Origin of the sequence: Polynucleobacter sp. 86C-FISCH (genome assembly GCF_018882415.1) — a bacterium.
Taxonomy (GTDB): domain Bacteria; phylum Pseudomonadota; class Gammaproteobacteria; order Burkholderiales; family Burkholderiaceae; genus Polynucleobacter.
In genome coordinates this window covers 1,252,203-1,308,713 of record NZ_JACVOL010000001.1, presented here as the reverse complement: position 1 = coordinate 1,308,713, position 56,511 = coordinate 1,252,203, and the positions used below count along the sequence as shown (strand labels likewise).

61 protein-coding genes (1 of these 61 cut by a window edge) are annotated in these 56,511 nt (G+C 44.5%); 21 read left to right on the top strand and 40 right to left on the bottom strand.

Annotated features, from left to right (window positions below; genetic code table 11):
* Positions 1-41: 41 nt before the first annotated feature.
* Positions 42-2,276 (bottom strand): NADP-dependent isocitrate dehydrogenase, encoded by a 2,235-nt coding sequence (locus ICN10_RS06615; RefSeq protein WP_216213947.1) that lies wholly within the window; start codon positions 2,274-2,276, stop codon positions 42-44.
* Positions 2,277-2,512: 236 nt separating this feature from the next.
* On the opposite strand from ICN10_RS06615, the gene ICN10_RS06610 reads away from it, so the two are divergent.
* A complete protein-coding gene (locus tag ICN10_RS06610; RefSeq protein WP_216213946.1) occupies positions 2,513-3,709 on the top strand; it encodes an MFS transporter in 1,197 nt (398 codons plus the stop codon).
* Here ICN10_RS06610 and ICN10_RS06605 read toward each other — a convergent pair.
* Positions 3,706-4,722: a DUF6352 family protein gene (locus ICN10_RS06605; protein WP_216213944.1), complete on the bottom strand. Its 1,017-nt coding sequence runs from the start codon at positions 4,720-4,722 to the stop codon at positions 3,706-3,708. The genes ICN10_RS06610 and ICN10_RS06605 overlap by 4 nt on opposite strands.
* Before the next feature lie 87 nt (positions 4,723-4,809).
* Between ICN10_RS06605 and ICN10_RS06600 the strand changes: the two genes are divergently transcribed.
* The gene (locus ICN10_RS06600) at positions 4,810-5,157 is read left to right on the top strand and encodes an FKBP-type peptidyl-prolyl cis-trans isomerase (RefSeq protein WP_072583173.1); all 348 of its coding nucleotides are present in this window, start codon (positions 4,810-4,812) and stop codon (positions 5,155-5,157) included.
* Positions 5,158-5,235: 78 nt separating this feature from the next.
* Here ICN10_RS06600 and ICN10_RS06595 read toward each other — a convergent pair whose 3' ends face one another.
* Positions 5,236-6,195, bottom strand: a complete 960-nt coding sequence (locus tag ICN10_RS06595; RefSeq protein WP_255536824.1) for a transglycosylase SLT domain-containing protein — start codon at positions 6,193-6,195, stop codon at positions 5,236-5,238.
* A gap of 541 nt (positions 6,196-6,736) precedes the next feature.
* Here ICN10_RS06595 and ICN10_RS06590 point away from each other — a divergent pair.
* Entirely contained in the window at positions 6,737-7,762 is a 1,026-nt protein-coding gene (locus ICN10_RS06590) for a DNA/RNA non-specific endonuclease (RefSeq protein ID WP_216213940.1), read from the top strand.
* On the opposite strand, the gene ICN10_RS06585 is transcribed toward ICN10_RS06590, so the two are convergent.
* On the bottom strand, positions 7,754-7,996 hold the full coding sequence (locus ICN10_RS06585; protein WP_216213938.1) for a DUF3820 family protein: 243 nt from the start codon (positions 7,994-7,996) through the stop codon (positions 7,754-7,756). The two genes, ICN10_RS06590 and ICN10_RS06585, sit on opposite strands and share 9 nt — an antisense overlap.
* A 151-nt stretch (positions 7,997-8,147) precedes the next feature.
* Between ICN10_RS06585 and ICN10_RS06580 the strand changes: the two genes are divergently transcribed.
* Genes ICN10_RS06580 through ICN10_RS06560 form a run of 5 tightly spaced genes read left to right on the top strand, consistent with a single transcriptional unit; the run spans position 8,148 to position 11,078 of the window.
* Entirely contained in the window at positions 8,148-9,062 is a 915-nt protein-coding gene (locus tag ICN10_RS06580) for a DUF6662 family protein (RefSeq protein ID WP_216213936.1), read from the top strand.
* Between the two features lie 12 nt (positions 9,063-9,074).
* Positions 9,075-9,254, top strand: a complete 180-nt coding sequence (locus ICN10_RS06575) for a hypothetical protein (RefSeq protein WP_216213934.1) — start codon at positions 9,075-9,077, stop codon at positions 9,252-9,254.
* An 8-nt stretch (positions 9,255-9,262) separates the two neighbouring features.
* Positions 9,263-9,835, top strand: a complete 573-nt coding sequence (locus tag ICN10_RS06570; RefSeq protein WP_216213933.1) for an FMN-binding protein — start codon at positions 9,263-9,265, stop codon at positions 9,833-9,835.
* Complete coding sequence (locus ICN10_RS06565; RefSeq protein ID WP_216213931.1) at positions 9,832-10,656, top strand: FAD:protein FMN transferase; 825 nt, start codon at positions 9,832-9,834, stop codon at positions 10,654-10,656. The genes ICN10_RS06570 and ICN10_RS06565 overlap by 4 nt, the downstream gene beginning before the upstream one ends.
* Positions 10,653-11,078: a hypothetical protein gene (locus ICN10_RS06560; RefSeq protein ID WP_216213929.1), complete on the top strand. Its 426-nt coding sequence runs from the start codon at positions 10,653-10,655 to the stop codon at positions 11,076-11,078. Before ICN10_RS06565 ends, ICN10_RS06560 begins: the two co-directional genes overlap by 4 nt.
* Positions 11,079-11,082: 4 nt before the next feature.
* Here the strand turns inward: ICN10_RS06560 and ICN10_RS06555 are convergent, their stop codons facing one another.
* Together ICN10_RS06555 and ICN10_RS06550 are read right to left on the bottom strand one after the other, a co-directional pair.
* Complete coding sequence (locus tag ICN10_RS06555) at positions 11,083-11,394, bottom strand: metalloregulator ArsR/SmtB family transcription factor (RefSeq protein WP_068321975.1); 312 nt, start codon at positions 11,392-11,394, stop codon at positions 11,083-11,085.
* A gap of 1 nt (position 11,395) precedes the next feature.
* Positions 11,396-12,268, bottom strand: a complete 873-nt coding sequence (locus ICN10_RS06550; RefSeq protein WP_216213927.1) for an MBL fold metallo-hydrolase — start codon at positions 12,266-12,268, stop codon at positions 11,396-11,398.
* Between the two features lie 92 nt (positions 12,269-12,360).
* On the opposite strand from ICN10_RS06550, the gene ICN10_RS06545 reads away from it, so the two are divergent.
* Together ICN10_RS06545 and ICN10_RS06540 are read left to right on the top strand one after the other, a co-directional pair.
* Positions 12,361-13,179: a sulfite exporter TauE/SafE family protein gene (locus ICN10_RS06545; protein ID WP_216213925.1), complete on the top strand. Its 819-nt coding sequence runs from the start codon at positions 12,361-12,363 to the stop codon at positions 13,177-13,179.
* Between the two features lie 59 nt (positions 13,180-13,238).
* Positions 13,239-13,739: a hypothetical protein gene (locus tag ICN10_RS06540; protein WP_216213923.1), complete on the top strand. Its 501-nt coding sequence runs from the start codon at positions 13,239-13,241 to the stop codon at positions 13,737-13,739.
* Between the two features lie 57 nt (positions 13,740-13,796).
* Here ICN10_RS06540 and ICN10_RS06535 read toward each other — a convergent pair whose 3' ends face one another.
* The 6 genes from ICN10_RS06535 to ICN10_RS06510 form a co-directional block, all read right to left on the bottom strand.
* Entirely contained in the window at positions 13,797-14,525 is a 729-nt protein-coding gene (locus tag ICN10_RS06535) for an ABC transporter ATP-binding protein (protein WP_215348454.1), read from the bottom strand.
* Between the two features lie 30 nt (positions 14,526-14,555).
* Positions 14,556-16,484, bottom strand: coding sequence for an ATP-binding cassette domain-containing protein (locus ICN10_RS06530; protein ID WP_216213921.1), 1,929 nt, complete (start codon positions 16,482-16,484; stop codon positions 14,556-14,558).
* On the bottom strand, positions 16,484-17,362 hold the full coding sequence (locus tag ICN10_RS06525; RefSeq protein ID WP_216213919.1) for a branched-chain amino acid ABC transporter permease: 879 nt from the start codon (positions 17,360-17,362) through the stop codon (positions 16,484-16,486). The genes ICN10_RS06530 and ICN10_RS06525 overlap by 1 nt, the downstream gene beginning before the upstream one ends.
* Before the next feature lie 142 nt (positions 17,363-17,504).
* A complete protein-coding gene (locus ICN10_RS06520) occupies positions 17,505-18,689 on the bottom strand; it encodes an ABC transporter substrate-binding protein (RefSeq protein WP_216213917.1) in 1,185 nt (394 codons plus the stop codon).
* A gap of 144 nt (positions 18,690-18,833) precedes the next feature.
* Positions 18,834-19,721 carry an EamA family transporter gene (locus tag ICN10_RS06515; protein WP_216215230.1) on the bottom strand — a complete coding sequence of 296 codons (888 nt, stop codon included), beginning with the start codon at positions 19,719-19,721 and terminating at the stop codon, positions 18,834-18,836.
* A 22-nt stretch (positions 19,722-19,743) separates the two neighbouring features.
* Complete coding sequence (locus ICN10_RS06510; protein ID WP_216213915.1) at positions 19,744-21,378, bottom strand: GMC family oxidoreductase; 1,635 nt, start codon at positions 21,376-21,378, stop codon at positions 19,744-19,746.
* Positions 21,379-21,489: 111 nt separating this feature from the next.
* Here ICN10_RS06510 and yjgA point away from each other — a divergent pair, with 111 nt between their 5' ends.
* The gene (gene yjgA, locus ICN10_RS06505; protein WP_216213913.1) at positions 21,490-22,017 is read left to right on the top strand and encodes a ribosome biogenesis factor YjgA; all 528 of its coding nucleotides are present in this window, start codon (positions 21,490-21,492) and stop codon (positions 22,015-22,017) included.
* 24 nt (positions 22,018-22,041) lie between these two features.
* Here yjgA and ICN10_RS06500 read toward each other — a convergent pair whose 3' ends face one another.
* From ICN10_RS06500 to ICN10_RS06490, 3 genes are read right to left on the bottom strand one after another with little or no spacing between them, the layout of a single operon-like run.
* Positions 22,042-23,103 (bottom strand): acyltransferase, encoded by a 1,062-nt coding sequence (locus ICN10_RS06500; RefSeq protein ID WP_216213911.1) that lies wholly within the window; start codon positions 23,101-23,103, stop codon positions 22,042-22,044.
* Between the two features lie 16 nt (positions 23,104-23,119).
* On the bottom strand, positions 23,120-23,296 hold the full coding sequence (locus ICN10_RS06495; RefSeq protein WP_215348447.1) for a hypothetical protein: 177 nt from the start codon (positions 23,294-23,296) through the stop codon (positions 23,120-23,122).
* A 42-nt stretch (positions 23,297-23,338) separates the two neighbouring features.
* Positions 23,339-23,917 (bottom strand): HdeD family acid-resistance protein, encoded by a 579-nt coding sequence (locus tag ICN10_RS06490; protein WP_216213910.1) that lies wholly within the window; start codon positions 23,915-23,917, stop codon positions 23,339-23,341.
* A gap of 183 nt (positions 23,918-24,100) precedes the next feature.
* Between ICN10_RS06490 and ICN10_RS06485 the strand changes: the two genes are divergently transcribed.
* Together ICN10_RS06485 and ICN10_RS06480 are read left to right on the top strand one after the other, a co-directional pair.
* Positions 24,101-24,325 (top strand): hypothetical protein, encoded by a 225-nt coding sequence (locus ICN10_RS06485; protein WP_216213908.1) that lies wholly within the window; start codon positions 24,101-24,103, stop codon positions 24,323-24,325.
* Positions 24,326-24,329: 4 nt separating this feature from the next.
* Positions 24,330-24,701, top strand: coding sequence for a hypothetical protein (locus ICN10_RS06480; protein WP_216213906.1), 372 nt, complete (start codon positions 24,330-24,332; stop codon positions 24,699-24,701).
* Positions 24,702-24,783: 82 nt separating this feature from the next.
* Here ICN10_RS06480 and ICN10_RS06475 read toward each other — a convergent pair whose 3' ends face one another.
* Positions 24,784-25,086: a HigA family addiction module antitoxin gene (locus ICN10_RS06475; protein WP_216213905.1), complete on the bottom strand. Its 303-nt coding sequence runs from the start codon at positions 25,084-25,086 to the stop codon at positions 24,784-24,786.
* 192 nt (positions 25,087-25,278) lie between these two features.
* Here ICN10_RS06475 and ICN10_RS06470 point away from each other — a divergent pair, with 192 nt between their 5' ends.
* From ICN10_RS06470 to cobA, 3 genes are read left to right on the top strand one after another with little or no spacing between them, the layout of a single operon-like run.
* A complete protein-coding gene (locus ICN10_RS06470; RefSeq protein WP_216213903.1) occupies positions 25,279-26,991 on the top strand; it encodes a nitrite/sulfite reductase in 1,713 nt (570 codons plus the stop codon).
* Positions 26,988-27,554 carry a DUF934 domain-containing protein gene (locus ICN10_RS06465; RefSeq protein WP_216213901.1) on the top strand — a complete coding sequence of 189 codons (567 nt, stop codon included), beginning with the start codon at positions 26,988-26,990 and terminating at the stop codon, positions 27,552-27,554. Before ICN10_RS06470 ends, ICN10_RS06465 begins: the two co-directional genes overlap by 4 nt.
* A gap of 32 nt (positions 27,555-27,586) precedes the next feature.
* The gene (gene cobA, locus ICN10_RS06460; protein ID WP_216213899.1) at positions 27,587-28,456 is read left to right on the top strand and encodes a uroporphyrinogen-III C-methyltransferase; all 870 of its coding nucleotides are present in this window, start codon (positions 27,587-27,589) and stop codon (positions 28,454-28,456) included.
* Here cobA and ICN10_RS06455 read toward each other — a convergent pair.
* Positions 28,379-28,741 carry a sirohydrochlorin chelatase gene (locus ICN10_RS06455; protein ID WP_216213898.1) on the bottom strand — a complete coding sequence of 121 codons (363 nt, stop codon included), beginning with the start codon at positions 28,739-28,741 and terminating at the stop codon, positions 28,379-28,381. The genes cobA and ICN10_RS06455 overlap by 78 nt on opposite strands.
* An 82-nt stretch (positions 28,742-28,823) precedes the next feature.
* Between ICN10_RS06455 and ICN10_RS06450 the strand changes: the two genes are divergently transcribed.
* A complete protein-coding gene (locus ICN10_RS06450; protein ID WP_216861065.1) occupies positions 28,824-29,843 on the top strand; it encodes a calcium:proton antiporter in 1,020 nt (339 codons plus the stop codon).
* Here the strand turns inward: ICN10_RS06450 and ICN10_RS06445 are convergent.
* From ICN10_RS06445 to gspG, 13 genes are read right to left on the bottom strand one after another with little or no spacing between them, the layout of a single operon-like run.
* A complete protein-coding gene (locus ICN10_RS06445) occupies positions 29,840-30,655 on the bottom strand; it encodes a hypothetical protein (protein WP_216213896.1) in 816 nt (271 codons plus the stop codon). The two genes, ICN10_RS06450 and ICN10_RS06445, sit on opposite strands and share 4 nt — an antisense overlap.
* A gap of 1 nt (position 30,656) precedes the next feature.
* Entirely contained in the window at positions 30,657-31,568 is a 912-nt protein-coding gene (locus tag ICN10_RS06440) for a peptidoglycan DD-metalloendopeptidase family protein (RefSeq protein WP_216213894.1), read from the bottom strand.
* Positions 31,569-31,573: 5 nt separating this feature from the next.
* Positions 31,574-32,794, bottom strand: coding sequence for a type II secretion system inner membrane protein GspF (gspF, locus tag ICN10_RS06435; protein ID WP_216213892.1), 1,221 nt, complete (start codon positions 32,792-32,794; stop codon positions 31,574-31,576).
* Positions 32,795-32,823: 29 nt separating this feature from the next.
* The gene (gene gspE / locus ICN10_RS06430; protein ID WP_216213891.1) at positions 32,824-34,266 is read right to left on the bottom strand and encodes a type II secretion system ATPase GspE; all 1,443 of its coding nucleotides are present in this window, start codon (positions 34,264-34,266) and stop codon (positions 32,824-32,826) included.
* Positions 34,267-34,312: 46 nt separating this feature from the next.
* A complete protein-coding gene (gene gspD, locus ICN10_RS06425; protein ID WP_216213889.1) occupies positions 34,313-36,601 on the bottom strand; it encodes a type II secretion system secretin GspD in 2,289 nt (762 codons plus the stop codon).
* A gap of 37 nt (positions 36,602-36,638) precedes the next feature.
* Complete coding sequence (gspN, locus tag ICN10_RS06420; protein WP_216213887.1) at positions 36,639-37,469, bottom strand: type II secretion system protein N; 831 nt, start codon at positions 37,467-37,469, stop codon at positions 36,639-36,641.
* 8 nt (positions 37,470-37,477) lie between these two features.
* Positions 37,478-38,245 carry a type II secretion system protein GspM gene (gene gspM / locus ICN10_RS06415; RefSeq protein WP_216213885.1) on the bottom strand — a complete coding sequence of 256 codons (768 nt, stop codon included), beginning with the start codon at positions 38,243-38,245 and terminating at the stop codon, positions 37,478-37,480.
* Entirely contained in the window at positions 38,242-39,666 is a 1,425-nt protein-coding gene (gene gspL / locus ICN10_RS06410; protein ID WP_216213883.1) for a type II secretion system protein GspL, read from the bottom strand. The genes gspM and gspL overlap by 4 nt, the downstream gene beginning before the upstream one ends.
* Before the next feature lie 54 nt (positions 39,667-39,720).
* Positions 39,721-40,695 (bottom strand): type II secretion system minor pseudopilin GspK, encoded by a 975-nt coding sequence (gspK, locus tag ICN10_RS06405; RefSeq protein ID WP_216213881.1) that lies wholly within the window; start codon positions 40,693-40,695, stop codon positions 39,721-39,723.
* Complete coding sequence (locus tag ICN10_RS06400; RefSeq protein WP_216213879.1) at positions 40,695-41,519, bottom strand: type II secretion system protein J; 825 nt, start codon at positions 41,517-41,519, stop codon at positions 40,695-40,697. The genes gspK and ICN10_RS06400 overlap by 1 nt, the downstream gene beginning before the upstream one ends.
* Complete coding sequence (gspI, locus tag ICN10_RS06395) at positions 41,519-41,929, bottom strand: type II secretion system minor pseudopilin GspI (RefSeq protein WP_216213877.1); 411 nt, start codon at positions 41,927-41,929, stop codon at positions 41,519-41,521. The genes ICN10_RS06400 and gspI overlap by 1 nt, the downstream gene beginning before the upstream one ends.
* Entirely contained in the window at positions 41,926-42,552 is a 627-nt protein-coding gene (locus ICN10_RS06390) for a Tfp pilus assembly protein FimT/FimU (RefSeq protein ID WP_216213875.1), read from the bottom strand. The genes gspI and ICN10_RS06390 overlap by 4 nt, the downstream gene beginning before the upstream one ends.
* Entirely contained in the window at positions 42,543-43,040 is a 498-nt protein-coding gene (gene gspG, locus ICN10_RS06385) for a type II secretion system major pseudopilin GspG (protein ID WP_370626197.1), read from the bottom strand. Before gspG ends, ICN10_RS06390 begins: the two co-directional genes overlap by 10 nt.
* 57 nt (positions 43,041-43,097) lie before the next feature.
* On the opposite strand from gspG, the gene ICN10_RS06380 reads away from it, so the two are divergent.
* Together ICN10_RS06380 and ICN10_RS06375 are read left to right on the top strand one after the other, a co-directional pair.
* Entirely contained in the window at positions 43,098-43,697 is a 600-nt protein-coding gene (locus ICN10_RS06380) for a hypothetical protein (protein WP_216213873.1), read from the top strand.
* A gap of 50 nt (positions 43,698-43,747) precedes the next feature.
* Complete coding sequence (locus tag ICN10_RS06375) at positions 43,748-44,287, top strand: hypothetical protein (protein WP_216213870.1); 540 nt, start codon at positions 43,748-43,750, stop codon at positions 44,285-44,287.
* Positions 44,288-44,347: 60 nt separating this feature from the next.
* Here the strand turns inward: ICN10_RS06375 and ICN10_RS06370 are convergent, their stop codons facing one another.
* Both ICN10_RS06370 and ICN10_RS06365 read right to left on the bottom strand, forming a co-directional pair.
* Complete coding sequence (locus ICN10_RS06370) at positions 44,348-45,421, bottom strand: hypothetical protein (RefSeq protein WP_216213868.1); 1,074 nt, start codon at positions 45,419-45,421, stop codon at positions 44,348-44,350.
* 5 nt (positions 45,422-45,426) lie between these two features.
* Positions 45,427-45,684, bottom strand: coding sequence for a hypothetical protein (locus ICN10_RS06365; protein WP_216213867.1), 258 nt, complete (start codon positions 45,682-45,684; stop codon positions 45,427-45,429).
* 240 nt (positions 45,685-45,924) lie between these two features.
* Between ICN10_RS06365 and ICN10_RS06360 the strand changes: the two genes are divergently transcribed.
* Both ICN10_RS06360 and ICN10_RS06355 read left to right on the top strand, forming a co-directional pair.
* Positions 45,925-47,871 (top strand): hypothetical protein, encoded by a 1,947-nt coding sequence (locus ICN10_RS06360; protein ID WP_216213865.1) that lies wholly within the window; start codon positions 45,925-45,927, stop codon positions 47,869-47,871.
* Positions 47,872-48,024: 153 nt separating this feature from the next.
* Positions 48,025-49,107: a glycosyltransferase gene (locus ICN10_RS06355; protein WP_216213864.1), complete on the top strand. Its 1,083-nt coding sequence runs from the start codon at positions 48,025-48,027 to the stop codon at positions 49,105-49,107.
* Positions 49,108-49,132: 25 nt separating this feature from the next.
* Here the strand turns inward: ICN10_RS06355 and ICN10_RS06350 are convergent, their stop codons facing one another.
* The 8 genes from ICN10_RS06350 to ICN10_RS06315 all read right to left on the bottom strand — a co-directional run.
* Entirely contained in the window at positions 49,133-49,855 is a 723-nt protein-coding gene (locus ICN10_RS06350) for a sugar transferase (RefSeq protein WP_216213860.1), read from the bottom strand.
* Positions 49,856-49,896: 41 nt separating this feature from the next.
* Positions 49,897-51,024, bottom strand: a complete 1,128-nt coding sequence (gene wecB, locus ICN10_RS06345; protein WP_216213858.1) for a non-hydrolyzing UDP-N-acetylglucosamine 2-epimerase — start codon at positions 51,022-51,024, stop codon at positions 49,897-49,899.
* Positions 51,017-52,027, bottom strand: coding sequence for a polysaccharide biosynthesis protein (locus tag ICN10_RS06340; RefSeq protein WP_216213856.1), 1,011 nt, complete (start codon positions 52,025-52,027; stop codon positions 51,017-51,019). The genes wecB and ICN10_RS06340 overlap by 8 nt, the downstream gene beginning before the upstream one ends.
* Positions 52,020-52,898 carry an SDR family oxidoreductase gene (locus ICN10_RS06335; RefSeq protein ID WP_216213853.1) on the bottom strand — a complete coding sequence of 293 codons (879 nt, stop codon included), beginning with the start codon at positions 52,896-52,898 and terminating at the stop codon, positions 52,020-52,022. The genes ICN10_RS06340 and ICN10_RS06335 overlap by 8 nt, the downstream gene beginning before the upstream one ends.
* Positions 52,895-54,145, bottom strand: a complete 1,251-nt coding sequence (locus ICN10_RS06330; protein WP_216213851.1) for a glycosyltransferase family 4 protein — start codon at positions 54,143-54,145, stop codon at positions 52,895-52,897. Before ICN10_RS06330 ends, ICN10_RS06335 begins: the two co-directional genes overlap by 4 nt.
* Positions 54,142-55,290, bottom strand: a complete 1,149-nt coding sequence (locus ICN10_RS06325; protein ID WP_216213849.1) for a glycosyltransferase — start codon at positions 55,288-55,290, stop codon at positions 54,142-54,144. Before ICN10_RS06325 ends, ICN10_RS06330 begins: the two co-directional genes overlap by 4 nt.
* Positions 55,274-56,230, bottom strand: coding sequence for a hypothetical protein (locus ICN10_RS06320; protein WP_216213846.1), 957 nt, complete (start codon positions 56,228-56,230; stop codon positions 55,274-55,276). Before ICN10_RS06320 ends, ICN10_RS06325 begins: the two co-directional genes overlap by 17 nt.
* Before the next feature lie 83 nt (positions 56,231-56,313).
* Positions 56,314-56,511 carry the end of a glycosyltransferase gene (locus ICN10_RS06315; protein ID WP_216213844.1) on the bottom strand. Its footprint extends 702 nt past the window's final position, so the window shows 198 of its 900 coding nt (coding positions 703-900); its start codon lies off the right edge, out of view; it ends in the stop codon at positions 56,314-56,316.

Genomic DNA, 56,511 nt, shown 5'->3' with positions numbered 1-56,511 from the left:
TATACCTAATTTAAAAATTATGTACTTAGCATTTTTACCTATTAAATCCCAGCTGCTTTCAGAGCTGCATTCAAAGTGGGGCTAGGGCGCATCACAGCTTCAAACTTCTCAGCATCAGGCATAAAGTAACCGCCGATATCTGCTGGCTTACCTTGAACTGCCTTGAGTTCAGCTGTAATTTTTTGCTCATTCTCCGTCAAGGATTTTGCCAGAGGTGCAAAGAACGCCTGCAATTCCTTGTCTTCGGTTTGAGCAGCCAATGCTTCAGCCCAGTACATTGCCAAGTAGAACTGGCTACCGCGGTTGTCCAGCTCACCCGTACGTGGTGAAGGTGACTTATTGTTATCCAACAATTTGCCAGTAGCTTCATCCAAAGTACGTGCCAGGATTTTCACTTTATTGTTACCTGTCTTGTCGCCGATATCTTCTAGAGATACAGCTAAAGCCAAGAACTCGCCAAGCGAATCCCAACGCAAGTGATTTTCTTCGACCAACTGTTGCACGTGCTTTGGAGCAGAGCCGCCGGCACCGGTTTCAAACAAGCCGCCACCAGCCATCAAAGGCACGATAGACAACATCTTTGCACTAGTACCCAATTCCATAATCGGGAACAAGTCTGTGAGGTAGTCACGCAAAATATTGCCCGTTACAGAAATGGTGTCCTTGCCGCGAATCACACGCTCTAAGGTGTAACGCATTGCACGAGTCTGGGACATGATCTGAATGTCAACGCCTGTTAGATCGTAGTCTTTAAGGTAAGTATTTACCTTCTTGATCAACTCAGCTTCATGTGGGCGGTACTCATCAAGCCAGAATACTGCTGGAGTATTAGAAAGACGTGCGCGATTAACGGCCAACTTGACCCAGTCACGAATTGGGGCATCTTTAACCTGACACATACGCCAGATATCGCCCTCTTCTACATTTTGCTCGAGCAATACAGTGCCATCATCAGCAACGATACGCGCTACACCAGCTTCTGGAATTTCAAAAGTCTTGTCATGTGAACCGTACTCTTCGGCTTGTTGAGCCATCAAGCCCACGTTTGGAACAGTACCCATGGTTGTTGGATCAAAGTTACCGTGTGTCTTACAGAAATTAATCATTTCTTGATAGATACGCGCAAAGGTACTTTCAGGAATAACGGCCTTGGTGTCATGCAAACGACCATCCGCGCCCCACATCTTGCCGCCAACACGAATCATGGCAGGCATAGAAGCATCCACAATCACGTCGCTTGGGGAATGCAAGTTGGTAATGCCTTTAGCAGAGTCAACCATCGCCAATGCTGGGCGATGTTCGTGGCACGCATGCAAATCTTGAATAATTTCTTCGCGCTTAGATTCTGGCAAAGTTTTGATCTTTTCGTACAAGCTGCTCATACCGTTATTGGCATTCACGCCCAACTCTTCAAACAACTTAGCGTGTTTAGTAAAGGCATCTTTATAGAAAATCTTCACAGCGTGACCAAATACGATCGGGTGTGAAACCTTCATCATCGTGGCCTTAACGTGCAAGGACAACATCATGCCAGTCTTGTAAGCGTCTTCGATTTCTTTCTCGTAGAACTCACAAAGCGCTTTTTTGCTCATGTTCATGCTGTCGATGATTTCGCCAGCTAATAATGAGACCTTTGGCTTGAGGACAATAGTCTTCCCGCTCTTGGTTACCAAATCCATCTTCACGTCGCAAGCTTTAGTCATGGTCATTGACTTCTCGCTAGAGTAGAAGTCGCCGCCATGCATGTGGGATACGTGCGTACGGGAAGCTTGGCTCCACACACCCATAGAGTGTGGGTTTTTACGTGCGTAGCGCTTTACAGCAGGTGGCGCACGGCGGTCTGAGTTACCTTCGCGCAATACTGGGTTAACTGAGCTACCCAAACATTTGGAATAGCGAGTACGGATAGATTTTTCTTCATCCGTTTTTGGATCTTCAGGGAAATTAGGGATCTTGTAGCCTTTAGCTTGCAACTCTTTAATGGCTGCGAGCAACTGAGGAACTGAAGCACTAATGTTTGGCAACTTAATGATGTTCGTGTCAGGCAATAAAGTCATTTTGCCGAGTGCGCCCAAGTTATCAGGAACTTGTTGCTCGGGAGTCAGGCAATCAGAAAACTCAGCCAAGATACGAGCAGCAACAGAAATGTCGCTCGTCACAATCTCTACGCCAGCAGGTGCCGTAAAAGTACGAATAATTGGCAGAAATGCGCAAGTCGCCAAAAGTGGCGCTTCGTCTGTCAGCGTATAAATAATCTTTGATTTCTCTGAAGCCATGAATGTTTCCTCAATTTTGAAAAAATTACAGAGTCAGGTTTTTACCCTGTCGCCCTCAAATCCCCATTTTGCAAGTCGCTTTTAGCGCACTTATTGCCAATGAGGCGAGTCCTCCATTTTAAATCATTGGACTTGGCAAAAATGGTGGTTTTGACCCTGAAAATGCTCGATAAAGGCCAATTTAAGGGAATCCACCGAGCCAACCGACAAGCCAAATTCACCGTAAACTGCAAGCCATGATCAGCAAACATCCTTTACTCAATAAAAACCTAGTGTTGCTGATCATTTGTCAGGGGCTCTTTCTGACCAATAACGTCACTTTTATCGCCATTAATGGGCTCGTTGGCCTCAGCCTAGCCCCAGTAAGCTGGATGGCCACCCTGCCAGTTATGGGCTACGTAGTTGGAGGCGCCTTTTCTACCTCCATCGTAGCCAAATCCCAGAACTATTTTGGGCGCAAGATTTCCTTTCAGTTGGGTCTGCTGGTGGCAATGCTATCCGCCCTTTTATGCGCCTATGCTGCTGTGAGCAAAAACTTTTGGCTTTTGGTCATGGGCACCTTTATTGCCGGCTACTACAGCGCCAATGGTCAGCTTTATCGCTTTGCTGCAGCAGAACTGACAGACCTAAAGCAGCGTGACAAAGCCGTTTCTTGGGTGCTTGCCGGTGGCATCCTTGGTGCCGTTATCGGACCCAACCTCGCTTCATGGACGCGAGACCTCTTTGACACTGCCTTTCTGGGTGCCTACCTCACCCTCTCTATCGCCGGCTTCATTGGCATATTTGTAATGCAGTTCATTCACTTCCCTCAAGAGTTAAAGACTCAACACTCACTCTCTGATGGGCGCCCCTTAAGTGTGATTCTTCGTCAGCCTGTATTTGTGGTTGCCATCATTGGTGCAGCTTTAGGTTATGGGGTGATGAATCTATTAATGGCGGCCACGCCTTTAGCGATGCAGATCTGCGGACTGCCTTTCTCGGACACCGCTTTAGTTCTAGAGTGGCATGTGATTGGCATGTTTGCACCCGGATTTTTTACGGGCTCCCTCATTCAGAGATTTGGGACATTAAAGATTATGGGCGTCGGAGTGCTGCTGAACTTCATCTGTATCGCCATTGCGCTTACCGGCACTGACCTGCATCAATTCTTTATTGCTTTATTTTTACTAGGTGTCGGCTGGAACTTTTTATTTACTGGCGCCACTTCTTTGGCAATGACCGCCTATCAACCCAACGAACGAGACAAAGCTCAAGCAGCCATTAACTTTTTTGTCTTTGGCACCATGGCTTTCACCTCTTTTGGTTCAGGCGCCCTCGTCACCTCTCATGGGTGGAGCATTCTGAATTGGGGATCACTGATTCCCGTAGCGATTACTGGTCTTGCGCTTTACTGGCTTGCTCAACAGCGCAAAAAGTCACAGGCCCTAGCTTAAGAAGCTTTTGCCAGCGGCAAGTTAAATAGCAAGTTTTGAGGTTTTAACTTGAGCTGCTGCTGATCATTCATGGCAATGGCCATATAGACCGGCTTACCAGCTTGAGCCTTCGCTACAGCAGCCTCATCAATAAAGTCCAGCCGGAATAAGCAAATGACTTTTTGCAGCTCATCTGCCTCAACCAACTCTTTGTTGTAGAGCTTATTCAGAATTTCAGTTGCAGCCGCATCCAAGCCAACATGCCACGACCATTTGGGATCGCTAATTTGCTGCATAGGTGTTATGCGAACGCTGGCACCTAAAAAATGCTTGACCCATTTTTCTAAAACACGGCAAAAACGATTAATAGGCTCATGCCCAAAATTGAGTTGCACTGCCAAATCGAAATCTTCATTACGCGACCAATACTCATCCGCATTGTCTTCGTGGAGCACATCTAGATCAGCCGATCTCATGGTCATCGACTTGCCCTTTAACAAATCCATGATGTTGCCCGTATCGCCAGCTTGAGCATTTCGAGCGACCACCTCTTCATCAGCGCCCATCACGATGCCATCTTCAATGACAGTAATTTTCTGATTTCTGAAAAAGAGCTCTCCCATGCGCACCTCTAATGGATGCGCTTCATCACCCAAAATATGCCTGATAAAAATTTGGGCTAGTAGAGATATGAACAAAGGCGGTACATCCACCCCCTCGCCTTTGAAGAGGCTCATATAAAAAGCCTCTAGAGAGCTAGCTGACAGTAGGCGCGCCCGGTAGCGTAACCAGACACGATAGTTCTCCTGTATGTCCTCATCGGCCATTGCAGCAATATCTGCTTCAACCACTTCAGCACGAGGGTTGTCTGTTAGACGCTGATGTAAGACCCGCTCAGCAGGGCAAGATTCTGGCACTAGCGCAAGCTCAGGCCTTGCCATATATGTGCGCAAAAAGTCGTCCGTGACCAGCAACTGGCGATCGGGACTGATTGCCAGAGTCTTATATGCGGAATTTGCCCAATAATTTGTCATACGTTTTAACTAAAGTTAGCGTGCTATCAGAATTTATAAAGCTCAGAATATACTAGCCAGTCAATTTGCGTGAAATAGGAAAACATCATGAGTGAACTCAAAAAAATCGATACCGTTGTTGGCGAAGGAAAAGAGGCTGCAGCAGGTAATCATGTGGACGTACATTACACCGGCTGGCTATATGACGAGAAAGCTGCTGACCACAAGGGTCAAAAGTTTGATAGCTCACTAGATCGCGGCCAACTGTTTAGCTTTCCATTGGGTGCCGGCCATGTGATTAAGGGTTGGGATGAGGGTGTGGCGGGCATGAAAATTGGTGGCAAACGCACTTTGATCATTCCTTCTGAAATGGGCTACGGACCGCGCGGTGCTGGCGGCGTTATTCCTCCAAATGCAACACTCGTATTTGATGTGGAATTACACGGCGTTAACTAAGGAACCTTAGTGAGCAGTAAAGCAAAAGCCACCCGAGGGTGGCTTTTTTATTCAGCAGCATTTAAAAGACGTACTTGATTAAGAGCGCAAGTCCTTACCATTCAAGGTTAAGCGATTTGTTGAGCGGTTTTGGCACAAGCTAATGAGGCGATTTCTTTCTGCCATAACCTTGTCAGCGTAACCACCGTCATCCTCAGCGTTGGCAGCGCCTACGTAGTACTTCAATCCATTGCGCAATGAACCCGCTGTAGCAATCAGATACTTCAGGATATAGGCGCCAACACGAATGTTGACCTCTGGCTTAACAGCCTCAGAGGTGCCGCCAAAAATTGCATACTTATCTTTATGTACTGAAGTCATCACCTGCATCAAGCCTTCAGCGCCAGCGTGACTCTTGGTATTTGGATTGAAGTTGGATTCCACAGAAATTACCGCCAACAAAAGAACTGGATCAATGTTGACTTCTTTGGCAATCAAGATGGTGTTAGAAACATACTCTTCAATCTTCGAGCGATCGAGGCTGTATTTCTTTTCAAAGAAATCCGCCACCGCCCGTTGGTTCTGTAGGGAACCCATGAGGTTGCTATCCAAAGCCTGGGGATCAATCTTAGAAGTTGGAATGCGATCAGACAAATGAGAAATCGACTTCACCTGCATTTGCGCTACAGAAGGCATTAACAAGGCGACCGTTTGTTGCTTGGCGCTTCCCAAACCAGTAGTAGCTGGCAGCTTGGATTTGTTATAGATCACTGCTGCGATTTCAGTATCTGCAGCCGGGGCAGCAGCCACTTCATTAGATTCTTTATATTGGTTGAGCATGCCAAAGCCATTGCTCCAAACCATGTGACGGGCTTCATCCGGGACCAGAATGCGTGCTAGATCGAAAGCGCCAGCATTAGTGCCGTTACCTGAAAGCCAAAGACCAACCACCATAAATACAGTAACAACAAGTAAGCCATTAATGACTCGATAGACTGGAGCCATGGCATGCGCTAGCAGCTCTTTAGCAGCCAACATGGTTGGTTGCGGGCTCTGCATATCGCTCAAATTGTTAGATAAACATTTACTCATTCATTGTTTGCAAGACCTCAAAAAACTGAACTGCCGTTTTATGCTGCATTGCAATATCTAAAAAACATGGGTCATCCTAAGAAGATTCTTATATCAAGTCAAGAATAAAGAAGTAATAAACCATAACTTATTGATCTAGAAATCCGAGAGTTCCTGTGTATACCCCCCAAATACTATATATAAGTTAATAAAATCAATGACTTATAAAAGTTAGGAGGCGCTAATTTCACTCTATAAAAAAATACATAAAACCGGACTTTTTTGCGATTTTCCTAAAAAATGGAAGCTCAAAAACCATATATCTAGTGTTTTCACGCCCAGCTATTTCTACGGGTAGTAGGCGACAAGGGCCTATTGCAATGAGCTATCAATCAAGGCAGATACAGCGATAAGCGCCTCTTAAGACAAAGAATATCGGCAACCATGTATAGTTTTCTTATTAGCTATGGAGCTAGCTCTAGATAGAAAGTTGGTATCGCCTATGGGAGAGGTCCTACACTTAGAACCCATGAAGTTTTTGCGCAGCCTGCTAGCCCTTACAGCTCTCTCCATCTCACTAAATACTTTTGCAGCCTTTGATGACTGCAAGGATCTTTTTCCTCGCCAACAAATACCGGTCAGCGCCCAAGTTGGACGTGACCTCTGCTTCGACAGTTTTGCGATTTATTACTCCCCCCATGATAAGAAGCCTATCTATACGATAGAGAAACTCAACAAAGAACAATTTTCTGCACCGCACCCGCGCAGAAGTAATCAGTTTTACGAGGAGGCCAGACTGCCCTTCTCTGAGCGAGCCTTACTCTCAGATTACCGTGGTAGCGGCTACGACCGCGGCCACAATGCGCCCGCAGGTGATATGAGTAACGAGCGTTCGATGGCTCAATCATTCTCATTGGCGAACATGATGCCCCAGGCAAGACAAAACAATCAGGGCATCTGGGCGAAAAATGTAGAAGAACCTACACGAGCCTACGTTAAAAGAGCTGCCGGTGATATTTATGTATTTACTGGTTCCACTGGCAATAGCGGCAGCATTGGCAGAAGTCGCGTGACCATTCCGAGTCACCTCTTCAAGTTAGTTTATGACCCCAGCAAAAATACTGCATGGGCTTATTGGATTGAGAACACCAACGAAGCCAATATGACTCCCCCAATTAGTTATAAAGAGTTAGTACAAAAAACGGGGATTGATTTTCAATTATCCGGGATTGATGACACGGTTAAGCCAGATGCCATAAGCCCAGAACCATTGAAAACACAGGGTCAGAGGCCATACATAGGTGGCTGGTATCCAGTATTTTTTGATGCGTATTCCTCAAGCAAGCTTAATGGAGTCATTGACAACATCAAGGCGGGTAAGGTGGAGAGCATTCAAGTTCAATATGATCGTAATGAGAGTCTCGCGAAACAAATCGTCTTGCAAATTGAATCTCAAACTAATCTCAAGGTAACTTTGATGCAAAGCAGTCCACCAGAGTCTGCAACGGTGACCTACGAACGCAATCGCGCCACCCTCATTATTCGCTCAAAGTAATTTAGATTTAGCCGCAAGGCCATGGGCCCGCTGGATTGGCGCTAACAATCCTCGCAAACCATTGTGATCCAAGGTATGCATCAACTCTAGCAATTGCCCCAACTCGCTCTTAGGGAAACCTTCGCGCGCAAACCAAGCCAAATAATTCCCCGGCAAGTCTGCCAAAGCACGCCCTGCGTACTTACCAAAAGGCATCTTCATCAAAACTAGTTTTTCCAAGGATTCGGCATTCATCTGTGGAAATCTTACAAGCAAATAAGAATGGGCCTATAGATTCCACCATTTTTGAGGCTATGGTCATTTATTTAGTTGAGAATCATTCTCATTTGATGTAATATTGAGAACCGTTCTCATTTAGACTTTTAACCATCAACCTCAAATAACCATGAAATTGACCATTAATAGACTTCTCGCCTTCAGTATCTTTCTTCTTGCCACCCTTCATTTTTCTTTTGCCCATGCTGGTGAGGGCGCATTCGGCTGGATTTACACCTTAGATTTGCAGCCCAAAGGAAAGCTGGAGTTTGAGCAGCGACTGCAACTGAATAAGCAACAGGCATCGGGCACCTACGATGCATGGACCGCAAGGACGGAATTGGAGTACGGTCTGACCAACGATCTACAAGTAGCAGGCTATATCAACTCCTACTACACCAGCGCCAATCAAAATTACACAAATCCAGATGCCTGTGGCGACTCCCCAACCTGTACGGGTGGTTATGGCGTACCTTCTTCACATGACCCTGCTACAGCCTATAAAAAAAGTGGTATCGAGGGTGGATCTCTTGAGGCAATCTATCGCATAACCAACCCAGTAACCTCACCCGTTGGCGTGGGCTTATACCTTGAACCTACTTGGGGTAGAAATAAAGACGAATTAGAGGCAAGGCTTTTACTGCAATCAAACTTTATTGATGATCGCTTAATTTTGGCGGGCAACGTTGTGGTTGCAAATGAACGCCTGAAGTTTATTGAAAACGGCAATGTGCCTGAATCGATGTTGGACTTTTTAGTTGGCGCTAGCTATCGCTTCGCCCCCAAATGGTCGGCAGGAGTAGAGGCACGTTTTCATAATGACTATTCCGAGTTGAATTTACGCAATCAAGTACAAAGAGCTACGTTTGTCGGCCCCAACATGCACTATGCAGCAAAAGATTGGTGGGTAACTGGTGCATGGCGCTATCAACTTGCAGGCGGCACTTGTATGGGCGGCGGTGAAGCGGAATGCTCAAACGCACGCGTTTGGGATAGCCACTCCGTAAATGAATTCATCGTCAAAGTTGGCTTCCCCCTCAATTAAAAGAAAGAACTTATGGAAATTCAGAATCTACTAGTTGCCGCCCTCAGTCACTTGGTCAAATTTCAAGCGACGCAATGTCAAACAGCTAAACAAAGAGCGCTGATGATGTTTGAAAAACTATCCACTCTTCAGGACATCAACCCAGAAATACAGGCGCTTTGTAACGAAGCAAACGAATTACTCACCGCATAAATGAAATCATGATTTGGAAACCCAACCCATTGGCCCTTATTGGCCTGGCAATGATGAGTGCACCCATGATTGCCCATGCAAAAATTTATATTTCTGTAGAGCAGTCGCAGAAAATTCTTCTTCCCAATAAGGCGCTCACAAAGACGCCCATCATCATTACCGATGATCTGCAAGACAAGATGCGTGCGGCATCCAGCATTCGCCATCCCTTTCAAGGAGATCGCATCTGGAAATCATCTGACGGTAGTTGGCTGGTCATCGATGAAGTGGTTGGTAAGCACGAGATGATTACCTATGTAGTTGCCATCAACCCCAATGGCAGCATCTCCGGTATCGAGATACTGGAGTATGTAGAGTCTTATGGCTATGAAGTGGCTGAGGCACAATGGCGTAAGCAATTTATTGGCAAGACTGCGAATGATCCCATTAAGCTCAACCAAGATATTCAAAATATTGGGGGAGCCACCCTCTCTTGCAAGCATCTTACTGATGGCGTGAAGCGAGTTGCTGTTTTGTATGAGTTAGCCCTGAAGAACACCTCTTCGCCAGGCGCCCAAACCCAAACTATCAAAGCAAAATGATTCGTTGCAAACCCTTGCTTGGGACTTTTGTGGAAATCTCCATTCGGGAGAATGAAGATAAATTGGAGGCGATTGAAAACGCCTTCAATGCAATTCAGAAAGTCCACGACCTCATGGGGTTTCATAATCCTGAGAGTGAGCTCAGCCTCATTAATCATCTTGCCCATAAGGAAGCCGTTGAAGTTCATCCTTGGACAGCCCAAGTGATCAGGATTGCCAAAGAAGTGTATTTGGCATCAGATGGCCTATTCAATTGCGGCATTGGCCACCGTCTCGTTGCTGCAGGCTTATTACCGCGACACATCACTTTCACAAACCATGAGCTTGGCGGAATTGAGGATATTCAGTTTTTGGCGCCTGATCTCATTAAATCAGATCGACCAGTCTGCCTAGACCTTGGTGGAATCGCCAAAGGGTTTGCAGTGGACATGGCAGTAAGAGTTTTAATCTCCGAGGGAATAACATCAGGCTCAGTAAATGCTGGTGGTGACTTACGGGTCTTTGGAAAAACTGCCCTACCAATTCAGATCCGCGATCCAGAGCTTCCTGAAAAGTTAATTGAGATTGGTTCCTTGAAAGATGGCGCCATTGCAACAAGCAGTCTTTACTTCGCCAAGAGAGATCAACAGATAAGCCACATCATTAACCCCCTGGCCCAGAACCTTTCTGAAGTGCACGCTGAGATTTTGGGCTCCTATTCGGTGCTTGCTAAAGAGTGCGTCTATGCAGATGCCCTCACCAAAGTCTTAGCCTTATCCAATAATGAGCACCATCCCTGTTTCACGCGCTTTTCAGCGCAAGCCCTGAGAATTTCTGCATGAGCCGCCTTGGGAAAATGCCGAGCTGGCAAAGAAAGTTTGTGATTATCGGCATGATGACCTGCTCTATCACGGGCCTTATGTATCTGCTAGGACATCAATTTCAGATACAGCGCACCACTCTTGGCGCTCATAGCATCCTAGCTGCCCATGGTATTGCCGCTATGCTAGCAACCCTGGCCCTTGGTTCGGTACTGCCATTTCATATCAAGGCGGGCTATAAGTCCAACAGGAAGTGCTGGAGTGGCTTTAGCCAATTAAGCTTTTTGGCCGTACTTCTCGTTACCAGTGCGCTTTTGTATTACGGCCCCGAGGAGATTCGTGACATTACGATCGATGTCCACTGGATGACCGGCTTACTTTTCTTTGCTATTTTTTTGTTACATGCATTTCAAAAACTGCACAGCACCAACCAACAGAGTTGAAGGCCTACTTTTTGCAATAGTGCTTGTAGAGTAGACTCATGACCGCTACAGCTACTTCACTGGCTAGAGAATAGTAAATTTGCTTACCCTCTCTGCGTGTCTTTACCAACTTTTCTTTACGAAGCACAGTTAATTGCTGTGATAGCGTAGGTTGATGTAGATCCAAAGCGGCCTCTAACTCGCTGACACACTTTTCACCTTGGCCGATCTCACATAAGAGCATCATACGGTCGCTATTAGATAAGACTTTCATTAACTTACAAGCATCAGCAGCTGACGCCTGCATTTTCTTTAGCTCGGATTTTGTAATAGTCATATTAAAGAGCGTTTAATGGAATTTTTAAATAGGATTTGCCGTTGGTTTCTGGCTCTGGAAAATGGCCTGCACGTATATTGACCTGAATGGATGGCAATATCAAAGTAGGCATAGCTAGAGTTGCATCACGCTTACTGCGCATTTTCACGAATTCATCCTCAGTTACCCCATCATGCACATGAATATTGGATTTCTTCTCCTCACCTACCGTTGTGCAATAGGCTTCAGGACGATCTGTGGGTGGATAGTCATGACACATATATAACTTTGTCTCATCAGGGTAAGCCAATACCTTCTGAATGGACCGATATAAAGTCTGAGCGCTACCGCCCGGAAAGTCGCAACGCGCCGTACCAACATCCGGCATGAAGAGGGTGTCGCCAACAAATAGTGCATCCCCAATTTCATAAGCCATGCAAGCAGGCGTATGGCCAGGCACATAAAGAGCCTTTAAGGAGAGATTGCCAAATTGCAAGGACTCACCGTCCTTTAATAAGTAGTCGAACTGGGATCCATCAATAGCAAATTGCTCGTCGAGGTTAAATACACCCTTAAATACGTTTTGCACATTAGTAATATGGTCACCAATGACAATCTTGCCGCCCAATTTACTCTGAATATAAGGTGCTGCAGTTAAGTGATCAGCATGCGCATGGGTTTCAAGTATCCAAGTTAGCTGCAATTGCTCACCTTGAATAAAGCTAATAACTTCATCAGCAGACTGAGTAGACGTTCTGCCTGACTTCGGATCGTAGTTCAATACGGAGTCTATGACTACGCAGGGGCTTTTCTTACCCGCATACACCACATACGTAAAAGTCCAGGTTTCTGGATCAAAGAATGCCTTAACTTCAGCGCTTGGTTTTGGGTTCATGGCAAGTCTTCCTAAAAAATACCGTCATTACCGCTCAAAAAGAGCAATTGATATATATTTTTATATATTATCTTAATATAAAATTAATTGCAATGGACTACTCAACCTTCATCAGCCCCGCCCTAGGCCTTATCGTGGGTTTATTAATGGGCCTTACCGGCGCAGGAGGCGGCATCTTATCGGTGCCTCTACTCGTTTTTGTCTTGCATCTTCCAGTAGCGGAGGCGGCGCCAATCTCTCTTTCTGCTATTGCACTCTCTGCAAGTGTGGGTGCACTACTTGGACTGAAGAATAAAATTTTGCGCTACAAAGCGGCTGGCTTCATGGCGTTATTTGGACTTCTCCTCTCGCCATTAGGTCTTTGGGTAGCACAAAGAGTTCCTAACGCTCCGCTACTAATTCTTTTTAGTGCCACGCTGTTTTTTGTCTCAACCCGCTTACTACTTCAAGCCAGAAGAGAAATTCTTCAGCTCCCCAAGAAAAGTAGCAAACCACCTCCATGCTTGATGAATCCAGAAGTCGGTAAATTGAGCTGGAATATTCCCTGCGCAAGATCTCTTATGTTCGCCGGAGGTTGGGCTGGCTTCTTATCGGGACTATTGGGTGTTGGTGGTGGCTTTGTTATTGTCCCGGCATTAAAACGCTATACAGACCTACCCGTGCAATCAATTGTTGCCACCTCACTAGGTGTGCTCGCCATCATCTCTGGCGGTGGCGTAGTCTTTTCAGCCGTCTCAGGCAATTTGGATTTATCACTTGCAGCACCCTTTTCTTTAGGGGCTTTATGCGGCCTTTTGATTGGTCGAGCGCTAGGTAAAAAATTAAGCGGGCCAAGGCTGCAACAAATCTTTGCCGTACTTACCTTTGGCGTTGCAATCAGTCTTACTATCAAGGGCATTAACGCCTTATGAGAAAACCCCTCCAATCCCTTCTATATATACTAGTAATCGGTCTCCTGGGAGTTCTACTGATGTCTATAAGTAAACCAAGCTCTTTGCTATCAAGCTCTATTAGTTCGATTTCTGGCACGGTGAGCAATCTGAATAATGAATTGCTCGAATACGTAAACCATGAAAAGCCCACCCACGACCATTCCTCGGTTTACTACAAACGCTTTTTTATCTCTAAATTTAATTTGGGCGATAAGGCAATCGAAGCTAAGTTTTCAGCACCGATGCAGATTGCCGATGGCGATCAAATTACAGTAGCTGGATATCAAAAGGGTGAGTCCCTTCAGGTTCTCGCCTATAACAACCAAACTCAACAAGTCAGCAGCAATGAGAATTGGATAATCCTCGGACTAGGAGCGCTCTTCTTTTTTGCCGTAGCGATTGGCTTACTCAATAGCGAATTGGTGGCTGAAGGCGCATTGATACCCAAGCTCTTTTTGTTTGGATTTACTTTAGTTGCTATTTACATGGGCTATCGCGCCTTGCTGATACGGGAAGCGGTAAAGCTCTTGGCTAGCTAAAAAGAAAAAGCCCTTATTACTAAGGGCTTTTTTATTACCGGTAGTTTGAATAACTACTTAGTGGCCACCAGCACCACCCAAGTAAGCTGCTTTCACAGCAGGATCATCCTTGAGCTTAGCAGCAGGTCCGTGAGTAGCGATCTTACCGTTCTCAAGAACATAACCGTAGTCAGCCACATTCAAGGCTGCAGCAGCAAACTGCTCAACCAACAACATGGTCACACCTTGTGACTTCAAGTTCGAAATAATCTTAAATACTTCCTCAACCAAAATTGGTGCCAGACCCATCGATGGTTCATCCAAGAGAATAATCTCTGGATTGAGCATCACTGCACGGGCCATAGCCAACATTTGTTGCTCGCCGCCAGATAATGTTCCAGCCAACTGATTGCGACGCTCTTTCAAGCGAGGGAACATTTCGAGAGACTTTTCTAAGTCATTCTTGATATCGCCTTTTGGACGACTGCCTGTAAAGCGTGGAAATGCGCCCAACAATAAATTGTCGGTAACTGACATCGTCGTAAATACGCGACGACCTTCAGGACTGTGAGCCAAACCTAAGCGAGCGATTTTATGAGAGTCGTAACCATCAATTTTTTCACCGCCTAGAGTGACCTCACCAGCTGTTGGCTTGATCATGCCAGTGATGGCACGCATCGTTGTTGTTTTGCCGGCGCCGTTTGAGCCAATCAAAGTAATGACTTGCCCTTTTGGAACATCAATATTGATGCCGTGGAGGACTTTGACTTTGCCGTAGCCTGCTTCAAGATTCTTAATAGATAACATGGTATTTACCGATTCAATATGTTCTAGTGATTAAGTACCCAAGTAGGCATGAATCACCTTCTCGTCTGCCTGAACTTCAGCTGGTTTACCTTCTGCAATCTTCTGACCGAAGTCCAATACAGAAACGGTATCGCAAACTGACATCACCACATCCATGTGATGCTCAATCAGGATGAAGGTAATACCGCTATCGCGGATCTTACGAATAATGCGCAAGAGTTCTTTAATGTCAGGAGCTGTCAAGCCTGCTGCTGGCTCATCCAACAAGAGCAACTCAGGATCCAATGCCAAGGCACGAGCAATCTCGAGCAAGCGCTGCTTACCGTATGGCAAGTTACGTGCTTCTTCGTTAGCCAAGTCATCCAAACCAACGAACTTGAGGAGTGCCATTGCACGAGCATGAGCTTCAGCCTCTTCACGCTTATAGCGCGGGAGATTCAAAGCAATTTCCACCATGTTTGACTTGAAGGTGTGATGCAAACCAACCAAAATATTTTGGATAGCAGTCATTTCACCGAAAAGCTGAACGTTTTGGAAGGTACGTGCGATACCAGATAAGGCGATGTCGGAAGATGTCTTGCCAACAACGCTTTCACCAGCGTACAACACATTACCAGCTGTAGGCACATAAATACCTGTCAACACGTTCATCATCGTGCTCTTACCGGAACCGTTAGGACCGATCAAGCCATGAATAGTGCCACGCTTGATGCTCAGATCAACGTTGTTCAATGCCTTCAGACCACCGAACTGCATCAATACAGAGTCAACTTTCAAGAGCTCAGCACCAGTGTTGGTATTGGCAACAGTGCTAATAAAGCTAATGGAGTCATCAACCACTTCAGCGTCACCGCCACGAGTAGTTTTTGTTTTGCCAACGATCGATTGATAGAAGCTCTTCGCAAAACCAACGATACCGTTTTGCAAGTAGTACACCACCAACAAAATCATGAAGCCGAAAATACTCAAGCGCCAGTCGGAAATCGTATTGAGCCAGAATGAGAATGCTGCTAAGCCCACTACACCAGCGATAGGTACAGCAACGCGACGCGGGGTTGTAGTCTTCTTGGACAAGGCCATGCCAGCACCAACTACCACTACAACTGCAATGATCGAGGCAACGATACGGAACAAGTTGATGTCGTCCAAGAGTTTTGGCAACAACACAATAATGGCTGCACCAATCAAGGCGCCGAGACGAGACTTACGTCCACCCATGATGATGCCGAGCAAGAACAAAACAGCGAGTTCATTGTTGTAAGTATTTGGTGAAATATATTGCTCAGAGTAGGCGTACAAGCAACCAGCTAAACCAGCAAAGCCAGCGCTAATCACAAATGCGATCACCTTAAAGCGATATACAGATACGCCCATACAGTCACAGGCAATCGGGCTGTCACGCAAAGCTTCAAAAGCGCGACCAATTTGTGACTTCACAAAACGGTCTACAACGATCATGGAAATGATCAAGATAATGCCAACCATCCAGAAGTACTCTGCTTTAGTCATTGGCACGCCCATTAAATCAGGCTTAGGAATCTTGATGCCCAATGGGCCTTCAGTCAACCAAGTCATCTCGTTAATGAGAATCTGTGCAATGGTTCCGAAAGCCAAGGTCACCATCGCCAAATACGGTCCAATTACCTTTAGGGCTGGCAATGCCAAGATGCCGCCGAAGATGGAGGTCACGATGATAGAAGCAGGCAAAGTTCCCCAAATTGTCCAACCGAAATGGAAGTACAAAACACCAGCGGTGTATGAACCGATACCAAACAGAGCTGCGTGACCTAAGGAAACCTGACCAACATAACCCACCACGATATCTAAACCATATAACAAGATGGTGTAGATCAGAATGGTTTCAACTAAGTGAATGTAATAAGGGTTATGGACAAACAACGGCAAACAAAAGAGTGCCGCAATCGCAATTAATAGCGGTATTAGAGACTTCTTCATCATTAAACTTTCTTAATTGCAGATTTGCCGAATAGACCAGATGGTTTGTATGCCAATACAAGCAATAACAAAATTAAACCTGGAACATCTTTATAACCAGTAGAGACATAAAAGCCGGTAGCTGTTTCGACAATGCCCAAAATCAAACCACCAACAATGATGCCCATACCGCTAGACAAGCCGCCAATAATCGCGACTGCGAATGCCTTTAAGCCCAGTGCGCCACCCATAGTTGCGCCAGTCAGCGTCAAAGGCGCAATCAACACGCCAGCAAAGGCGGCAGTCAAAGAGGAAAGCGCATAAGAGAATGTAATTACTACGCTGGTGTTAATACCCATCAAGCCAGCAGCGTCACGGTCGTTTGCGGTTGCCACAACCGCCTTACCGTAAATTGTTTTACGGTTAAAAAATTCTACTAGTAGCATCATGACCAATGCGCCAAACACCACCAAAATTTCCATCGGCAGAATACTTGCGCCCAAGAAATTCATTGGCTCCATTGGTAATGGAGATGGGAACGGTAATGCATCGCGCCCCCAAATGTTTTCAGCAACGTTCTTGAAAATAATACCGAGAGCGATAGTGGACATAATCCAACCAAACTCGGATTTAATTTTGATCGCAGGACGTACGCCGATTAACTCAACGAAGCTACCCTGAATCATCCCGAATAAACAAACGACTGGAATCATTACCCAGTAGTTCATGCCAAAGGTGTCAACGCAGGTTAAACCTACGAGAGCACCCAACATCAGAGCTTCACCTTGACCGAAGTTCAAGGTGCCTGATGTGGCAAAAGTGAGCTGGAAACCGAAAGCGATTACCGCATAGATCATCCCCACAGCGATACCGCTTGAGAGGATTTGTGCAAGCATGTCCATTTTTTGGCCTAAAAGATACTTAAAACTGTTTTATTAACGAATCCGACATTGTAAGCAAAACGCCGCTTTTTGGGCGGCGCTCTGTTTTATCAATTGCTGCAGTGCAAAATAAAGTTATTTTTGCCCGCTTTGCTAAGTTGAATTACTTCTTCTTAGGAGCTGCGTCCTCAGCATTCAAGAACTCAACACGGCCGTTTTCAACTACACCCATCACTACGTCTTTCATCTTGATAGCGTCGTGATCAGTTGCAGAGAATGGCTTGTTGTAAGTAATAACAACACCATCAACTGGAGTCTTCAGATCTTGCAATGCTGCAACAATCTTTGGTCCTTCTGTGCTGTTTGCTTGCTTGATCGCTGCTGCCAAGAGGTAAACAGAGTCATATCCTTGTGCTGCAGAAACTGGAGATGCAATGTTGTTGTTCTTTGGCTTGAACTCGGCCAAGTAAGCTGCTTGGAAAGCTTTACGCTTAGCTGTGGTGGATGGAGTCTGAATGTAAGTTTGCGGCATTGTTGCGCCGTTACCATTCTTACCAGCTGTATCAATAAAGCTAGCCATAGACAATGTCCATGAACCGATCATTGGCTTTTTCCAACCCAACTTAGCCATACCGTTAGCAATTTGTGCCAACTCAGGTCCGATCGCGTAAGTCAAAATTACTTCAGCGCCAGCATTTTTTGCTTTGAGCAATTGTGAAGTCATGTCAACGTCACCAATGTTGAATTTCTCAACTGCTACTGGTGTTACGCCATAGCCCTTCAATGCCTTCTCTAAGTCTTCACGACCCAACTGGCCGTAGTTTGTAGAGTCAGCCAAAATCGCAACTTTCTTCAAGCCACGCTTTTCAACCGCTTCCTTAGCGATCAATGGAGCTTGAATATTGTCAGGGGCAGCATTACGGAAAATATAGTTTTCTGGTGCATTAGGGAATTGCTTAGTCAAGATAGAACCAGTAGCAACGTTATTCATTACTGGAATCTTCGCATCTTGATAGAAACGTTGGGAAGCCAATGCAACGCCAGTATTGATGTAACCCAAAGTAGCAACTACTTTTTCGTTATTGATCAACTCTTGTGCAATTTGCACGCCACGCTCATTTTTTGCTTCATCGTCGCGCTCAACCAAAACGATTTTGTTGCCGTTGATACCACCAGCAGCATTAATCTCTTTCGCAGCAAGACGTACGCCATCACGCATACTCACACCCATAGAGGCTGAGCCGCCAGTGAATGGTCCTGATAGACCCAATTTGATATCGGCAGCGTAAGCACCGGTTGAAAGCATCGCAGTAGCAGCAACTGCAAAAATGTGACGACGAATGTTCATAAAGTCTCCATGACTAAAAATTGCTAATGAATAAATACTTTTTTATAGGTAAAACACAAACGAACAGTTATCTTACTGTTAATACAAAGGCAAAAAAAGGGGTATCTATTAGGGTTTTACATTAGCCCCTAGGGGCGAAAACTCTTAAGAAAAATGCCGCTTGAGTTTTAGTTCAATACTTGGCCAGAATAAATTCACTATCAAGCCAGCGATCACTAACCCCGCTGCCTCGATCTTCCATGGGGGTAATGGTTCGGCCAGGAAATAAGCGGCAGCCCCCATGCCAAAGATGGGCACCAATAAGGGTGCAGGCGCCACAACCGCTGCAGGATGCTTAGAGAGTAGCCAGGCCCACGCCCCATAACCAAAGAGGGTGTTGGCCCAGGATTGCCATAAAACACCGGCCCAAGCCCCTGCTGGCGCTGAGGCTAGTGAATTGCTCATATGACTCCAGCCACCCTCAAACAGATAGGACATGACAAATAAGGGCGGAATAGCAAATCCACTTGCCCAAACCACGTAGGACAGCATATTGATCGAGCCCGCCCTGCGGCTAACCGTATTAGCCACCCCCCAGGAGAGACCGGCGAATACAACCAAGGCAAGTCCGAGAAAAGTAGTACTGGCATCAGTGTGCAGTGCAATAACTACCAAGCCTGTGATGGCCACCAGCAGCGCGATTGTTTGATAAGTTCGCAAACGCTCTTTGGCAAAGAACATGGCAAAGCCGATAGTAAAAAATACCTGCGTCTGAATAACCAATGAAGCTAGACCTGGAGAGATGCGACCATCGATCGCAAAGTACAGAATTCCGAACTGCCCCACCCCCACAGCAACCCCATAAATACAGAGATTGATCCATGAGACTTTGGGTATGGGAAAGAAAAGCGCCAAAGGCAGAAAAGCAAACGTGTAGCGAAGTGCTGCAAACAAGAAAGGCGGAAAAGAATTGAGGGATAACTTAATCACTACAAAGTTAGTCCCCCACACCGCCACAATGGCCAGCGCCAGCAATAAATGACTCGCCGGCAATGAATAGCTTTTTTGCGGAATGTTATTCACGCGTGAGCAGTTCTGCTACGCGCTCTGCAATCAACATGGTTGGTGCAGCAGTGTTGCCTGAAGTAATCGTCGGCATCGCTGAAGCATCGACCACACGCAGATGATGAATACCTCTCACACGTAGTTGGGAGTCCAGCACAGCCATCGGATCATCTGCACGCCCCATCTTGCAGGTGCCTACCGGATGAAAGATCGTAGTGCCAATATCACCCGCTGCCTTTACCAGCTCTTCATCGGTTTGGTATTGCATGCCCGGTTTGTATTCTTCTGGAGCAAAAGGGCCAAGCGCGGCTTGCTCAACAATCTTACGAGTTAAGCGCAAAGATTCTGCTGCTACTTTGCGGTCTTCATCTGTCGACAAGTAATTGGGACTAATAACCGGTGGCGCTTCTGGATCAATTGAATTGATGTGCACGCTACCGCGTGAAGTGGGGCGTAAGTTACAAACGCTCGCAGTAAATGCATTAAACGAATGCAAGTCTTCACCAAACTTTTCCAAAGACAAAGGTTGAACGTGATATTCCACGTTCGCACTCTTTTGCTCAGGCGAGCTATATGCAAACGCACCGAGCTGTGATGGTGCCATCGACATTGGTCCAGAGCGCTTCAATACATACTCTAAGCCAATCATCATCTTGCCCCAGAGCGTGTTGGCTTTGGTGTTCAAGGTTTTAATACCATTCACTTTGTAAACCATACGAAGCTGCAAATGGTCTTGCAGATTCTCACCTACGCCCGGTAGATCGGCAATCACTGGGATGCCCAATTGATTAAGGTGTGCCGCTGATCCAATGCCAGAGCGCTCCAGAATTTGCACACTACCAATTGCACCACCACTCAGCAACACTTCACCGCCCTGCTCAATGGAACACAAGGCCTCACATGTTTGACCATTCTTAATGTATTCAACGCCATAACAATTTTTAGTTGCGGGATCGATCTTCAATTTATTCACTACCGCTTCAGTAATGATGGTGAGGTTGCTACGCTTAGTAGCATCTCTTAAAAATGCCTTTGAAGTATTTAAACGCCAACCAGCACGTTGACTCACATCGAAGTAACCCACACCAAAGTTATCGCCACGATTGAAGTCATCAGATGCTGGAATGCCAGCCTGTACGGCAGCATCTTTAAAACGATCCATGATGGGCCAACGCAGACGCTGCTTGGATACAGTCCACTCGCCACCCTTGCCGTGCCATTGATTAGCGGCGCCGTGATAATCTTCGAATGACATGTAACGCTTGAGCGCATTTTCCCAAGACCAAGAATCATCACCCGTTGCTTGCACCCAAGATTCGTAATCGCCCGCTTGTCCGCGCATGTAGATCATGCCGTTAATAGATGAGCAGCCTCCTAGAACACGACCACGGGGATATAACAAAGATCTACCGTTTAAACCTTTTTCGTTAGCCGTCTTAAAACGCCAATCCGCTCTTGGGTTATCAATGCAATATAAATAACCAACCGGAATATGAATCCAGATGTAGTTGTCGTTCTTGCCTGCTTCAATCAGCAAGACTTTCTTATTGGGGTTTTCAGTTAAGCGTTTGGCTAACATGCAGCCCGCACTGCCTGCCCCAATAATGATGTAGTCGTAAGCGTTTGTTTGACTTGTTTTACTCATGTCTCTACTTTTTTGTGTCTATTTTTAAACTCTATTATTTACCAAATCTTCCAATTTGAAGAAATTAGGCAATTCAGCTTGAAACCCTGAATACCCGTCTAAAATAGCTAAATGCATATTAATGAGAAGAATCGCACTCCCAAGGTGGTTGACGCCGATGATGGGCCAAGCAAGTCAGAGTTAAAGCGCCAAATGACTGAGCGCCAGAAGCTGGCCGAGGTTTTGGCAGCCCTCAGTAGCGATGCTTTGAAAACAATTCCTTTGGATGAAGCCATCAAGGCTGCCATTGCAGAAACCAACAAGATTAAAAGTTTTGAGGCAATCCGTCGCCATAAGCAATACCTTGGCAAACTCATGCGCTTTTTGGATGAGGAAGAGTTGGATGCGATTCAGAAACGCTTGGATGCTATTCAAGGCGTTAGCAAGGCTGAGACTGCAAAGTTACATTTTTTAGAAAGCTATCGCGATAGACTGGTTGCGAATGACGAAGCATTCACTAAGATGATTGAGCAATATCCGGACATGGATATTCAGAATATGCGCACCTTAATTCGGAATGCGCGTAAAGAGAAAGAACAAAATAAACCGCCTAAGGCTTATCGTGAGATCTTCCGCGTTCTCAAAGATATGGGTCTTTGAACTTAGCTATACCTTAGCTTTGCGTTAAACCTTGAGTTTATTTGCTGGGACTTCTATCCAGCGATAAACATAATTGGCCGCAATTACACTGGTTGTTATAACCCCCAGCATCAAAGCAATAGCCAATGCACCACTTTCGTGAGCATGCAAACCTGATGCAATGTAGAGCGTGTTTGCTAACAAAATAAATGCGAAGTGAATTAAGAAAGCAGAGTAAGCGCGCTGACTTCCCCAGGTAATAGCTTTTGCCAGACCCTTCTGAGCAATGACTTTGGGATATTGAGTATCGCCCCATAAATACAGGGCCAAGGCCACAAACCAGGCTAGGAAATTTCTGAGCCAAACTTGTTGTAATGAAGCGGCCGCAATAATTAAACCAATCAAGATCAATACCACCTTAGCCAAGCGCTGGATACCCATATCTTGAAAACGGCTGGCTAAGTAAGCTAGAACCCCTAAGCCGTATGAGCCAATGAAATAAATGAAATAGGCTTCATAGTCAGCCGAACGATTAAAGAACAGTAATGAACTAACGGCCAGAACGCTAATTAACCAAATTAATGCTTGATTGCTCGGAAAAGAAATAAATAAGATCGCTAGTATTGAATACAGCTGCCAATCAATCGCCACATACCAAGCGCCAGCAGAAATCGAATCTAAGCCTAAGATACCCTGAATGAAAAAGAGGTGCGCCAGAAATTGCGATAGCGTTTCTGATTCACCAACAAATTCATCATTGACCCAGAAGCGCGCAATGTATGCGCACACAATAGTAAAAATAAGTGCGGCAGCATACGGTGCAAACAAGCGCAGATAGCGATTCAGTATCAGCTTGAGCAAACTATTGGCGCTAAATTTGAGATTGGCATAACGACTCAAAGATTGAGCAGCCAAATAACCAGCCATCACTAAAAAGATTTGCACCGCATAGCGCCCGTACTCAAATAGCCAAGTCATTAGACCTGGCAGAACACGACGAGCATCTTCTGCAATTTGCCCATAGCTTGAGAGATGATGCAGGATGATTAACAGGGCCGCAAAGACCTTGAGAAAATCAATCAGAAAAAGCGGGCCTGTTTGTTTCAAGTATTAGTTACAAATATTATTTAGCTTTGGTTTTGCCCATCAAAGAAGCCAACAAGGGATTAGCATTCGCTAATTCCTTTTTTGTTTTTGCCTTCTCGTCCGCGCCCAGCTTAGGAGTCTTAGCAGCATTTTTCATTCCTTGCGCCGTTTTCAAAGCTAAGTTCTTATAGAGATCGGTTTTTTTCATTGCCATGATGAAGACTCTTTGCTGTGCTTTCTAAATCTAATTACTGAGTTATTTAATTAGTGAGCGTGCTGCTAAGCCCATAAATAACATTGACCAACCTTGCAACAATAGCTCGATCGCAATCAACATACCAGGAAGCCAAAGGCTAGATTCTGGGTAGCCATTCATAATCAGCACACCCATCAAGATGGAAATAGCTGATGACAAAACCAACCAAAACCATTCACGGAAGTGACGGTGTTGGAATGCTGAGATCAAACGCAAAGCACCTGTTACAAAAAAGATTGCAGCCAGCCATAAAGTAATTGCTTCTAGCGCAGGAATTGGGAAAGCCCATGTAAAGATAGCTGCTGCAATGTAGAGGGCTGCTAAAACTAGTTGCACACCTACGCTTTTCCAGCCTTGTGATTTCAAAGCATGAGCGCCTTGAAGAAGGCCGCCAGCGAATAAGAAAATGCCTAAAACATTAACCGAGATAAATGAGAATAAGGTTTGACCTGCAATTCCGATCATGCCCAGAACGATAAATAAAATTCCAAGACCAATTAAGGCGCCTGGAACTTTGGCAGCCGCACCCAATACTTTTGTGCGGAGCTCCTGAATCTGAGCAGTTGATAGTTCGGCCATATGGGTGCTTTCGAATGAAGTAGTTGAAAAGTAGCCTCTACTGTATCAACAAACGCCTTTTAGCCTTAAATAACACCGATTGATAAGCCCCAAAGCGCCACTAAGCTGGACGAAAAACAAAAACAGGTATTCTTTAGCCTTTACAGCCAATCCCTTGAGATTGTTAGCAAAGAAAGTTTCAGCATGGATAACACCTTAACCGTTATTTTAGGCATCGTCGCGATGCTTCTGCCCCTAGTTGTAGGACGTCTTTATTGGAAGCGATTTGATCATTACTTCGGTAGAGGCGATGAAGCTTATATGGATAGCCTAGAGTATTTCCTCAAGAAAATTGGCTCAACCGTTTTGATTGCTTTTATTATTTTGTGGATTGGCATCAGCCTCGTATTTAACGGTAGCGCCTCATAAAACCATGGGCGATCAATTTAAGACCATTCTTCTTAAAGCAAAGCTCAACTTTGCGATCCTGGCTTCTATTCTGGTCATTGCCGTTTTGGGGAAGTTCACTAATCCCGAGCTCACTAATAGCATCTTTGTAACTGCTGATCAGCTCGTTTCAGATCTATACATCGTATTTATTGCCATCACTTTGGGCGCTTTCGTGCCTAACTTTAAGCTAGTGGCATTTGGATCGATTGCTGCTTTCGTTGTTGCCGCGGTCCTAGTACAGATGGGTGTCTATACCTATCTCACTACAGAATATTTATTTGCAGTACTAATAGTGGTTCTTGGCTTTGCCTCGATTGCCAACCTCTATAAGCACTACCGAGAAAACGGGCTGTAAGCAAAGAACCCACTTATAGATCAAAAGATCTAAATCAAAAGCCCCGCTATTTCGGGGCTTTTTAATTTGGCTCACTTGCTAACTAGGTAGCCATTTTAAAAACCCGAATTCTTGGTTCTATTTCTTTCTGCAGGGTTCTTCTTGCAACACGCATGTCGTAATCGGCTTGTAGGTCTAACCAAAATCTAGGCTCCATCGAGAAGAACAGGCCAAGTCGTAGGGCTGTATCGGCAGTAATGGGGCGAGCACCGTTAACAATCTCACTAATTCGACTGGGCGCAACATCGATATCGGCGGCTAGCTGGCGAGCAGTAATGCCCATCGGCTTCATAAAGTCTTCAAGCAGTATTTCACCGGGATGAATTTCATCAAGTAATTTGGTCATCGTCATTCCCCATTATATTCCGTATAACAGAATCTGTTAAATGGAATATTTGTTACTTTTGCCTTAAAAGAGCCCTTGTAGCTGACCTCTATGGATATTCTGAAGTTGAGTCTTTATATATTGATATAGGTATATAGAATCAATTTTTAATTATTTGTGGAAATATCAATCAAATATGACAATAGCCTCCTTATGTATAAATACGATGCTATTGACCAAACCCTGGTGGATCAACGGGTTGCCCAATTCCGCGACCAAGTTGCTAGACGTCTTGATGGCAGCCTAGCCGAAGAAGAGTTTCGCCCTCTACGTTTGCAGAACGGCCTGTACCACCAACGTCACGCTTATATGTTGCGTGTTGCTATTCCTTACGGTCTATTTAACTCAAAACAGTTGCGCACCCTGGCACTCATCTCTGAAAAGTATGACCGTGGTTATGGGCACTTCACTACGCGCCAAAATATTCAGTACAACTGGGTAACACTTGAAGACACGCCAGATATTTTGGCTGAGCTTGCCAAAGTTGAAATGCACGCTATCCAAACTTCAGGCAACTGTATTCGTAATATTACGAGCGATGCTTTTGCTGGCGTTGCTGGTGATGAATATGTCGACACTCGCCCCATCTGTGAATTGCTGCGTCAATGGTCAACACTGCATCCTGAGTTTGCCCACCTACCGCGTAAATTTAAATTTGCAGTAAATGGTGCGAAAGAAGATCGCACTGTTTTACTTTGTCATGACGTAGGCATTGAACTCAAGAGCAATGCTGCTGGTCAATTGACTGCTGATATTTACGCTGGTGGCGGCATGGGACGTACCCCTATTTTGGGATCGCTCATCAAACAAGGTCTCCCTTGGAATGTGCTTCCGAGCTACCTCACCGCCTTGCTACGTGTTTACAACCGTTTTGGCAGAAGAGATAACCTCTATAAGGCTCGTATCAAGATTTTGGTGAAGGCTTTAGGACCAGAAGAGTTTGCTCGTCAAGTTGAAGGTGAATGGACTCACATTAAAAATGGTGATGACAATTTCACTCAAGCCGAGTGGGATCGTGTTGCCAAGCATTTCACTAAGCCTGCATACAAAACATTGCCGGCATTAACAAATGAGCAAGTCATTAATACAGCTAGCGAAGCTGATAAAGCTGCTTTTGCACGTTGGTTAGAACGCAACATCAAACCACATCAAGTACCCGGTTATGCAAGTGTGATTTTGTCACTCAAGCCCCATGGCACCGTTGCCCCAGGTGATGCCACTACCGCACAAATGTATGCGATTGCTGATTTAGCTGATCAATATAGTTTTGGCGAACTACGCGCCACACATGAACAGAACCTGGTGCTGGCTGATGTAGAGCAGGCTAAGTTATATGGGCTATGGCAAGAGGCTAAGAAGCAAAAAGTTGCTTTGCCTAACGTTGGCCTACTCACTGACATCATTGCCTGCCCTGGTGGTGACTTCTGCTCCCTCGCCAATGCTAAATCCTTACCGATTGCCAAAGCGATTCAAGAGCGCTTTGATGACTTGGATTACTTATTTGATTTAGGTGATATCAGCCTGAATATCTCAGGCTGCATTAACTCCTGCGGTCACCACCACGTAGGTAACATTGGTGTGCTCGGTGTAGATAAAGACGGTGAAGAGTGGTACCAAATCACCTTAGGTGGCGAGCAAGGCAACGATGCTGCCATTGGTAAAGTTATTGGCCCATCTTTCTATGCTGATGAGATACCGGACGTGATGACTAACATCATCAACACCTATGTTGCAGAACGTAGCGAACATGAATCTTTTATTGATGCCTATCGTCGCTTAGGAGTTGCTCCCTTCAAAGAAGCGGCCTACAAAAATGCCAAGAAAAAAGAAAAGGCTGAGAAAGCAATAGAAGGAAGTGCGACATGAGTCAATTGAATATCGCCTCCCATCAAGAAATTGTGCATTTTCCAAAGGACGGCAAGCCCTCTCTATCCGAAAATCAATGGCAAATCTGGAGTGGTAGCCATGACGAAGGCGGTCTGCCCGACCTAGAGCACGGCGCCCATAAAGTGCTGGTGCCATTTACCTGGTGGCTTGAACACCACCATGAAGCTGATGTGATTACTAAAGCAGCAAATGGTCAGATCGGCGTTTGGTTTGCAGCTGATGATGACATTCTGAAGCATGCGGATGTCATCGAAGCAGGTAAAACTGTCTGGCCTTTGGTGGCTGCGCACTTTCCGATTTTTAGAGATGGCAGAAGCTTTAGTACTGCAGCGCTATTACGCGGACGCTTTGCTTGGTCGGGTGAGATTCGTGCGATTGGCGACGTACTTATCGATCAACTACTACAGGGTGCACGCGTAGGCTTTGATAGTTTTGCTTTGCGCCCAGATCAAAATCTGGATGTCGCTCTAAAGCAGTTTGATTTATATAGCGTGACTACTCAAAATAGCTGGCGCGATAAGCGTGCGACTCTCAGTATTTAAGTATCCACACTACAACTCTGCCAGAAAACATCATGACTCAGCCAATCAAGAAACAACTAAATACACCAGGAAAGGTCTATTTAGTTGGCGCCGGCCCTGGGGCGGTTGATCTCATTACCGTGCGCGGTGCCAAGCTGCTGGAACAAGCCGATGTCGTCTTCTACGATGCCTTAGTTGATCCAGCCATGTTAGATCTCTGCCCACAAGCAATTCAGGTGGCTGTTGGTAAACGTTGTGGCAAGCTTTCTTCAGCACAGCAATTTATTAATAAGCGCCTAGTAGATGCCGCACATAAGCATCAGGTGATTGTGCGCCTTAAAGGTGGCGATCCAATGCTCTTTGGTCGTGCCGATGAAGAAATTCAGACCCTCAAGGCTGCGGGCATAGAAGTTTCCGTTGTTCCAGGCATTACCGCAGCATTAGCAGGTGCAGCTAGTATTCAGCAATCGTTAACACTACGCGGAGTATCACGTAGTGTTGCCTTTGTAACGCTTGCGCAAGGCACTGAAAATGTACCAGAAGCAAACTCAACTTCTCCAATAAGTAATCCAAATGCAGACACCTTGGTGTACTACATGGGTCGTAAAGATGCTGCCCGTATTGCTAAGCAACTGATTGAACAAAACACCCAGGGCTTCAGCAAACATACCTCAGATACACCAGTTCAAATACTGGAAGCAGTCAGCACCCCACGTGAGCGTCAATGGACGAGCACATTAGCAGAATTAGCGGCAGGTAAAGCGGATGCTTGGTTTGATAGCAGCTCGCCAGCGCTCATCATGATTGGTGAGGCCCTAAGAAATGAACGTCAAACCAGTGAAGATTTAAAGAGCTCTGGCTCCGAAATCAACGATAGCTTGCAAGACTGCCAGGTCTTCGCCAACAGCAGGCGTAGCGCTTAATTTGACCCCAGGGAACTGCTTTTGGCAGGACTCTAGCAGCACCGGGAAATCATTTCTGAGATGACCGCCCTGCCCAAAGAACACCGGCACCACAATAATTTCGTTGGCGTCTTTAGAGACTAGAGCGGCGACCGCTTCTTCCAGTGAAGGCTGCATCATTTCTAAAAAAGCGAGCTCAACAGGAGTATTAGGATTCTGCTCACGCCACAATCCTACCAAGCGATCAAATGGTTCGCGCCAACGGTTATCTCTTGCTCCGTGCCCAAATAAGATAATGGCTTTCATAGATGGCTTTAAACTCTCAGTAATCAATAGTTTTTGGGGTGTCCTCACCCACTAGCTTAACCTTATTTTCTAGATTGCATCTATGACTGCCTTATTGAGCCAAACTTGGTTTATTGCCCTGATGAGTGTCACCTTAATTGGCGCTGTTCTTGCTGCGGTTCATCACGCTGAGGTAATCGCTCACAAAACTGGTGAGCCTTATGGCACGCTGGTACTCTCCATTAGCGTGACGATCATTGAGGTATCACTCATTATCTCGATGATGCTGACGGGTCATGAGGGGGCAGAATTTATTGCGAGAGATGCTGTATTTGCAACTGTCATGATTGTCATTAACGGCGTTATTGGCCTTTGTATCTTTATGGGCGGCCTTACTCATCATGAAATGACTTTCCGCAATGAAGGCACTAATTCAGCGCTAGCAGTACTCACTGCTTTGGCAACTTTTATTTTAGTAATGCCCAATGTAACTATGAGTACGCCCGGTCCAGACTTTACAAAAAGTCAGCTAGCTTTCGCAGGTATTGCTTCCTTTGCACTGTATGTCGCGTTTCTATTTTTTCAAACCGTAAGCCATCGCGACTACTACTTACCGAAAACTGAAGATAAGAAAACTGATAGCAATGCGCATGCGCTAAAGCCCAGCAATCTCAAAACTGCTGTTAGTGCAGTTTTATTGATCTTGTCCCTGATTACTGTCGTCGGTCTCGCAGAATTGCTCAGCCCGGCAATTGAAAGAGGCGTCGCTGCTGCTGGCGCCCCAAAAACTATCGTAGGTATAGCCATCGCATTGTTAGTGCTGCTGCCTGAAGGTTTTGCTGCAGTCAGAGCAGCAAAAGCCAATCGCCTGCAAAGTAGTTTGAACTTAGCCCTAGGCTCTGCCTTAGCCAGTATTGGACTAACTATTCCTACGGTAGCAGCTATTGCGATCTTCTTTAATCTTCCGCTCAGCCTGGGTATTAGCGATCTCAATATGACGCTGATGTATTTGTCATTCTTTATTGGGGCACTGACACTAGCGATTGGTAGAACCACCCTCTTGCAGGGGATAGTTCACATCATCATCTTCTTGGAGTATTTGTTCTTAAGTCTCGTTCCCTAGAACGAATAAGCAACCTTGATGCCTGCCTCGATAGTGTTGTTGGCTGGCTCATAAGCAGTCAATCGATAGCTCACCCTATTCACAGTGATAGTCTGGGTCACTGTATTGGAGTTTTGAATATTCCAATAGCTTACGTAGGGACCAACGGACCACGCATCAAACTGATACATAGAAGACAAACGTAGGCCATAACCACTGAGCTGTTGATTTGTGACGTTTGGTAGATAAGACGCCGCCTGAGATAACTGAGAAACCTGAGTTCCTTGAATTAAATAGTCATACTCAACAACGGTTTCCAGCCTATGAGTGTCATTAACCTTCATGCGATGTGTCACCCCAATAGGCAGATATACATAAGCACTTGAACGATTGTAGGAGTTGGCGCCCGATGTGGTTTGCCCTCCCTGGTTATCAAAGAGGTAGCGATAGCCTATTCCGGTAAATGGCGCGAGAACAAAGCCGCCCAACTCAGCAAAGTTAAAGTCATAACCAACTAAACCGCGCAAATCATAGTAGGAGTACGGGATATTACTTTGCGTACCGCTGCCACTATATTTAGCGGAGCCGTATGCATAACGAGCATCAGCCTTTACAAACCAATCATTACCAAATGCATAAGTGCCGGTGTAATCAACACCTATCAAAGGAGCGCTAATCACCACATTTAAGCTTGGTTCTTTGTATTCATAACCAGAAAGGGTTAGACCAAGGGTATTACCAGTTTGAGTGGCGATCATGACTGAGGAGTCTTGAGCGTAGACATTAGATACGATAAGCAACAAACCTGCCAAACAAAATTGAGTGGCTTTCATATTAATTCTTACCTAAAGCAACGCCATCCCTTATTACCTCGTAGTGCAAATGAGGTCCTGTTGATCTTCCTGTTGAGCCGACCTTAGCAATGGCTTGGGATTGCCTTACATAGTCACCCTGCTTTACCAAGAGCTCTTGTGCGTGAGCATATCTAGTGACAACTGCATTCTTATGCTGAACATCGACAACATATCCATACTCCTGATCCCAGGCTGCACGAATGACCACACCTTCAGCGGTAGCCAAGATTGGAGTGCCATAAGCTGCAGGGAAGTCTGTGCCTTCATGCCAAGCCGTTTGTTGAGTAAGGGGGTCAATACGGTAGCCAAGTCCACTAGATGCTTGCGGCATGAGAGGTAAAGGTGAGGCCGTTGGAATGGAATTCGATGCATCCCAAGTGTGAGTTAACGACTTTTGCATTTCTTCTACGCGATTACTCAGGGCAATAGAGTCTTGCACGGTGCGATCTAAACGTGCGCCGTACTGTTCGCCTTGATTACCTAAATTAATCACAGTAGTCGACGGCTTTAATGGGCCGCCTTGAGCATTACCAAGATCTACTACGTTATTAGCAATATTGAGTTGATTGAGCTGACCATTATTCTTAGATAACTGAACTCTTAAGTCATCGAGTTGAGCCAGGTTGCGCTGCGCCTCATCCAGCCTTGCCTGGAGCTCCATGAGCTTGGTCTCATAGTCATCTTCGGAGTTGGCAATGAAGCGCTTATCTTGTAGCTCTTTTTTCTCCATCGCATGCAAGATATCTTTGGTCTCATTGGTCACGTTATTAATAGCAACGTTTGCACCTACCAGCAAAGCTAAGCTGAGTGCACTACCAAATACCAAATGGCGCGCGGTCAGAGAAATCTCTCTTACTTTGCTGTGTGGTCCAGTCATGATTAATATTTGCATTTTTATTACCTTACCCCTGAATTCATTTCCAAGACTGGTTGCATCACTGCCATTACGATTCCTAAAACCATTAAGCCCATAGCCAATATTAATAAAGGTTCAAGCAAACTGGTAAATATTTTTGTTTTTTGCTCAGATTCAAGTTCAGCGTTCTCAGCACCGTACTTCAGCATCTCCGCTAGCTTGCCCGAAGCCTCACCAGAGCGAATCAAGTGAATCAAGATCGGCGAGAAGACCCCTTGGCTGCCTAGAGCCCTAGAAAGACTTGTGCCCTCACGCAATCGGACCTCAGTCGAGTCAATCGCCGCTCGTAATACTGAGTTACCTAAAGTGCTACGGGCGCTATGTAACGCCGTCAGGATGGGTACATTAGCCGAAACCAACATCGCCATCGTATTGGCAAAGCGTGCCGTCTCAAATCCTAGGAGTAGCGGTCCCAGCAAAGGTGCATTGAGTAAAGCACGATCTACCTTTAAACGAATATCTTCTTTAGCAAGTGCACGTCGGCCATAAAAGATACCAGCAGCAACTAACACCACCACCAACCAACCCCAGTTCACAATGAACTCAGATAAACCCAAGATAAATCGTGTTGAAAATGGCAATGCTTGCTTGGTACTCTGAAACACTCGTGCAATTTGTGGAACTACATAGGTCATCAAGAACAAAACAATCATGAAAGCCACACCAGTCAACATGGCTGGGTAAGCCAAGGCGCCCATGGCTTTTTGCTTTAATGCCTGGCGCTTCTCTAAAAACTCTGCGAGCTGAGTGAGAACCTGCCCCATCTTGCCAGATTGCTCTGCTGCGCCAACCACGCCTTGGTATAGCGAATCAAAGGACTCTGGCTGCCCAGCAATTGCTTTAGATAAAGGTAAGCCTGCACGCAATTCAGCGACTACTGCTTGCAGAACGGTTTTGACATGAGCCTGGCTCGCCTCTTCAGCAAGAACAGAAAGTGCCTCATCAATTTGCACGCCCGATCTCACTAAGATTGCGACCTGCTTGGTAATCATGGCAAGGTCTGCACGACTCAGGGGTTTGTTTTCAGAAAACCACTTATTCCAAAAACGTTGCTTACCCCACTCGGTTTCTAATTCAATAGTGACGGGTACCAACTGTTTGGCCATTAAAGCTTGACGTACTGCGCGTACGCTCTCGCCCTCTACGCTGCCGCGCTCACTTTTCCCGGCATAACTAAGGGCTTCAAAACGGTAGCGTGGCATCTTTTTTCATCTAACTTAGTTAATCTAACTCAGTCAATTTCTACCGAACCAGTAACGCGCAAAATTTCTTCTGGAGTAGTCTTGCCCTCAGCAACCCAACGCTTGCCATCATCAGCCAAGGTACGCATACCGCCGGCTAAAGCTTGCTTGCGAATATCGCTTTCAGCTGCATGCTGATGAATGAGTTCACGGATCTTTTCATTGGTAGTCATGAGCTCATAAATACCAGCTCGGCCACTGTAGCCTGACTCGCCGCAAGAAGGGCATCCTTTGCCACCACAACTTGGGCAAGACATTCGAATCAATCGCTGACCCAATACACCCAATAAAGTGGATGAGAGTAAGAAGGGCTCAATACCCATATCGATCAAGCGAGTTACTGCTGATGGCGCATCATTGGTGTGTAAAGTAGCTAATACCAAGTGACCCGTCAAAGAGGCTTGCACTGCAATCTGAGCAGTCTCCAAGTCACGAATCTCACCAATCATCACAATGTCTGGGTCTTGACGCAAGATCGCACGCAAGGCTCTGGCAAAGTTCATATCGATGCGGGAGTTCACCTGAGTTTGACCAATGCCATCGAGGTTGTACTCGATTGGGTCTTCAACCGTCATGATGTTATTGATCTTGTTGCGCAAACGAAGCAATGCACCATACAAGGTAGTCGTCTTACCGCTACCAGTCGGTCCAGTTACTAACACAATGCCGTGCGGACGATGAATGAGTTGATCAAATTGATTAAACGTATCTTCTGCCATACCTAAGGCACGCAGATCTAAGCGATCGTAATTTTTTTCTAGCAAACGCAATACCACCCGCTCGCCGTGAGAGGTTGGCAAAGTGGAGACACGCACATCTATGGCGCGCCCACCCACTCGCAAAGAGATGCGGCCATCTTGTGGCATACGCTTCTCTGCAATATCCAGTGAGGCCATGATCTTTATGCGAGAAACTAAAGCGGCATGGAGGTCACGACGCATATCGACGATGTCACGCAAATTGCCGTCCACTCTAAAACGTACTACTGACTTACGCTCAAAGGCCTCTAGGTGAATATCGGATGCACCATCACGGCTTGCCTGCTTAAGCAAGCTGTTAATCATCCGGATGACTGGTGCGTCGTCGTTCATCTCCAAAAGATCTTCAGAGACTGGCATCTCTTGCAAAAGGCGAGATAGGTCAACCGCCTCCTCTACCTCATCGACTACTTGTGAGGCATTGAGATCGCCCTCAGCATAAGCGGCATTGAGCGCCTCCAATACCTCTTCGCTGCTTTGTTCAATTCTACGAATAGGCCCCACCAAGCGACAGATCTCTTGTAATACTGAAAGGTCTGTTGCAGGACTATGTATCAATGTAGGCAGAGTCTCTTCAGACCCCTCTTGTGTATCGCCGCTCGCAACAACTCCCTTAATCAGCAAGATTTGATTTGCTTTGGCGTAACCAAAAGGTATGCGGGGAAGATGCTGCATGGTCTCTTATCTAGATCCGTCTAATGAACTTCATTACTGGATCGTCTTATTGAATAGTGATGGGCACAGGCGCAGCAGAAGCCGGCGCATTAGACGGTCTTACCTGAATAGGTTTTGTTAAGCCTGAAGACGGCAAATTGTTAGGCGTCTGATTAATCGGCTTACCTGGCGGAATTAATGGCGGCTCAATATCTGACATCTTTGTCAGATCCTCTTTAGGCAAGAGCATTGGCGCCTGTTTAAATTGATTCTCGGTTTGTTGCACCAAGTTCAAACGGTTATTCGTAATGTCAGCACTTTGGTCTTTATCACGCAAGATATAAGGACGCATAAAGACAAGTAAGTTTGTCTTGGTGCGGGTCTTAGCGTCAGATCGGAATAAAGCGCCAATGATCGGAATATCTTTTAAGAATGGCACACCACTAGAGCCATCATTGTATTTATCTTCAATCAAACCACCGAGAACAATAATTTGTCCATCATCAACTAAGACGTTGGATTCGATATTGCGCTTATTCAAAATAATGCCGGAGGCAAAGTTTTGGTTGTAGATAGATGACACTTCTTGATAGATCTGCATCTTCACAATACCGTTATCGGATACCTGCGGGCGCACACGCAAGGTTAAGCCAACGTCTTGACGGGTATAGGTCTGGAACGGTGTAACGGTGCTAGTGGAACCGGTTTGAGCATACGAACCAGTGATGATTGGTACGTTCTGGCCCACTACGATACGGGCCTCTTCGTTATCCAAGGTAATTAAGTTTGGTGTCGACAGAATATTGGTGCCCTGTGTTGTTGCCAACGCAGTAATCAAGGCCGACATTCCATAAGTGCCATTAAATTTGGTGAGTAAACCTAAGTTCAATCCAGGCGCTGGTGGAATAGGTACGCCCGATGGATTGCCAGGATTGAGAATATTGTTCACATTGGAGCCGAGGCCAATAATGTTTGAGCCAGCCTGTCCTGCGGCATTAGTGTAATTAGTACCACCAAAGCCTACGTTCTGATTGCCTGAGCCAACTAAACCTTGCCATTGAATACCTAACTCTTCTGCATTAGTGGAACTTACCTCTGCAATCAGGGATTCGATATAGACCTGAGTACGACGACGATCTAATTGCTCAATTACATGACGCAAGTTGCGATACAAAGGTTCGCTAGCGGTAATGATGATGGAGTTGGTTGCTGGCTCAGCCTGAATAATGCCGCCGGTAGTTGGATTGCTACTGCTAGTAAGCGCAGAAGTGGCTGCAGATGATCCAGAGGCCCCAGGAGCTGTGTTGGCCTGCTGGTTAGCTGGCTGCTGGTTCAGCGCTGGGTTAACAGCACCCGGCTGCCCTGGGGTTCCACCCACCTGAGCTGACAAGCTGGCATCAGCCGCCACAATGGCACGCAAGGTAACCGCCAACTTGGTTGCTTCTGCATTCTTAAGAGGCACCACCCAAATATTGCCGTTGTTTGCAGTAGGAACATCTAAGCGCGCCACCAATACTCGAATCTGACGAATACGCTCTGCACTAGCACCCCGGATCAAAATAGAGTTACTACGTGGCTCAGCCAAAATCATGGTCTTGAGTGATGGATCGGCGCCGCCAGTAGAGGCAGTATCTAATACCTTACTCAAGATTGTCGCCATATCAGTGGCGATAGCGTAATGTAATTTAATACTTTGCACATCACTTGAGGTTGGTGCATCGATCGACTCAATCAATTGGCCGATACGCTGAATATTGCTTGCATAGTCAGTGATGACAATCGTGTTGTTACCAGGATACGCATTAATCGTATTGTTTGGTGATACCAATGGGCGCAATACTGGCAATAGATTATTGGCAGATTCAAAATTAAGTTTGAACACGCGCGTAATGATTTGATCGCCTTCTTGCTTGCCTTTACTTGTAGTAACAGAATTACTAATGAGTTTGGCATCTGCTTCAGCAACAACACGGTATACGCCATTGACATCTACCAGCGCAAAGCCTGATGTACGCAAGGCTGTAGAGAAGGCATCAATTGCTTTAGCCTTAATGAGAGGCCTATTGCTAATGAGGTTAATAGTGCCCTTCACTTTAGGGTCAACCAAAATGGTTTGGCCAGTCGCTTTAGCTAAAACGCTAGCAACGGATTCAATATCAGCATTTGAAAAAGATAGTGTCACTGCGCCGTCATCAGGCACGGTGATATTGGATTGCGGAGCATTTACTTTAGTTTGCGCATACGCAATTGGCATCAACAGACTTTCGCCGACAAAGCAAATCATGACGAATTGCGCTAGTCGCTTTTTGAAAGTAACTCTCACTGGAGTAACGGTTTGTTTGCTGACGTTTTGCATACTGATCTTCTTTAGCACTGCTTTCTTAAAACCGAGTCTAGAACTTAAGGCGATAAATATCGCCTTCTCTTTTACCTAGCAAGGACAACAATCCAATTAAGGATTCTTTTGATTCTGGCGAGGCATTAGCTTCACCAGAAAAATGCATTCCTTTATTGCCACCTTTACTGCTAAATTCACCCTGTCCTTTTAGCAACAAAGGGCCACTCGTGGTTGAGAGTGTCCAATTCATGCCGCTGTCAGCAATATTGGCCGAAATCTCATACCCGCCCAGCGGCTTAACCGGACTTATAGGGCTGGTTAAGTTACTTATGATAATTCGAATAACTCCTGAGGATGGCGCATTCCCAACACCAAAACCCGTAAAATCAGCCATTGAATTGGCCAAATTGATATCTGTCCAACGAGCACCTAATTCACCCCGAGGGCGCAAAGTGCTCCAGGGGTTACCCAAACCCTCCAAAATATTGGCAGGAAGCTTGATGCTATTGGCAGCCAACTGGGTTTTACTTAAAGTCCAATCGATGCGCTGAGCTTGCTCTAAAGCAGCAAATTGAACCTCAGTGCTACAAGAAAGAGAGGTCAGCTTACAAGAAGTGGCCCAATGAAAACGTTCGGTAACAGACAAAGGCTCGCGACAGCCACCCTCGCTTGCATTGGGCTCTGAAAATGCCAAAGCAGCACTTCCTTGCCAAATGGTCCCAATAGGCTGTTGCAGCATGACGCGGCAAGCAGTTTGTGATGCCAAAGATCCGGTCACCCAGCTAGCCGGCATCTGACGAATGATGACTGTTAAACATGCGAGTAGCAAAACCAGCCAAAATATTTTTGGCAACTTTGGATGAGTGAAGTCGAGAACTAATTTCATTTAGTCGCCTATCTCATTCCAGCAGTTGGGTTGGCAAACTGCGCGCCATACTGCACCAAGACACCACTGATATTGACAACGCCCGCGCCCGAACTAGAAACGACATTCAATTGCTCTGGATACAAACGCCAAGTAGTGCGCAGCTCATCCAATACATCTAACAATACTGAGAACATAGCGTCACTCGCTTGCATCTCAATCCGCGGAGGATTATCAGCAGTAAGGCGCAGGACGCCAGGCTTTATGCCACGCGAGGTCAATACGCTACGTATCTTTTGCATCTCCATCTCATCTAGTGAACTCACTGTAGATGGCGTAGCGAGATAGGATGATGGCATCGCTGAACCAGAAGCATTAGCTGCTGCTGACTTGGCAAGCTTAATCAGGCTTTGTAATTGCGACCATTGTGCTGGACGCATATCTAACTGGTTTTGTACTCGCTGAGCAAAAGGCGAAACAACATACGTATTGATCACCAAAAGTACCGCAACACACAAAAGCGCAAAAAGCATCTGACGATGCCGTAGTGCAAAGGCCTGAAGAAGTGCTGGCAACTGCTTCGCATCAAACTTTGGCGTAATCTCTAATGCAGATGTTGCTTTTGCAGAAGCCAGTCGCGCAGCAGATAGCGCCTGCTTCAACTCTGTTGGTAATGATTTAAGTTTTTTCAGATCCTGCATTGAGTAATCTTTACTCAGCAACTCTTTGGCTTTCTTTAAAAGGCCAATGCACTTCTCTGAAAATGAATTTCCTGGGCGCTTCTTTAGATTACTCATGAGCCCACCCCAGCATAAGGCAGCAAGCGATAACGATTGGGACCAAGAGCCTTCACCATCAGGCCAAGCGCTCTAGCCCTTTGCTCTACATCCGAATTGGTTTGCTTAAGACTTCCTGGCTTCAATTCAAAATCGATGCCATAGCCGTCGTAATCAATTTTTTGCAATACTTCTGACCCAAAGACGATTTTGAGTTGTTGTAACTTTGCTGCCATAGGCGCAAAGTCTGCATCCGCAACTAAACCCTGACGACGCTGGTCTTGGGTCACTTGTTTAATAAAAACATCCATTACAGAATTGGAATTGGCTTTCTGATCTAAGGCTTTGTCTTGTGCTTTTTCTTGATTCAATTTGGCAATAGATGCAGGAGTTAGCGATTGCGCTGCTAACACTTCCATTTGATTTCCCCAGCGCCAGTTATCCAGAACCATCCAACCCAAATGCAATACATACCCAACTACAACAGTAGCAACAAAATATTTTGCCCACTGAGTTGGCTGACTCCAAAGCGCAGGATTAGTCCAAGCTGTTTTACTATCAACGGCTGAGCTTGAATCATTAGGATTACGCTTGAGCATCGCAGAAAATTGTGCGAGCCCCTTACTCTTTTGACGCTTAAAAGTATTGGGCAATAAATTCAGTGCAAAATTAGCGGCCTTGCTTGAGGTGTTGTCTTGTAAAAATTGCTGGGCATTACTTGCCAACCAATCCCAGGACATCTCGAGCACTGTGGCACCTTGCAAAGTCTGAGGAATCAACACCTCACCCATAGCAGGGGCACGCTCAACCCAGGCAACACCAAGCTGCTCTCCCGTGCGCTGCATGAGAATGACATTGGCAGCACTTCGTTGATAGGCAATCGTGACTGCATCGACAGCGGAGTCCTCGGTCTGTAAAGGCAACACCAAACAATCCGGAATTAAACGTACACGATGGCTAATGAGAGCTTCTAATTGATTTGTAATCCAAGTCAACCAAGCGCGATCAATTAATGCAAGCACACGTTGCATTGCTGGCTTACCTGGTACCGGTGGTAATGCTTGTACCGCTAAAGATTGTGCGCCAGTTAAAACGTATTCTTCGATGAGGTTTGGCAAAATCTGTTGTAACTTTTTAGCATTCGCTAAAGGTACTTTTGCTTCAATCAAACGCACATCAATCGTTGGCAATAAAACCAATACTTCATCTGCGTAAGGCATTGACTCAGTAGTGCCGACACCCGTTTCCAGCAAAATATTATTAGCGCTATTAGCACCAATATCATCGCCTGAACTTACTTTATCTACCAAACACCATTCGAAATGTTCAGCACAACCCGACTCTTCGATGGCTTGAGCTAATGTGCGTGCAGAATCACTCGGTAAACCAGAGTGATTGCCAGTGAATGGCTTTACAGGGCAACGGACTATTAATAAGCTCAAATTTCAGAATTCTTTGGTTGGTGCGTTTAATTCAATATGAATCTAATACATTTATTACTGCTCTAAAGCCACTTTTCCAGTCTTACTCCACACCACTTGCGTGAAGTTTCCACTCGGCAATGGGTTTTGGGATCGCTGAATTAGCGCAGAACTCACAAATATACCCCTTCCCATCCGTATTTCTGAGCTCGCAAGCCAATATTGGGAGCGTACGTCCACTAATGAGGCATCAATCGTCACCCCTTGGGATGCGCCCATCTTATTTAATAGGGTGGTGATTTCATCAGCACTTTTAAGCGGGGTTGCGGCTCGCTGCTGTACAAAAGCTCCGGCAGCCGACCTCGAAAGCCCCGGAATAGCTGCCATTAATACCTCTGCAGAGGCAGTATTGACATTAACTGTCGTTAAAATCGGTAAAACTGTGACAAAAGGTCTTATCTGCTCCAATATTCCCTGATTATAGGAATTCAGCCTTAATAAGCCTTCTAGGTCATAAATAGGCATATCGGTTTGCAGCACCCCTTGCGCGGTTTGCTGGGCCAAGGCCTTATCTAGACCTAAAGCCTCTAAAAGCCGGCCATACTCCTGGACTCCAGGCGGATTGATTGTCTTAAAGCTTTTATCCCAGAGATTGGTCAAATTGAACTGGCTTTGAGCATCAGTCAGTCGACCCTGCAAAGTCACGGTAGCAATCTCATCTGGCACATCTGCATTCTTTAAAAAGTCCGCCACCTTACCGTCGGCCAAAGGCAGAGCCCATGCTTCACCCAAATGATCGATTTGGCTATTGCGTTGATCTTCTACTAAAACCAAGCGGGCAAAATCAATTGCCGCTCTTTGCAACCACTGCGCTTGCACTCGATCACGCGCATTTTCTAAAGTGCGTACTTGTATTTGTTGTCGCCACATTAAACCCGCTAACAATACGGCAGCAACACCCACCACAATTAATGCTGTAACTGTCGCTGAGCCACGCTCATGCTGAGCAGAAGCTTTTGCAGAAAAGATGTTTGTGACATGACTTCTCATCACAAAGCCCCTGCCATTAAACAAGAGCGGGTAATCGGCAATGCAACATCTTTAATCCACCACTGCATGGTGATGCCCTGCTGCTCAGGAAGTACGTTGGTGATATTTGTACCAGCTGTTGTTGCAACGCCAGTATTGCCAGCATTGTTTGTGCTGCTTACATTCGTTGCGTTATTCGTAGTGGCTGCATTAGCTAAATTAGGGCTTCCTGTACCGCTAGCACTCACACCACCAGTACCAGCACCGCTTACTACCGAAGTCTTTATTTGAAAGGCTTGGCGCGCCACCATAGGCACTTCAAGACTAACTAACAAATCACTTGAACTTAAATCGGGGTCACGCACTATGCCAGACCATAATGCACCTGCTTCGGTACGCTGAACTAGCGGACGACTCGTCCATCTCAATAAACCATTCGGACCCATGCCATAACCTGCAATCATCCAAGCATCTAAATTGTCGGCACGATAGCGACGTAAAAACCAAATATTCTTTGCACCTGCTGCAACGCTAGAAACACCAGCGCCACCAGAAACCGAATTAGCTAAGCTGTTTAATTCGTCACGAGCTAAAACAGATTGACAGTCTTTTTCAAATTGGCGCACGAGCTGCGAGTAATCTGCATCTTGATTGGCGCGGCGATCAATCACTTCACGACCCCGAATCATGGCATCCATACCGCGCCATGCCATCAGCCCCACCAAAGCCATAATTGCTAAAGCCACGATCATTTCTAATAAAGCAAAGCCGGCTTCGGCCCGTACTGCAGATGCTGTAGGCATATCTACAGACTGAGATGCTCTGGCTTTTCTAAAGAACCCCATTACATCACCCCGCCAGCAGGATTTGATACCACCGTGGTAAGCCAAGCAAGACGTGGGCCACTGGCAACGTCAGCACTACTCTGGCTCGATAAATACACCGTGACTTCAACCCTTCTTAATGCGGGGTTAGGAGTGCTCAATACTTTGCGCTGACAGACAAAAACATAAGTAGCCTGCGGACAGCTAAAAGTACTGGTGCCCAAATCAGGCCATGCACGACTCATGCGTAAATCCATCAGGGTGTTATCCGCACTCCATAAAGCCATCGTTCTTTGTGAGACTGCAAGTTGTGTATCTGCGCCACTCGCAATGGCTCGTAAACCAGCAAGCATGGCAATGCTTAATACTGCCAGCCCTACCAAAACCTCGATAAGTGCAAAGCCATTTTCGTTACGAGAAAAATACTTCATGACTTCACCCAACTAAATCGACCATTACGATTGCGCAGCAAGATAGCTTGGCGATTTGTAGAAGAGCCAACTCCTCCACTTACTTGAGTAATCGGAATTTGCAATGCTTGTGTTACTTGCTCACCACCAAGAGTCAATTGCACTGGCGCCATCTCTACAGGCTTATACCAAGCCTGTGGCTTATATACATCGGGCATCAACCCACTAGGATTACTCACTGCACTGCCGGCACCACCCACACTTGAGTTAGCAGGAGATGAAGATCCAGACAGAGAGAGTGAGGTCGATGGTGTCACTATGGTGTTTGAGCCGGGAATCAAAAAGCGCCATCCAGCAGAATCAATTTGCGCCATCATCGGCGTGCCAGATAAAACGCTTTCTTCTTGAGCGAGATTGAGTGAGCTAACTAGCTGATCTAAATTGTCACGCCAGTAGCGCTCATCATGATTTGGAATGGCGAGCACAGCAACACCTAGAACTACTGCCAAAATAGCAATAGCTACAAGTAATTCTATTAAGGTAAATCCTGCATCAGAAAATCTTCGCAGAGGTGTTGAGCGAATAAACAAAATGTCAGAATCAAAACGAGATAAAAAATCTTTTCTGAAATTGCTTATTGCCAATTACCAATATCCGCGTCGTTCCCAGTTCCGCCCGCTTTACCATCCGCACCAAAACTATAGACATCGATCTCACCACGAGTGCCAGGGTTAGTGTATTGATAAGGATTACCCCATGGATCTTTTGGAACGGAATCTAGATAACCGCCTGCTTTCCAGTTTTGCGGAACTGGCTCTGAAGTGGGCTTTTCGACTAGGGCTTTGACACCTTGCTCGGTTGTTGGATAACGACCAATATCTAAGCGATAAAGCTTAAATGCCTGAACTAATGTGCCAACGTCATGTTTTGCAGCGGTTGCACGCGCCTCATCTGGGCGCCCCATGATCTTGGGAACAATCAATGTAGCCAGAATGCCGATGATGGCGATCACCACCATAATCTCAATTAAGGTAAATCCAGCATCACGTCTCTTACGATTGAGCGCCTGAGCCAAAACTGGGGTGTTTTGGGATGATTTATGACTAAACCTAAGAAGCATGGAGAAAGACATAAATTTGGCACTTTCAATGATTTAAACTGATTCAAATTTTATAGGTATTTTGACACTTTGAGCGAATTTATAAAACGGCTACAAGAGCGCATCAAGAGCTCTGTTCGGGACTCCAAACAAGCCCTGCAGCAAGGCGTCTCCAATGCTTCGCCTAAGGCCGCTCATAAAGGGTTCGCTATTCCTCATGATGTGCTTAACCCCAGCTCGTTTAGTAAGGCTCTGACCCACCTACTGATGCTGGCCTGCGCTATCTCAGTCAGCTTCTGGATCATGAGTGTGCTGCAGATTCCGGGAACTCCTAGCCAACCGAGTTCTGGCATTAATAAAGGCTTAACGCTTTACTCCAATCAAGATGCTTCTGCAGCCTATGGTTTATTTGGCAGTAAACCCTTGGCCACGGAAAATATTTATTTACGTGGAGTAGTAGCCACTTCCAAAAATCCTGATGGCTCTTTAGATGGTTTTGCCATTTTTGAAATTGATGGCAAGCCAACGAATGCCATTAGCGTTGGCGAGACCATTGGCAAAGGACTAAGTCTGCAAAGCATTGGTGATGAGTCTGCGACCCTTTTATATGAAGGGCAGAAACTGAATTTCAAGCTCAATAAAGCCAATAAAGAGAAGAGTGATAAATCCAATACTTCAGCAAAGAAGTAAATATCAAAATTCACTAATAGGTGACTTAGCAAACGCATCATAAAAAATCTATGGCAACAAACAGTTTACGCAAGGCTTTAGTAATTGGCGCACTGCTTCCGGCAGCAATCGTCGGACTCTCGAATGCCTGTCAGGCAGCAGAGTCAGATGAAGTTTTTTCCATCATCAAACCCGAAACCAAAAGTCAACTCTGGATTAATCCGGGAATGGTGTCTTATCACTTCCAGCGGGATCAGAATTTCAATAACGGCAACTGGGGCGGCGGCCTAGAGTACCGCTTCAATACAGTTGCCTCAGCCACTGCAGGACGCTTTTACAACAGCGATCGCGCTTACTCAAATTACGCCGGCATCTACTATCAGCCAGTTGCGATTGGCCCTATTAAATTAGGCGCTGTCTTTGGTGGCTTTAATGGCTACCCCACGACTAATAACGGAGGCTGGTTTGCAGCTGCCCTGCCTGCCCTTACCTGGGAGGGTGACTGGGTGGGTGCCAATGTTTTTGTGATTCCGACCATTGGGGACCGAGTTCATGGTGCAATTTCGCTGCAGTTGAAATTGAAGGTTTTTGAGCGCAATGAGCAAAAATAAAGCCCTCATTGAGGGCTTTATTTATTAGGCACTTTCACGCCACATCACACCAAGAAGGGGTTAATCGTTTTTGATCGCAACCTTCTTAATATCTAACAAAATAGGGCCAATAATTAAATTTTGGCAAGAATTGCCAATGCTTAAATCATGATGAGGTGTTTCATTACTTGTCTTGTAAAAGAATGACCACGCAAGCATCTTAGATAAATTTAACTTCAAATCAAGATTGAATTTATTTCTGGCCTTTAAAGTTAAAGGCGTTCTTAAGGTAATGGTTGACCTAATATCTTGAGCATTAGAGTTTCCCCCAAACGCATAGCCAGCCAAGCTACTAGAACTATCTAAGACTTCCATCTTGACCTTTTTTACCCACCTAGAATCACTTTCGCTAATATCTCCTTCAATAGCATTTGAGTATCCAAATGAAATCCGATTGCCGTTGGAGTCTGTCCAATAAGAATTTGTAGAAGTGAAACCAGGGGGTACAAAAGGAAAGGATTCAATCTTGGTCCATACGGAGCCCTGCACATTAGAAGAGTAACCTCCTAAGCTGTGCCAAAAGTCATGGGGCTTCCCGTTAATCGTACCAGCGCCGTTATTCATTGGCGAAGAATAGGTAAAGCCGCGTGAGCTAGAGGTACCGCAGCTCCGAGCTCCGTTAACGCCATCGTTATATGTGGCTCTGGCGTTCATCTCAAAACGATTGTCCATTAGCAATTCAACGCTTTGCAGTGTAAAAGTGCCGGCAGATGTGATCTCCGCAATTTGACCATTTGATACAAGATCTAATTGAGTGGTTACCAAATCAACATAATTGAGAGCATTAGATCCAGAGTCAAAAACTGTGATTCTTTGACCATTAGAACCAATGAAAACAATGGTCTTGACAGCAGCCTTAAAAGATCTTGGGCCACCATAGCAAGAGTAGAACTTCCAAGTAGGAGCAACACCATTGCTGGTATAGGCCATAGAGTTTTCAGTTACCTTACCTTCCTCCGTTTTACATAAAGGCAAAGTACCATCAGTAACCAGCTTTGAAAGAATCAGCTGATCTGGAGCTGCAAGAGCAGCCGAGTTGCCCGTCAACATCAAAGCAGATGCAACTAAAGTGGAAATGAATTTATTGTTTTTCATGATGATTATTCCGTAGAAGTGCCAGCATCTGCACTAAGAGATACGCAGGCGCCCTGACAAGTAACGTCAGCTGCTGCCACACTACCGGTTGTAGGGTCTATTGCAGTGGAGACCGTATTACCGCCACTAGAATCTGTTGCCGAAGGCGCTGCAGCACTGGCACTACTGCCTGAAGACCCGCCTCCACCACAAGCAGCTATAGCAAAAGCGATAGCAACTGCCCCCAGACATTTCGTTAAGAGTTTGATATTTAAAATATGCATATTTACTATTGCCCCCAGAATTAATCTTAATTTTTGTAATTTTAGGACTAATTATGAAATTTAGCACGAATAATGACACCAAAAGAGTGATTTAAGGCCTTTAAATAGGGTTTACCAGGAAAAAATGTCTTTTGGTTTAAATGAGACGGCATGGGGAAATACCCTTCAAAAAATCCCCTTAAATTCATTCCAAGACTTAGAATGAATGGCTTAGAAATTCCTACCATTTACGGATACCCAATGAGACTCAAATCCTCTGCATTAGCGCTAGCTGCATCTTTTCTTTTATTGGCCCTTTATGGCTGTGGTGGTGGCGGTGGCTCTTCCTCATCAACTGCATTAACACCCGCCACTCAAGCTCCTGTTGCTTCTGCAGGCGCAAACACTAGCACTGAGCTAGCAGAGAATGTATCAGTAGATGGATATCGCTCGGTTTCTATTGCTGCTACTGCAGCTAACGGATTAAAAACAGCCTCTCTATTACAGAGAATGAAATCCATGGTTGCTGGGTTTTTCATTAAGCCTGCAATTGCACAATCAGCTGCTCAGTGCCAAACAGATGCCTATAAATTAGTTGGTGTAGGCGAAGATGGCAGTTTGACAGCGCTTAAAGTGACTCAAGGCACCGACTCTTGCAATGTAGGCTTTAGAGAAATGTTTGATTTGGGTAGCTACATCCTATTGACTGGTGAAGGCATCTATAAGGGTGATCTCACTTGCAATATGGTGTTCTTGCAAAAGAGCTCCGGAAACCTCTACTGCGTTGGTGAAAATCTAGCATCTCGCTACCAGATCACTACAGCATCTTCATCAACCACTGGAACAGCAGCTGGTGGAGGAACTTCAAATGCTGAAAAAGTACAAACCATTCTTAGTGCTGATGGCAAAACTACATTTGCACTTGTCAATGCACAATCCACTACCTTTGACTCCAACAATCAAATTAGCGGCATTAAAACAAAGCTATTGCGCTTTGACTTAAATGATTTAGAGAATGGTCCAAAGGCTGCAGTTCTGCTTGAAGGTTTTCAAAGCTCTTGGCAGGCGTACAACACTGCTAGTGAATTTGAGTACTACAGCTTAGATAACTATCGCCTGGCTAAGAATGGTGATGTATTAACAGTATCCAATAAGTCAGTATGGATTCCAGGTTCATCAAGCTCTAATCGTCGTAACCTAAAGTACTTCTATGACTTCTCAACCGATGGCTCTGAATTCCAAACCTCTTGGGTTTCAGATATGGATGCCTTGGTATTAATTAATAACTCCAGAAGAGCGCTTTCAACAAATACCACCAATGCAACAGCGGCTACTTTGGTTAGTGGTGCTACCAGCAGCGGCACTAGTGGCGCGGTAACAGATCTAACCTACCTAAATGTATCGTGCATGTTTGATGCCCCATCAAACGATGGCGGCATCTTGATGACCGTGCCTTCTGATTCATGGGTATCTGGTTTTGACGGTATGGTTCAAACATCTCGCTGGACTAGAACCTCTGCCATCTTTCGTATTTCACGCCCAACATCTTCAACAGCTGGCAAGCCGGATGTGAACTTTGTTAAACCGAGTCTGTTGTGTGCAGATAGCAACAGCTATGCAACATATGGTGGCAATATAAACACACCACAAAAGGTTGGTGACAATTGGTTTACGCTCCAAACTAACTATACCTATAGCTATGGATATGTAAATGGAGCCTGGCAATCCTCTTACGACAACAAGACTTCCGTGATCGGAAATGCTTTAGGTGCCACCACCAATAACGTAAATGATGACTTGGTGTACGTGATCCCATCTCAGTCAAATAACAATGGCTATTACTGGGGTGGATCAATGAATAACACCAAGATCAAAGCATCAAAAGATTTTCTGTATCTAATAAAACAAGATTTTGGAAATTATGCGCCAGGATCTAATAGCGGAATGACTGTTTCTCGGTTCAAGCCAAGTGAGCAACAAAACGGCTATACGATCACTTCAATTAGCGAGGTTGTGGATGCAGCCAAGAACCTCACCATTACCTCATTCACAACCACCCAAAAGGATAACGTGGCTGATTTGGTAGCCCGAGACCTAACTAGTGCTGAATTAGATAAAGTCTATGGAACCATCTCTGAGGGCGGCACATACTCACAAAAACCTATTACAACCACTAAATTCTCGACGGTGGCGATTGTGAAGCTTTAAAAGCCAGTAATCAAACCCCAAAGGCCTGCAATGCAGGCCTTTTTTTGTTGGGAAACCAGCATAAATACCTGGTGAGTGCTTAGCTGAGCGGCATAAAGAAGCGTTAAACCCAGAAATTACTGAGAAAGCACTTTTGGAATTTATAATGATTGAATGTCTGGATTACTTGCAGCCTTCTTCTCCTCTTTTATCGCCACATTGCTCATTATTCGATTTGAGCATTTGCATAGTCGGTTTTCGGGTGATTCGGATTTATCCGGCCCACAAAAATTCCATACTGCCTCAGTGCCACGAATTGGTGGGGTGAGCATTGCGGTGGGTATTCTTGCTGCAACCCTATTGCGCCTTCAAACAACCCCAACCAGCATCTTTGAAATTACCCTATTAATATGTGCCGTCCCAGTATTCGGCATCGGTTTAACTGAGGACCTAACAAAAAAAATAGGCGTAAAAACACGACTCATTTTTACCGCTATTGCTGCAGCTTTAGCTGCGCATTATTTAGGCGCACAAATAACCAAACTGGACATTCCTGGCATTGACCATGTGATGATGATTCGAGGGGTTGCAATCACCTTCACAGTATTTGCGATAACTGGATTGTCTAACGCTTACAACATTATTGATGGCTTTAATGGCCTATCAAGCATGATTGGTATCATCACCTTAATGGGGTTGGCCTATGTGAGCTTTGTTGTTGGAGATCCTCTACTAATGTATTTAAGTCTTGTCATGGCCGGGTCAATTCTAGGATTCTTTGTTTGGAACTACCCAAGAGGCTTAATATTTCTGGGGGATGGTGGGGCCTATCTGATTGGATTTTGGGTAGCAACAATCAGTGTTTTATTAGCGGCCAGACACCCCAATGTTTCTCCTTGGTTTGCACTCATGATTAATGCATACCCTATTTTGGAAACCCTATTCACCATCTACAGGCGCAAGATACATCAAGGAAAAAGCCCGGGATTGCCAGATGGAATACATTTCCACACACTTATCTTTAGAAGAATTCTTAATCCAATATACGCAGGCAAAAAAGATGACTGGTTTACCGCCAATGCCAAAACATCACCGTACCTCTGGTTATTAGCAGCAATGGCAATTACTCCGGCGATTCTATGGTGGGACTCCAGTGTTGCATTAATCGCTAGCGCAATCTTGTTTACCATCACATACGTGTGGCTCTATAAAAGAATTGTGACTTTTAAAACGCCGAGATGGCTGCACCCTTACTAAATAAGATCATTAACAGTTTTTGAGTTTAGTGGCCACCGCCCTTAACAATAACTAAAATCCCCCTCCAGATAATCCACAAATCCAAACCAAGAAGCCCTAAAGAAGATCTTTTTAAATATTGATCAACATATTCGTATTCATATACTGGATTGCCCATTTCGGATGTACCTTTATTAATATGGCCCAACCCCAATAAGCCTCCGCGCAGTAAAAATCTAGTGACATTTCCTTGTGCTCTATCACGCTCATAATGTAGCACCGACAAAGGTCGAGGGCCCACGATACTCATATCCCCCTTTAATACACTTAAAAACTGTGGCAGCTCATCTAAATAAAACTTTTTAACAAATTGCCCCATATATGTCCGACTCTCGGGCGTCCACTCAGCAGAGTAAGCGATCCAATCGTGACGTTTTGCCCCCTCTGGTTCAATATACTTTGTCTTTATGAGTCGAATCTTATACTTTGGAATAATTTTTCCAGCGCTTACTCCGTTATAGTAGAAGAACATCGGGCCTCTATTTTCAGGAATAATCATGCCCTCAATTACGAAAGCCACTTTTAGCAATAGAAGAATAGGGGCTGAAAGCAGTAAAAAAAAGAGAGCGACCAACTTATCAAAAACAACCTTAAAAAATCTAGGCGGCAAAGCTTCGGTTAACTCAAATATATGCGGATAACTTTTAAGAATTTCTTTAGTTGGGGGGGTATAGGGAAATGCTTCTTTAGGTTCTAAAACTGAATTCATTTGAAATATCTTGACTAATATTTAATTAATTGTTGCGGCTATCAATGCTTGAACCAAACCGTACGATTGACGTAATCAATGTAGCTAAGCACAATTCGCAACACCTTTTTTGAAACTAAACCACCATCATAGTCTTCAGGAATACGCATTAACCTTGATTCATGATTATGTCCAGAGATAACCACCCTCACGGCATCCAATACACGATCAGATTTTAGTCCAGACATAATTAATGTACCTACATCCATTCCTTCCGGTCTCTCGTGTGCATTCCTAATTGTTATGGCAGGTAAATTTAATAGAGAAGCTTCTTCAGTAATCGTTCCGCTATCCGAGAGAATACAAAGCGCCTCAATTTGCAACTTTATATAGTCAAAAAAGCCAAATGGCTTAAGGAAGCGTATGCGAGGATTTAGCTCACCTAAATCCAATGCATTCAATCGCTTTTGAGTGCGTGGATGAGTTGATACGATCACAGGAATATCAAAATTTTCAGCCAAGGAATTCAGTGTCGACATCAAATCAACCATATTCTCCAAAGAATCAACATTTTCTTCGCGATGAACGCTCACAAGAAAATATTTTTGAGATTTTAGATTCAAGGAATCAAGAATTGAGGACTTCTCAATCCTGTCCATATAGCAATCTAAAACCTCATGCATATGTGAACCAGTTTTAATGATAGTTTCAGGAGCAATACCCTCCGAAATCAGGTATCTACGAGCATGCTCAGTAAGTACTAAGTTAATATCACTCAAATGATCAAGAACTTTTCTATTTAACTCCTCTGGAACGCGTTGATCAAAGCAGCGATTCCCGGCCTCCATATGAAAAACAGGGATTTTTCGACGTTTAGCTGAAATGACGGCTAAACAAGAATTTGTATCACCATAAAAAAGCACTGCGTCAGGCTTTTCCAACTCAAAGATCTCGTCAGATTTTTCAATTATCTGAGCTATTGTCTTTGCGGCATTAGCTGCAGCTACATTTAAAAAATGATCAGGCTTACGAATACCTAACTCGTCAAAAAAAACCTGGTTCAACTCATAATCATAATTTTGACCAGTATGAACTAGCACATGATTTGTATGACTATCAAACTCTGAAATTACCCTGCTCATTTTAATAAGTTCAGGACGAGTTCCAACTATTGTCATTATTTTATACATGCATTTCTTCTCTTATGTAATCAAGTTTTAACAACAAGTCTTTAATTTGATCGACATTCAAACGCGTTGTATTATGAGAAGTGTAGTCCACTAGCTCTGATAGAGCTTCATCACCTTCATTGAAATACTTGGCATAATTTAGGTCTCGGTTATCTGCCGGAATACGATAATACCCACCCATATCTTTTGCGTGAGCCATCTCTTCTCGAGAAATAAGTGATTCATATAATTTCTCTCCATGCCGCGTTCCGATGATGCTCACCTCGTTATTGCCACCAAATAATTCATTAATGGCTTTTCCCAAGTCCTTCACGGTGGATGATGGCGCTTTTTGAACAAAAATATCACCCTGTTCTGCATGTTCATATGCATACAAAACCAAATCGACCGAATCCTCAAGCGACATTAAAAAACGTGTCATATTGGGATCTGTAAGGGTTATTGCTTTGCCACTCTTTATCTGCGAAACAAATAATGGAATGACCGAACCACGGGAAGCCATTACATTTCCATATCGAGTGGCACAAAAAACTGTTTGCCCAGGAAGCTGATTTCTAGATTTGGCAATGACCAGCTTTTCAGCCATAGCCTTTGAAATGCCCATGGCATTAATTGGATAAACCGCCTTATCTGTACTCAATACCACTACACGCTTCACCCCATTTGCTGTAGCAGCATTTAAGACGTTTTCTGTTCCGAATACGTTTGTTCTAACCGCCTCCATGGGATAGAACTCGCATGAAGGGACTTGCTTAAGCGCTGCCGCATGGAATACATAGTCCACACCCTTCATAGCCTCATAAATACTATCGTAATTTCTTACATCTCCTATATAAAACTTTAAGATGTCGCTCTTAAGCATAAGGCGCATATCTTCTTGTTTTTTTTCGTCGCGACTAAAAATTCGAATTTCACTCACGCCCGTTTTTAAAAAACGTTTTAAAACAGTATTTCCAAAAGAACCTGTTCCACCCGTAATTAATAGCACTTTATCTTTAAACATTTTTATTGGCAATCCTAAAAGCATGCATTTTTTCAACCATATCAACCCATTCAGGAGCAACATAACCAGTTGCCTCTGTAAATCGTTTCGAACATAACGATCTATCAATTATTAACCTATCATCTGGAATAACTTGTATCTCCATTTGGTAAACCTCAGCAATTAAGCACAGCAAATCATATTTAGAAATTGGCTTTGAGGCAATTTGATACAGTCCGCTTAATAGATGAATGTTTGGAATTACTACATTAGCAATGATCTCCGCCAAAACTATTGTAGGCACCCCCGAAAAGATGGCCCTAGTAAAGCCGTGACAAACCTTTTTTTGCATCAGAAACCAGTCAACCAAGCCGTTGGCTGAACGAAGCTCATGCCCTATTATTGAAGTCCTTAATGTAACAGTATGAGGATAGGATAACTCGCCGAGAAATTTTGATTTTCCATATAAATCTTTGGCATCGGAAAAATCCGTCTCTAAATAATTTCCCTTCTCGCCAGAAAAAACACAATCAGTACTAATGTGAATCAACTTACTGCCGATTAAATTACAGAGATTAGCAAGCCTATGAGGTAAAAGCGAATTTATTGGCAATGCTTGCAGTGGATCGCTCGCCTCTGATAGTTGCTTAACTAGGCCAACACAATTAATAACAACTTCTGGTTTCACTAAATTAAAAACATGAATTAGTGAATCTATATTCTCTACGTTTACTCCAGAAATTAAATTTTTACGGACGGCTTTATCAAAATCTTTACAAGAAGATTCCGATCTAATTGTTCCATATATTTTCCAATTGCTATTAGAAATACCCAATTGATGAAACAAGGTATGGCCCAACATCCCACTTGCTCCAAGCACCAATATCTTCATTTACGCTCATCCTGATCAAGGGTTTCCCTAAAATGCTTCACTATATCCTTAATAATTATGTTGGGCTGATAGTTGCATTCAGCATAAATCCTACCCCTATTACCCATCTCCAGCCTTTCATTGGCGGGTATTAGATAGAGTTTTTCAATAATGTCAGCCAAACCCCTTGAATTACATGCTGAGCAAGTAAAACCACAATCCGCTTCTTTGATAACTTCTGCGCCAAATCCGTTAATTGCTGCTAATATCGGCTTGGCTGACGCCATGTATGCCGGAATTTTAGAGGGTATTGTCAAACTTAAATTATTAGTACTCCCCAAGGTGACCAATAATGCATCAGCTCTTTCATAAATTGCTGGCATTAGCGCTACGGGATGCCTTCCAAGTATTTTTATATTTTTTAACTTATGGGCAGAAACTTTCTCTCTTAAGAAATCAAGTCTACTTCCATCCCCAACTATTGTAAAAGTAATATCAGGTCTATTTATCAGAATACATGCAGCCTCAACAATTGTTTCAATTGACTGATTATTGCCAATGTTTCCTGCAAAAACAATATGAAAACCTTGGCTCATATATTCAAACATCTCAGGGAGCGGCCCATTTGCCCCCCTCAAAAAAACCGCCTTTTCTGCAGGATTTGGCAAATAAAAAAGCTCTCTTCCAGCGGCCAACCGCAAAACTGGGTCATAAAACCCCTTCGATTGAATCAAAATCCTATCGGAAAAAAAATAGAGGAATTTTGCGGGCCATTCATTTATCTTCAACACATATTTATTCTTTATGTACCCTGTTGACTCCAAATCCTCAGGCCATAAATCCTGGACCCACGTGACAATTTTTGCGCCCGTAAAAAACTTTAGCGGAATTGCAGAAAGACCCTGAATAAGCGGGGATGTTCCATAGATAAATATAATGTCAAATTTTTTACCTCTATATATAAATGGGGCAAATATTAAAGCTGAAAAAATAAATGATAGGTAATTTAAAACCATGTTTAGTGCGCCACCCTTACCCCTGGGATAAAGCGGCACTCTATTAATACTTATTTGACCGTAACGTTCTGATTGCAGTCCTGCAGCCTTATAGCCTGAAAAAATTTTTCCAAGTGGATAATTTGGTTTTCCAGTAAGGACTGAAATTTCATGGCCATTTTCTTGTAGTTCTTGTGCAATTTCATTTATGCGAAATGATTCAGGCCAAAAATGTTGGCTCCATATTAAGATTTTCATTTGAGTATTGGTCATTTATTTTTTGGCAACTCAATATACGTGCTATAGGCAAAATTTGTTTCCCTAGCTACGCTAGATGATTCATATTTTCTATCGAACAATTCTCTACCTCTAGCACCCATTTCACTTAACTCTCTAGAGCTTTTTGATAGAGCATCCGCTAGAGCATCAGTTAGATATTTCACGCCTATAGGCACCCACCACCCACATTGATTTACCTCAATATCTCTCCATGGGGCGCCATGGGTTGTAATAACCGGCAAACCAAAAGACATTGCCTCTGCAATTACCATGCCAAAATTTTCTGAAAATGTTGGCAAAACCAAGAAAGAGGCGCTTTTAAATAACTCCTCTTTCTGACGCCCCTCTACCAACCCCACAAATAAAATTGAGCTTTCAAGTCGATGCTTCTTTACGGCAGTAGTTAGTCTATCAAAATAACTTAATTCCTCTTCTGTAGTCGCCTTACCTGCTATAAGCAATCGATCCCCAACATTTACACGAATTTGTGCCCAAGCTTCAATTAGTAGATGAAGGCCCTTTCCATGATTAATTCTCCCTACAAAAAGAGCTGTTTTAAATCCTGGAGGCCTAAGATCAAGCTCTGGATATTGTGGCGAATCCAAGATAGCAATTGGAATAATTGCAATTGGAGTCTTTAACCCTAATGAATCAATGGAATCATGCTCTGCCTCAGATGAAGCTATAAATCCATCAACATTTCGCAATATCCAGCCTTGATAAACCATCATGGCCAGCCATTTTTTTATTTTTTTACGCCTCAAATCCCATGGCAATAGCATCCCATGGGGAGAAATAACAATTTTTATACCGGCAATCTTAGCTGCTATGAATGCGCAAAGGAAAATTGGTAACCACAGGCCATGAAGATGAATAATATTTATATTCTGCGACCTTATAATTCCATAAATAGCGTATGGAATACGGAAAATTTTTCCCGTATATGGAAAAATATTCAACCCAGTGATAGGACCAGCACCCTCAAGCCATGTTACTCCGCGTGCTTTCTTAAAAAAAATAGAAACTTCTTCGCAAACACCAACTAAAGATAGGGCTAAATTAAAGCAGGCGCTTGACTGTCCACCGCCTTCAACGCAAAGATCAGGTACAACATGCAGAACCCTAACTTCGGCCATCATTAAATCCACGGGTTGAGTTGAAAAGAACCAGGGCCGCCAGCAGTGGCATTAAATATCTAAAATGCGTAAATGGCAGAGCAGCAATAAAAACATTTATGGTTATAAATAAATATTTAACAACTTTATCTTTAAATATACAAAATTTTGTACGGATCAGAAAAGCAAAAAATAATACCTCAAGAAATATTTCGTTTATTGCATAAAAACTAGCATTCGCAATCACTGACATTACTGGCTCAAAATATATTTTTATTATTTGAAAAATATAACCAAGTATTGAAAAAACAGGGATATTGTATTTTAAATAATCAGCGTAGATGGAGTATCCTTGGCCACCATTATTTTCATTGTATAAAGAAGCTGCAGCATAGTAAACGTCTGGGATAATTGATAACCAAAAGGGGGATGTGGCAAGAAATATCAAGATGAAAGAGTAAACATATTTATCTTTAATCTTTGCGAAAAAAACTGAAATTATTAAAATTGGTAAGAACTGAGGTCGAGAAATAAATGCAAAGAAAAATGCTGTGATAAGCTTGGCTTTGCTCCTTAGGTTTAAATTAAAAATTAAAATTACCAAAGATAATGTGAGCAATATTTCTTTCGTCCATCCAATGCTATAAAAAATAAAATATGGGCTTAAGAGAATATATAAAACTATTGATCTAGTAAACGTGTTGCCTGCAATCATTATCAAAATTGCAACAATCATAGAGTTAACAATAATGCTGCCTTCCAATCCATCTCCGCCCCCAAACAACATTGTAAAGAAAGAGGCATGAATATTTGTAGATCCGCTTGATAGTAAATTTAAGGCATCCGTTAGATTAGTGAAATTTGCACTTAGCTGATATTGCAAAACATCAATAAGAAAGTAATCTGAACTAAATCCATCGATTCTTGCTGTCTCCCACAATTCGGATGCATTAAGACTTCCCATGTAGAGATCGCAATAGAGGTATGTCGCCAAAAGATTTAGCGCGAAAACAAATATTAATATCAAAATTTTATCTATCCTTAAGTTCATATTTTTTCAAAAAAGAACTTAAGGATGCCCTGAGCTAAAAATCTACGGGATATTTTACTGACCGTAAAAATTGGCTTAAGAGATAACTTTTTTAAGGCCAACTTACAAGCGACAAAAACCATGGTCTCTTCTAACTCATCACTTACCTGAGTCCCCGCCATGTAAGCAATGGCTTCATTAAGCTTATCAATATT

Bases quoted from the DNA above. Each gene is read 5' to 3' on its own strand.
- ICN10_RS06615 (WP_216213947.1), bottom strand. From the start codon at position 2,276: ATGGCTTCAGAGAAATCAAAGATTATTTATACGCTGACAGACGAAGCG.
- ICN10_RS06610 (WP_216213946.1), top strand. From the start codon at position 2,513: ATGATCAGCAAACATCCTTTACTCAATAAAAACCTAGTGTTGCTGATC.
- ICN10_RS06605 (WP_216213944.1), bottom strand. From the start codon at position 4,722: ATGACAAATTATTGGGCAAATTCCGCATATAAGACTCTGGCAATCAGT.
- ICN10_RS06600 (WP_072583173.1), top strand. From the start codon at position 4,810: ATGAGTGAACTCAAAAAAATCGATACCGTTGTTGGCGAAGGAAAAGAG.
- ICN10_RS06595 (WP_255536824.1), bottom strand. From the start codon at position 6,195: ATGCAGAGCCCGCAACCAACCATGTTGGCTGCTAAAGAGCTGCTAGCG.
- ICN10_RS06590 (WP_216213940.1), top strand. From the start codon at position 6,737: ATGAAGTTTTTGCGCAGCCTGCTAGCCCTTACAGCTCTCTCCATCTCA.
- ICN10_RS06585 (WP_216213938.1), bottom strand. From the start codon at position 7,996: ATGAATGCCGAATCCTTGGAAAAACTAGTTTTGATGAAGATGCCTTTT.
- ICN10_RS06580 (WP_216213936.1), top strand. From the start codon at position 8,148: ATGAAATTGACCATTAATAGACTTCTCGCCTTCAGTATCTTTCTTCTT.
- ICN10_RS06575 (WP_216213934.1), top strand. From the start codon at position 9,075: ATGGAAATTCAGAATCTACTAGTTGCCGCCCTCAGTCACTTGGTCAAA.
- ICN10_RS06570 (WP_216213933.1), top strand. From the start codon at position 9,263: ATGATTTGGAAACCCAACCCATTGGCCCTTATTGGCCTGGCAATGATG.
- ICN10_RS06565 (WP_216213931.1), top strand. From the start codon at position 9,832: ATGATTCGTTGCAAACCCTTGCTTGGGACTTTTGTGGAAATCTCCATT.
- ICN10_RS06560 (WP_216213929.1), top strand. From the start codon at position 10,653: ATGAGCCGCCTTGGGAAAATGCCGAGCTGGCAAAGAAAGTTTGTGATT.
- ICN10_RS06555 (WP_068321975.1), bottom strand. From the start codon at position 11,394: ATGACTATTACAAAATCCGAGCTAAAGAAAATGCAGGCGTCAGCTGCT.
- ICN10_RS06550 (WP_216213927.1), bottom strand. From the start codon at position 12,268: ATGAACCCAAAACCAAGCGCTGAAGTTAAGGCATTCTTTGATCCAGAA.
- ICN10_RS06545 (WP_216213925.1), top strand. From the start codon at position 12,361: ATGGACTACTCAACCTTCATCAGCCCCGCCCTAGGCCTTATCGTGGGT.
- ICN10_RS06540 (WP_216213923.1), top strand. From the start codon at position 13,239: ATGTCTATAAGTAAACCAAGCTCTTTGCTATCAAGCTCTATTAGTTCG.
- ICN10_RS06535 (WP_215348454.1), bottom strand. From the start codon at position 14,525: ATGTTATCTATTAAGAATCTTGAAGCAGGCTACGGCAAAGTCAAAGTC.
- ICN10_RS06530 (WP_216213921.1), bottom strand. From the start codon at position 16,484: ATGATGAAGAAGTCTCTAATACCGCTATTAATTGCGATTGCGGCACTC.
- ICN10_RS06525 (WP_216213919.1), bottom strand. From the start codon at position 17,362: ATGGACATGCTTGCACAAATCCTCTCAAGCGGTATCGCTGTGGGGATG.
- ICN10_RS06520 (WP_216213917.1), bottom strand. From the start codon at position 18,689: ATGAACATTCGTCGTCACATTTTTGCAGTTGCTGCTACTGCGATGCTT.
- ICN10_RS06510 (WP_216213915.1), bottom strand. From the start codon at position 21,378: ATGAGTAAAACAAGTCAAACAAACGCTTACGACTACATCATTATTGGG.
- yjgA (WP_216213913.1), top strand. From the start codon at position 21,490: ATGCATATTAATGAGAAGAATCGCACTCCCAAGGTGGTTGACGCCGAT.
- ICN10_RS06495 (WP_215348447.1), bottom strand. From the start codon at position 23,296: ATGGCAATGAAAAAAACCGATCTCTATAAGAACTTAGCTTTGAAAACG.
- ICN10_RS06490 (WP_216213910.1), bottom strand. From the start codon at position 23,917: ATGGCCGAACTATCAACTGCTCAGATTCAGGAGCTCCGCACAAAAGTA.
- ICN10_RS06485 (WP_216213908.1), top strand. From the start codon at position 24,101: ATGGATAACACCTTAACCGTTATTTTAGGCATCGTCGCGATGCTTCTG.
- ICN10_RS06480 (WP_216213906.1), top strand. From the start codon at position 24,330: ATGGGCGATCAATTTAAGACCATTCTTCTTAAAGCAAAGCTCAACTTT.
- ICN10_RS06475 (WP_216213905.1), bottom strand. From the start codon at position 25,086: ATGACCAAATTACTTGATGAAATTCATCCCGGTGAAATACTGCTTGAA.
- ICN10_RS06470 (WP_216213903.1), top strand. From the start codon at position 25,279: ATGTATAAATACGATGCTATTGACCAAACCCTGGTGGATCAACGGGTT.
- ICN10_RS06465 (WP_216213901.1), top strand. From the start codon at position 26,988: ATGAGTCAATTGAATATCGCCTCCCATCAAGAAATTGTGCATTTTCCA.
- cobA (WP_216213899.1), top strand. From the start codon at position 27,587: ATGACTCAGCCAATCAAGAAACAACTAAATACACCAGGAAAGGTCTAT.
- ICN10_RS06455 (WP_216213898.1), bottom strand. From the start codon at position 28,741: ATGAAAGCCATTATCTTATTTGGGCACGGAGCAAGAGATAACCGTTGG.
- ICN10_RS06450 (WP_216861065.1), top strand. From the start codon at position 28,824: ATGACTGCCTTATTGAGCCAAACTTGGTTTATTGCCCTGATGAGTGTC.
- ICN10_RS06445 (WP_216213896.1), bottom strand. From the start codon at position 30,655: ATGAAAGCCACTCAATTTTGTTTGGCAGGTTTGTTGCTTATCGTATCT.
- ICN10_RS06440 (WP_216213894.1), bottom strand. From the start codon at position 31,568: ATGCAAATATTAATCATGACTGGACCACACAGCAAAGTAAGAGAGATT.
- gspF (WP_216213892.1), bottom strand. From the start codon at position 32,794: ATGCCACGCTACCGTTTTGAAGCCCTTAGTTATGCCGGGAAAAGTGAG.
- gspE (WP_216213891.1), bottom strand. From the start codon at position 34,266: ATGCAGCATCTTCCCCGCATACCTTTTGGTTACGCCAAAGCAAATCAA.
- gspD (WP_216213889.1), bottom strand. From the start codon at position 36,601: ATGCAAAACGTCAGCAAACAAACCGTTACTCCAGTGAGAGTTACTTTC.
- gspN (WP_216213887.1), bottom strand. From the start codon at position 37,469: ATGAAATTAGTTCTCGACTTCACTCATCCAAAGTTGCCAAAAATATTT.
- gspM (WP_216213885.1), bottom strand. From the start codon at position 38,245: ATGAGTAATCTAAAGAAGCGCCCAGGAAATTCATTTTCAGAGAAGTGC.
- gspK (WP_216213881.1), bottom strand. From the start codon at position 40,695: ATGAGAAGTCATGTCACAAACATCTTTTCTGCAAAAGCTTCTGCTCAG.
- ICN10_RS06400 (WP_216213879.1), bottom strand. From the start codon at position 41,519: ATGGGGTTCTTTAGAAAAGCCAGAGCATCTCAGTCTGTAGATATGCCT.
- gspI (WP_216213877.1), bottom strand. From the start codon at position 41,929: ATGAAGTATTTTTCTCGTAACGAAAATGGCTTTGCACTTATCGAGGTT.
- gspG (WP_370626197.1), bottom strand. From the start codon at position 43,040: ATGTCTTTCTCCATGCTTCTTAGGTTTAGTCATAAATCATCCCAAAAC.
- ICN10_RS06375 (WP_216213870.1), top strand. From the start codon at position 43,748: ATGGCAACAAACAGTTTACGCAAGGCTTTAGTAATTGGCGCACTGCTT.
- ICN10_RS06370 (WP_216213868.1), bottom strand. From the start codon at position 45,421: ATGAAAAACAATAAATTCATTTCCACTTTAGTTGCATCTGCTTTGATG.
- ICN10_RS06365 (WP_216213867.1), bottom strand. From the start codon at position 45,684: ATGCATATTTTAAATATCAAACTCTTAACGAAATGTCTGGGGGCAGTT.
- ICN10_RS06360 (WP_216213865.1), top strand. From the start codon at position 45,925: ATGAGACTCAAATCCTCTGCATTAGCGCTAGCTGCATCTTTTCTTTTA.
- ICN10_RS06355 (WP_216213864.1), top strand. From the start codon at position 48,025: ATGTCTGGATTACTTGCAGCCTTCTTCTCCTCTTTTATCGCCACATTG.
- ICN10_RS06350 (WP_216213860.1), bottom strand. From the start codon at position 49,855: ATGAATTCAGTTTTAGAACCTAAAGAAGCATTTCCCTATACCCCCCCA.
- wecB (WP_216213858.1), bottom strand. From the start codon at position 51,024: ATGTATAAAATAATGACAATAGTTGGAACTCGTCCTGAACTTATTAAA.
- ICN10_RS06340 (WP_216213856.1), bottom strand. From the start codon at position 52,027: ATGTTTAAAGATAAAGTGCTATTAATTACGGGTGGAACAGGTTCTTTT.
- ICN10_RS06335 (WP_216213853.1), bottom strand. From the start codon at position 52,898: ATGAAGATATTGGTGCTTGGAGCAAGTGGGATGTTGGGCCATACCTTG.
- ICN10_RS06330 (WP_216213851.1), bottom strand. From the start codon at position 54,145: ATGACCAATACTCAAATGAAAATCTTAATATGGAGCCAACATTTTTGG.
- ICN10_RS06325 (WP_216213849.1), bottom strand. From the start codon at position 55,290: ATGATGGCCGAAGTTAGGGTTCTGCATGTTGTACCTGATCTTTGCGTT.
- ICN10_RS06320 (WP_216213846.1), bottom strand. From the start codon at position 56,230: ATGGGAAGTCTTAATGCATCCGAATTGTGGGAGACAGCAAGAATCGAT.